The sequence below is a fragment of the Streptomyces sp. NPDC017993 genome (assembly GCF_044328065.1).
Classification (GTDB): Bacteria; Actinomycetota; Actinomycetes; order Streptomycetales; family Streptomycetaceae; genus Streptomyces.
Genome location: NZ_JBIRGO010000008.1, coordinates 335,110 through 391,568, shown reverse-complemented (window position 1 = coordinate 391,568; position 56,459 = coordinate 335,110). Strand labels below are relative to the sequence as shown.

General features: G+C 70.2%; 51 protein-coding genes and 1 riboswitch (2 of these 52 only partly in view). Of the genes, 34 read left to right on the top strand and 17 right to left on the bottom strand.

Features of this window, described 5'->3' with window-relative positions:
• From ACH4FH_RS17815 to ACH4FH_RS17790, 6 genes are all read left to right on the top strand, one after another.
• Window positions 1-967, top strand: the 3' portion of a protein-coding gene (locus ACH4FH_RS17815; RefSeq protein WP_398556767.1) for a DUF881 domain-containing protein. The gene continues 107 nt to the left of window position 1, outside the view; only the last 967 of its 1,074 coding nucleotides appear in the window; the start codon falls outside the window, past its left edge; its stop codon occupies window positions 965-967.
• A 118-nt stretch (window positions 968-1,085) separates the two neighbouring features.
• Entirely contained in the window at window positions 1,086-1,934 is an 849-nt protein-coding gene (locus ACH4FH_RS17810; RefSeq protein WP_398556766.1) for an FHA domain-containing protein, read from the top strand.
• Between the two features lie 17 nt (window positions 1,935-1,951).
• Window positions 1,952-2,698 (top strand): MerR family transcriptional regulator, encoded by a 747-nt coding sequence (locus ACH4FH_RS17805; RefSeq protein ID WP_398556765.1) that lies wholly within the window; start codon window positions 1,952-1,954, stop codon window positions 2,696-2,698.
• A gap of 56 nt (window positions 2,699-2,754) precedes the next feature.
• A complete protein-coding gene (locus ACH4FH_RS17800; protein ID WP_006606439.1) occupies window positions 2,755-3,228 on the top strand; it encodes a bifunctional nuclease family protein in 474 nt (157 codons plus the stop codon).
• Window positions 3,229-3,414: 186 nt separating this feature from the next.
• On the top strand, window positions 3,415-4,020 hold the full coding sequence (locus ACH4FH_RS17795; protein WP_398556764.1) for a MerR family transcriptional regulator: 606 nt from the start codon (window positions 3,415-3,417) through the stop codon (window positions 4,018-4,020).
• Window positions 4,021-4,109: 89 nt separating this feature from the next.
• Window positions 4,110-5,561 carry a DNA polymerase IV gene (locus ACH4FH_RS17790; RefSeq protein ID WP_398556763.1) on the top strand — a complete coding sequence of 484 codons (1,452 nt, stop codon included), beginning with the start codon at window positions 4,110-4,112 and terminating at the stop codon, window positions 5,559-5,561.
• Here the strand turns inward: ACH4FH_RS17790 and ACH4FH_RS17785 are convergent.
• Entirely contained in the window at window positions 5,471-5,854 is a 384-nt protein-coding gene (locus tag ACH4FH_RS17785; RefSeq protein WP_398556762.1) for a PRC-barrel domain-containing protein, read from the bottom strand. The genes ACH4FH_RS17790 and ACH4FH_RS17785 overlap by 91 nt on opposite strands.
• 114 nt (window positions 5,855-5,968) lie before the next feature.
• Window positions 5,969-6,066: riboswitch (glycine riboswitch) on the top strand.
• A 188-nt stretch (window positions 6,067-6,254) separates the two neighbouring features.
• On the opposite strand from ACH4FH_RS17785, the gene gcvP reads away from it, so the two are divergent.
• Complete coding sequence (gcvP, locus tag ACH4FH_RS17780; RefSeq protein ID WP_398556761.1) at window positions 6,255-9,140, top strand: aminomethyl-transferring glycine dehydrogenase; 2,886 nt, start codon at window positions 6,255-6,257, stop codon at window positions 9,138-9,140.
• A 73-nt stretch (window positions 9,141-9,213) separates the two neighbouring features.
• On the opposite strand, the gene ACH4FH_RS17775 is transcribed toward gcvP, so the two are convergent.
• Complete coding sequence (locus ACH4FH_RS17775; protein WP_398556791.1) at window positions 9,214-9,420, bottom strand: DUF5999 family protein; 207 nt, start codon at window positions 9,418-9,420, stop codon at window positions 9,214-9,216.
• 334 nt (window positions 9,421-9,754) lie between these two features.
• A complete protein-coding gene (locus ACH4FH_RS17770) occupies window positions 9,755-10,342 on the bottom strand; it encodes a hypothetical protein (protein WP_398556760.1) in 588 nt (195 codons plus the stop codon).
• A gap of 567 nt (window positions 10,343-10,909) precedes the next feature.
• Here ACH4FH_RS17770 and ACH4FH_RS17765 point away from each other — a divergent pair.
• Window positions 10,910-12,487 (top strand): glutamate-cysteine ligase family protein, encoded by a 1,578-nt coding sequence (locus ACH4FH_RS17765; RefSeq protein WP_398556759.1) that lies wholly within the window; start codon window positions 10,910-10,912, stop codon window positions 12,485-12,487.
• Window positions 12,488-12,552: 65 nt separating this feature from the next.
• Here ACH4FH_RS17765 and ACH4FH_RS17760 read toward each other — a convergent pair whose 3' ends face one another.
• On the bottom strand, window positions 12,553-14,337 hold the full coding sequence (locus ACH4FH_RS17760) for a substrate-binding and VWA domain-containing protein (protein ID WP_398556758.1): 1,785 nt from the start codon (window positions 14,335-14,337) through the stop codon (window positions 12,553-12,555).
• 210 nt (window positions 14,338-14,547) lie between these two features.
• Here ACH4FH_RS17760 and ACH4FH_RS17755 point away from each other — a divergent pair, with 210 nt between their 5' ends.
• Window positions 14,548-15,354 carry a CPBP family intramembrane glutamic endopeptidase gene (locus ACH4FH_RS17755; protein WP_398556790.1) on the top strand — a complete coding sequence of 269 codons (807 nt, stop codon included), beginning with the start codon at window positions 14,548-14,550 and terminating at the stop codon, window positions 15,352-15,354.
• A gap of 64 nt (window positions 15,355-15,418) precedes the next feature.
• Here the strand turns inward: ACH4FH_RS17755 and ACH4FH_RS17750 are convergent, their stop codons facing one another.
• Window positions 15,419-16,240: a PhzF family phenazine biosynthesis protein gene (locus ACH4FH_RS17750; protein WP_398556757.1), complete on the bottom strand. Its 822-nt coding sequence runs from the start codon at window positions 16,238-16,240 to the stop codon at window positions 15,419-15,421.
• Window positions 16,241-16,402: 162 nt separating this feature from the next.
• Between ACH4FH_RS17750 and ACH4FH_RS17745 the strand changes: the two genes are divergently transcribed.
• A complete protein-coding gene (locus ACH4FH_RS17745) occupies window positions 16,403-17,029 on the top strand; it encodes a PadR family transcriptional regulator (RefSeq protein WP_398556756.1) in 627 nt (208 codons plus the stop codon).
• Between the two features lie 182 nt (window positions 17,030-17,211).
• Here the strand turns inward: ACH4FH_RS17745 and ACH4FH_RS17740 are convergent, their stop codons facing one another.
• Together ACH4FH_RS17740 and ACH4FH_RS17735 are read right to left on the bottom strand one after the other, a co-directional pair.
• The gene (locus ACH4FH_RS17740) at window positions 17,212-17,640 is read right to left on the bottom strand and encodes an SRPBCC family protein (RefSeq protein ID WP_398556755.1); all 429 of its coding nucleotides are present in this window, start codon (window positions 17,638-17,640) and stop codon (window positions 17,212-17,214) included.
• Window positions 17,641-17,722: 82 nt separating this feature from the next.
• Window positions 17,723-18,247, bottom strand: coding sequence for an HAD domain-containing protein (locus ACH4FH_RS17735; protein ID WP_398556754.1), 525 nt, complete (start codon window positions 18,245-18,247; stop codon window positions 17,723-17,725).
• Between the two features lie 343 nt (window positions 18,248-18,590).
• On the opposite strand from ACH4FH_RS17735, the gene ACH4FH_RS17730 reads away from it, so the two are divergent.
• Entirely contained in the window at window positions 18,591-19,121 is a 531-nt protein-coding gene (locus ACH4FH_RS17730; RefSeq protein ID WP_398556753.1) for a Clp protease N-terminal domain-containing protein, read from the top strand.
• A gap of 186 nt (window positions 19,122-19,307) precedes the next feature.
• Window positions 19,308-20,477, top strand: coding sequence for an EamA family transporter (locus ACH4FH_RS17725; RefSeq protein WP_398556752.1), 1,170 nt, complete (start codon window positions 19,308-19,310; stop codon window positions 20,475-20,477).
• Between the two features lie 319 nt (window positions 20,478-20,796).
• On the opposite strand, the gene ACH4FH_RS17720 is transcribed toward ACH4FH_RS17725, so the two are convergent.
• Complete coding sequence (locus ACH4FH_RS17720; RefSeq protein WP_398556751.1) at window positions 20,797-21,459, bottom strand: FMN-binding negative transcriptional regulator; 663 nt, start codon at window positions 21,457-21,459, stop codon at window positions 20,797-20,799.
• 8 nt (window positions 21,460-21,467) lie between these two features.
• On the bottom strand, window positions 21,468-22,133 hold the full coding sequence (locus tag ACH4FH_RS17715) for a pyridoxamine 5'-phosphate oxidase family protein (protein WP_398556750.1): 666 nt from the start codon (window positions 22,131-22,133) through the stop codon (window positions 21,468-21,470).
• A gap of 35 nt (window positions 22,134-22,168) precedes the next feature.
• On the opposite strand from ACH4FH_RS17715, the gene ACH4FH_RS17710 reads away from it, so the two are divergent.
• Window positions 22,169-23,500 carry an aminotransferase class I/II-fold pyridoxal phosphate-dependent enzyme gene (locus ACH4FH_RS17710; RefSeq protein ID WP_398556749.1) on the top strand — a complete coding sequence of 444 codons (1,332 nt, stop codon included), beginning with the start codon at window positions 22,169-22,171 and terminating at the stop codon, window positions 23,498-23,500.
• 540 nt (window positions 23,501-24,040) lie between these two features.
• Here the strand turns inward: ACH4FH_RS17710 and ACH4FH_RS17705 are convergent.
• Both ACH4FH_RS17705 and ACH4FH_RS17700 read right to left on the bottom strand, forming a co-directional pair.
• Entirely contained in the window at window positions 24,041-24,781 is a 741-nt protein-coding gene (locus tag ACH4FH_RS17705; protein WP_398556748.1) for a 3-keto-5-aminohexanoate cleavage protein, read from the bottom strand.
• A 118-nt stretch (window positions 24,782-24,899) separates the two neighbouring features.
• Window positions 24,900-25,925 carry a DMT family transporter gene (locus ACH4FH_RS17700; RefSeq protein WP_398556747.1) on the bottom strand — a complete coding sequence of 342 codons (1,026 nt, stop codon included), beginning with the start codon at window positions 25,923-25,925 and terminating at the stop codon, window positions 24,900-24,902.
• Between the two features lie 74 nt (window positions 25,926-25,999).
• On the opposite strand from ACH4FH_RS17700, the gene ACH4FH_RS17695 reads away from it, so the two are divergent.
• Entirely contained in the window at window positions 26,000-26,908 is a 909-nt protein-coding gene (locus tag ACH4FH_RS17695) for a LysR family transcriptional regulator (protein WP_398556746.1), read from the top strand.
• A gap of 236 nt (window positions 26,909-27,144) precedes the next feature.
• On the opposite strand, the gene ACH4FH_RS17690 is transcribed toward ACH4FH_RS17695, so the two are convergent.
• The 4 genes from ACH4FH_RS17690 to ACH4FH_RS17675 all read right to left on the bottom strand — a co-directional run bounded on the left by ACH4FH_RS17690 (window position 27,145) and on the right by ACH4FH_RS17675 (window position 32,033).
• Window positions 27,145-27,603 (bottom strand): hypothetical protein, encoded by a 459-nt coding sequence (locus ACH4FH_RS17690; protein ID WP_398556745.1) that lies wholly within the window; start codon window positions 27,601-27,603, stop codon window positions 27,145-27,147.
• A gap of 462 nt (window positions 27,604-28,065) precedes the next feature.
• Window positions 28,066-29,652, bottom strand: a complete 1,587-nt coding sequence (locus ACH4FH_RS17685) for a carboxyl transferase domain-containing protein (RefSeq protein ID WP_398556744.1) — start codon at window positions 29,650-29,652, stop codon at window positions 28,066-28,068.
• Between the two features lie 82 nt (window positions 29,653-29,734).
• Window positions 29,735-31,192 carry an acyl-CoA synthetase gene (locus ACH4FH_RS17680; protein WP_398556743.1) on the bottom strand — a complete coding sequence of 486 codons (1,458 nt, stop codon included), beginning with the start codon at window positions 31,190-31,192 and terminating at the stop codon, window positions 29,735-29,737.
• 376 nt (window positions 31,193-31,568) lie between these two features.
• Window positions 31,569-32,033 carry a pyridoxamine 5'-phosphate oxidase family protein gene (locus tag ACH4FH_RS17675; protein ID WP_398556742.1) on the bottom strand — a complete coding sequence of 155 codons (465 nt, stop codon included), beginning with the start codon at window positions 32,031-32,033 and terminating at the stop codon, window positions 31,569-31,571.
• Between the two features lie 426 nt (window positions 32,034-32,459).
• Between ACH4FH_RS17675 and ACH4FH_RS17670 the strand changes: the two genes are divergently transcribed.
• The 11 genes from ACH4FH_RS17670 (at window position 32,460) to ACH4FH_RS17620 (ending at window position 46,794) form a co-directional block, all read left to right on the top strand.
• Window positions 32,460-33,104, top strand: a complete 645-nt coding sequence (locus ACH4FH_RS17670; RefSeq protein WP_398556741.1) for a cysteine hydrolase — start codon at window positions 32,460-32,462, stop codon at window positions 33,102-33,104.
• A 718-nt stretch (window positions 33,105-33,822) separates the two neighbouring features.
• On the top strand, window positions 33,823-36,864 hold the full coding sequence (locus ACH4FH_RS17665) for a BTAD domain-containing putative transcriptional regulator (RefSeq protein ID WP_398556740.1): 3,042 nt from the start codon (window positions 33,823-33,825) through the stop codon (window positions 36,862-36,864).
• Between the two features lie 734 nt (window positions 36,865-37,598).
• Window positions 37,599-38,300, top strand: a complete 702-nt coding sequence (locus ACH4FH_RS17660; RefSeq protein WP_398556739.1) for a response regulator transcription factor — start codon at window positions 37,599-37,601, stop codon at window positions 38,298-38,300.
• A 375-nt stretch (window positions 38,301-38,675) separates the two neighbouring features.
• Window positions 38,676-39,005 carry a TcmI family type II polyketide cyclase gene (locus ACH4FH_RS17655; protein ID WP_398556738.1) on the top strand — a complete coding sequence of 110 codons (330 nt, stop codon included), beginning with the start codon at window positions 38,676-38,678 and terminating at the stop codon, window positions 39,003-39,005.
• A complete protein-coding gene (locus tag ACH4FH_RS17650; protein WP_398556737.1) occupies window positions 39,002-40,273 on the top strand; it encodes a beta-ketoacyl-[acyl-carrier-protein] synthase family protein in 1,272 nt (423 codons plus the stop codon). The genes ACH4FH_RS17655 and ACH4FH_RS17650 overlap by 4 nt, the downstream gene beginning before the upstream one ends.
• Window positions 40,270-41,487 (top strand): ketosynthase chain-length factor, encoded by a 1,218-nt coding sequence (locus tag ACH4FH_RS17645; protein ID WP_398556736.1) that lies wholly within the window; start codon window positions 40,270-40,272, stop codon window positions 41,485-41,487. Before ACH4FH_RS17650 ends, ACH4FH_RS17645 begins: the two co-directional genes overlap by 4 nt.
• 122 nt (window positions 41,488-41,609) lie before the next feature.
• Window positions 41,610-41,876, top strand: coding sequence for an acyl carrier protein (locus ACH4FH_RS17640; protein ID WP_398556735.1), 267 nt, complete (start codon window positions 41,610-41,612; stop codon window positions 41,874-41,876).
• Window positions 41,877-41,975: 99 nt separating this feature from the next.
• On the top strand, window positions 41,976-42,761 hold the full coding sequence (gene fabG, locus ACH4FH_RS17635) for a 3-oxoacyl-ACP reductase FabG (protein ID WP_398556734.1): 786 nt from the start codon (window positions 41,976-41,978) through the stop codon (window positions 42,759-42,761).
• 73 nt (window positions 42,762-42,834) lie between these two features.
• Complete coding sequence (locus tag ACH4FH_RS17630) at window positions 42,835-43,782, top strand: aromatase/cyclase (RefSeq protein WP_398556733.1); 948 nt, start codon at window positions 42,835-42,837, stop codon at window positions 43,780-43,782.
• A gap of 2 nt (window positions 43,783-43,784) precedes the next feature.
• Complete coding sequence (locus tag ACH4FH_RS17625; RefSeq protein ID WP_398556732.1) at window positions 43,785-45,266, top strand: FAD-dependent monooxygenase; 1,482 nt, start codon at window positions 43,785-43,787, stop codon at window positions 45,264-45,266.
• Window positions 45,267-45,315: 49 nt separating this feature from the next.
• Entirely contained in the window at window positions 45,316-46,794 is a 1,479-nt protein-coding gene (locus ACH4FH_RS17620; protein WP_398556731.1) for an FAD-dependent monooxygenase, read from the top strand.
• A 76-nt stretch (window positions 46,795-46,870) separates the two neighbouring features.
• Here ACH4FH_RS17620 and ACH4FH_RS17615 read toward each other — a convergent pair whose 3' ends face one another.
• Together ACH4FH_RS17615 and ACH4FH_RS17610 are read right to left on the bottom strand one after the other, a co-directional pair.
• Entirely contained in the window at window positions 46,871-47,458 is a 588-nt protein-coding gene (locus ACH4FH_RS17615) for an NADPH-dependent FMN reductase (RefSeq protein ID WP_398556730.1), read from the bottom strand.
• Window positions 47,459-47,625: 167 nt separating this feature from the next.
• Entirely contained in the window at window positions 47,626-47,931 is a 306-nt protein-coding gene (locus tag ACH4FH_RS17610; protein ID WP_398556729.1) for a hypothetical protein, read from the bottom strand.
• 105 nt (window positions 47,932-48,036) lie between these two features.
• Between ACH4FH_RS17610 and ACH4FH_RS17605 the strand changes: the two genes are divergently transcribed.
• The 9 genes from ACH4FH_RS17605 to ACH4FH_RS17565 form a co-directional block, all read left to right on the top strand.
• Window positions 48,037-48,651: a TetR/AcrR family transcriptional regulator gene (locus ACH4FH_RS17605; RefSeq protein WP_398556728.1), complete on the top strand. Its 615-nt coding sequence runs from the start codon at window positions 48,037-48,039 to the stop codon at window positions 48,649-48,651.
• A gap of 376 nt (window positions 48,652-49,027) precedes the next feature.
• Entirely contained in the window at window positions 49,028-49,822 is a 795-nt protein-coding gene (locus ACH4FH_RS17600) for a maleylpyruvate isomerase family mycothiol-dependent enzyme (protein ID WP_398556727.1), read from the top strand.
• Between the two features lie 318 nt (window positions 49,823-50,140).
• A complete protein-coding gene (locus tag ACH4FH_RS17595) occupies window positions 50,141-51,319 on the top strand; it encodes a cytochrome P450 (protein WP_398556726.1) in 1,179 nt (392 codons plus the stop codon).
• 34 nt (window positions 51,320-51,353) lie between these two features.
• Window positions 51,354-51,551 (top strand): ferredoxin, encoded by a 198-nt coding sequence (locus tag ACH4FH_RS17590; RefSeq protein WP_398556725.1) that lies wholly within the window; start codon window positions 51,354-51,356, stop codon window positions 51,549-51,551.
• A 4-nt stretch (window positions 51,552-51,555) separates the two neighbouring features.
• The gene (locus tag ACH4FH_RS17585; RefSeq protein WP_398556724.1) at window positions 51,556-53,745 is read left to right on the top strand and encodes an aminotransferase class III-fold pyridoxal phosphate-dependent enzyme; all 2,190 of its coding nucleotides are present in this window, start codon (window positions 51,556-51,558) and stop codon (window positions 53,743-53,745) included.
• 89 nt (window positions 53,746-53,834) lie between these two features.
• Complete coding sequence (locus ACH4FH_RS17580; protein ID WP_398556723.1) at window positions 53,835-54,857, top strand: methyltransferase; 1,023 nt, start codon at window positions 53,835-53,837, stop codon at window positions 54,855-54,857.
• A gap of 41 nt (window positions 54,858-54,898) precedes the next feature.
• A complete protein-coding gene (locus tag ACH4FH_RS17575) occupies window positions 54,899-55,600 on the top strand; it encodes an antibiotic biosynthesis monooxygenase family protein (protein ID WP_398556722.1) in 702 nt (233 codons plus the stop codon).
• A gap of 42 nt (window positions 55,601-55,642) precedes the next feature.
• On the top strand, window positions 55,643-56,068 hold the full coding sequence (locus tag ACH4FH_RS17570; protein WP_398556721.1) for an ester cyclase: 426 nt from the start codon (window positions 55,643-55,645) through the stop codon (window positions 56,066-56,068).
• A 17-nt stretch (window positions 56,069-56,085) separates the two neighbouring features.
• On the top strand, window positions 56,086-56,459 hold the start of the coding sequence (locus ACH4FH_RS17565; protein WP_398556720.1) for an NAD(P)/FAD-dependent oxidoreductase. It continues 859 nt past the right edge of the window; 374 of the gene's 1,233 nt are visible here — the first part of the coding sequence; its start codon is at window positions 56,086-56,088; the stop codon falls past the right edge of the window.

The window sequence follows — 56,459 nt, the reverse complement described above, 5'->3', positions numbered from 1 at the left end:
GCCGCCGAAGGACCGCGGTCCTGCCGACCGCCGGCCGCTGCCTCCGGAGAGCCGTGACGCCGCCGAGCGCGCTTCGGGGGAAAGAGAGTCGAAGACACCGGAATCGGACGCCGAAGCACGACAAGCGGACAAACCGGCGGACGTCGGCCCCGAGCCGGACGTCGGCCCCGAACCGGGGGACGGCTCTTCCGAGCGGCCGGACACCCCTGACGAAGCGCCGGCGGCAGACAAGCCGGAGGGCCGCCGGGAGACCGGTCGGCAGCGGCTCTTCGCGAGCCTGTGGCCGCCGCGGCTGACGCGAGCTCAACTGATCGTCGCCCTGCTGCTGTTCATTCTCGGTCTGGGCCTGGCGATTCAGGTACGTTCCACAAGTGACAGCAGCGCGCTGCGAGGTGCGCGCCAGGAGGACCTGGTGCGCATCCTGGACGAGCTGGACAACCGCTCCCAGCGGTTGACGGACGAACAGCGGCGTCTGGAAGGGCAGAAGACCGAGCTGGAGAACAGCTCGGACCAGGCCGAGGAGGCCCGTAAGCAGACCGTGGAGAAGGAACAGCAGCTGGGTGTGCTGGCCGGGACCGTCGCGGCCCAAGGGCCCGGCATCACCCTGACCATCAACGACCCGACGCGCTCCGTCGAGGCGGACAAACTGCTGGACACCATCCAGGAGCTGCGGGCGGCCGGAGCCGAGGCCATTCAGGTCAATGATGTGCGCGTCGTCGCGGACACCTATCTCTCCGATGTCCGAGGCGGGGTGGAGATCGACGGCAAGCGGGTCACACAGCCGTACCGCTTCAAGGTCATCGGCAAGCCCGAGGACCTGGAACCGGCGCTGAACATCCCTGGTGGGGTGGTCCAGACGCTGGAAAAAGAGCAGGCCACGGTGGCTGTGACCCGTCAGGGGAAGATCATCGTGAACGCCTTGCGAGAGGCGAAGCGGCCTGACTACGCTCGGTCGTCATCGCAGTGAGGCGCAGACGTATGTCGATGGCCCGGGGAGGGCATGACGTAGCGGGGGGTCGACGCACCGTGCGCGTGGTGTGTGGTGGAAACTGTCTGAAGGCCACGGACGTTCACAGGATGTCCGGATGGGCCGATGTGTGCATCGAGGGTTCGTCCTGCCCCACGGGCGGGTCTGTTTCGTTCAAGGGGAATCGCCCGTGAAGTTGTTTGGAAAGCTGTTCGGCAAGAGCGCACGACAGGAGGGCGGCAGCGGCTCGGCGCGGCACCGCGCTCCGCGCCAGTCCGACGAAAGTGCTGTGGGTGAGGACCGTCCGCTCTTCCGAGACGAGGTCGGCGGTCCGTCCGGGGGGCATGGGGCGGGTTCTGTTGACCCCTCCGGTGCCGGGCGCATAGGTTCCCAGGAACCATCAGCCTCAAGCACGGGTGGAGGGTTGGCCTTGCCGGTATGTACGAGGTGTGGGCACCGGAACGCCGAGGCGAGCCGGTTCTGCTCCAACTGCGGTGCGCCGCTGCGCGCGGGGGCTCAGCCCGAGCGCCCGTCCGAGACGACCTCGACCATCTCCATCTCGGGACTCGAGGCGTACGACGCGGAGGCGACCGGGCAGACCCCGACGCCGTCGCTCTCCCCGGAAGCCCAGGCGGCGGTCGACGCTCTTCCGCTGGGTTCGGCGTTGCTGGTGGTCCGCCGGGGTCCGAACTCCGGCAGTCGCTTCCTGCTGGACAGCGACCTGACGACGGCGGGTCGTCACCCGCAGAGCGACATCTTCCTCGACGATGTGACGGTCTCGCGCCGTCACGTGGAGTTCCGTCGTGGCCAGGACGGTCTGTTCACGGTCGCCGACGTCGGCAGCCTGAACGGCACCTACGTCAACCGTGAGCGGATCGACTCGGTCGCCCTCGCCAACGGTGACGAGGTCCAGATCGGCAAGTACCGCCTGGTCTTCTACGCGAGCCAGCGAGGCGTCGGTATCTGACCGACCAGGGAAGGCATATGCGCCATACACCGACAGGCGGTGCCGGTTCTGCCGGCGCCGCCTCCTCGGACGGCAAGCCGGTGAGCATCGGCACGGTGCTCACCTTGCTGCGCGAGGAATTCCCCGAGGTCACCATCTCCAAGATCCGGTTCCTGGAGGCCGAGGGGCTGGTCGAGCCGAAGCGCACCCCTTCCGGGTACCGCAAATTCACCCCAGGAGACGTCCAGCGGCTGGCAGGCGTCCTGCGGATGCAGCGGGACCACTATCTGCCGCTGAAGGTCATCCGGGAGTATCTGGACGCCCTGGAGCGCGGCGAGCGGGTGCAGCTGCCCGCCCAGGCGGCGCCCTCCAGGGATCTGGTGGACGGCGTCGACGATCCGGACGAGGAGCGGCCGACCGCTGCCCGGATCGGCCGGGAGGAGCTGCTGGCAGCCGCCGAGGTCGACGAGGCGGCGCTGGTCGACTGGGAGTCGTACGGCCTCATCGTCGCCCATGCCGACGGCAGCTACGACATCGAGGCCGTCACCGTCGCCAAACTTGTCGCGGACCTCGGACGCTTCGGTCTGGAGCCGCGGCATCTGCGTGCCGTCAAAGCCGCTGCCGAGCGCGAGGCCGGCCTGGTCGAACAGGTGGTTGCACCCCTTCGGCGGCACCGCAACCCTCAGACCAGAGCCCATGCCGAAGCCACCGCCAGAGAGCTGGCAACGCTGTCGGTGCGGCTGCATGCGGCATTGGTCCAGACCGCTCTGCGGGTGCGCCTGTAGTCGGCAAACGAGTGCCCGACTACCCAAACCGGCCGGGCACGTCCTAGGGTTGCTGTGTGAACGAGCTCGACGTCGTGGGTGTCCGGGTGGAAATGCCTTCCAGCCAACCGATCGTGCTCCTGCGGGAGGTGGGAGGCGACCGATACTTGCCCATTTGGATCGGGCCAGGGGAGGCCACCGCCATCGCTTTCGCCCAGCAGGGCATGGTCCCTGCCAGGCCGCTGACGCATGACCTTTTCAAGGACGTGCTCGAAGCGGTGGGCCAGGAGCTGACGCAGGTCCGCATCACGGACCTGCGCGAAGGGGTGTTCTATGCCGAACTGGTCTTCGCCAGCGGCGTGGAAGTGAGCGCGCGTCCGTCCGACGCGATAGCGCTCGCCCTGCGCACCGGAACGCCGATCTTCGGTACCGATGGTGTGCTGGACGATGCGGGGATCGCGATCCCGGACGAGCAGGAGGACGAGGTGGAGAAGTTCCGTGAGTTCCTCGACCAGATCTCGCCCGAGGACTTCGGTACCAACAGCCAGTGATGCCGGCGGGCCGGAGACCTAATTCCGGCCAAACTGTTAGCCCTTCCCCGTGTCAGGTCACGAGAAACCACTCGTAGGGTGATTATCACTCGGCGTGGCGAGCGCGGCGATCGTTGACGCACCCGGGGTGACTGCATACCGTCGATATGGCAGGTCCCGTCCGGGACGTGGAGGACGGAGGGCGGCGTGGCAATCACCGGCGACGGTATGGCGGCGGAAGGGGCGTTGCCGCTCCACTCGGGTGCAGCAGCGAATCGTGCACCGGCGCAGGTGGCCGCAGTGTCGGCGGACGGCGAGACGCAGACCATCGGCTACCGCGGTCCGACCGCGTGTGCGGCAGCGGGGATCACCTACCGGCAGCTCGACTACTGGGCCCGTACGGGCCTGGTGGAACCGAGCGTCCGCCCGGCGTACGGCTCCGGGACCCAGCGGCTCTACAGCTTCCGGGACGTCGTCGTTCTCAAAATCGTCAAACGGCTGCTCGACACCGGGGTCTCGCTGCAGAACATCCGTACCGCCGTCCAGCATCTGCGCTCGCGTGGGCTGGCGGATCTGACGCGGATGACGCTGATGAGCGATGGCGCGACGGTCTACGAGTGCACCTCGCCCGATCAGGTCGTGGATCTCCTCCAGGGCGGCCAGGGCGTCTTCGGTATCGCCGTCGGCGTGGTCTGGCGGGACGTGGAGGGCGCGCTCTCCCAGCTGCACGGCGAGCGGGTGGACACCGGCGAGACGCTCATCGGGAAGAACCCGCAGGACGAGCTGGCGCGGCGCCGCAACCGGGCGGGCTGAGCGCCGCACGCGCTTTCCGGCCATGCCACACGCGCATTTCGGTCCGGTGAGCGGGGCGATTGTCAGTGGTGTGGGGGAGCATCGGTGGTGTGAGACCTGCGCCGACGATCCTGCATCTGGACATGGATGCGTTCTTCGCGGCCGCCGAACAGGCGGCCAAGCCCAGCCTGCGCGGTAAGCCCGTGGTGGTCGGCGGGATCGGGCCGCGTGGGGTGGTCTCCACGGCATCGTACGAAGCCCGTGTCTTCGGCATCCGTTCGGCGATGCCCACAGCTCAGGCGCGTCGTCTGTGCCCCAACGCCGCGTATCTCAACCCGCGCTTCACCCTCTACCGCCAGGTGAGTGAAGCGGTGATGCATTTGCTGCACGGGCTGTCGCCCCTGGTGGAGCCGCTGAGCCTGGACGAGGCGTTCGTCGATCTGGAGGCCGGCGGTGTCGCGGCGGAGACGTCCGCCGTCCGCGCCGTGGGGGAGCGACTGCGGCGCGACATCCGGGAGGCCACCGGCCTGACGGGCTCGGTGGGGCTCGCGGGGGCCAAGATGCTGGCGAAGATCGCGTCCGAGGCGGCGAAACCGGACGGGCTGGTGGTGATCGAGCCGGGCACCGAGCGGGAGCTGCTGGGGCCGATGACCGTGCGGACCCTGCCCGGGGTCGGGCCCGCCACTGCCGAGGCGCTGCGCCGGGCCGGGATCACGACGATCGCGGAGACCGCGGAGGCCGGTGAGGCGGAGCTGGTGCGCCTGCTGGGAAAGGCGCACGGCGCCGGGCTGTACGCGATGGCACTGGGCCGGGACGACCGGCCGGTGGTGGCGGAGCGGGACGCGAAGTCGATCTCGGTCGAGGACACCTTCGAGGTCGATCTGACCGACCGGACCCGGGTGCGGTCCGAGGTGGTGCGCCTCGCGGACCGCTGTGTGCAGCGGCTGCGGGCGGCCGGGCGCTCCGGACGTACCGTCGTGATCAAGGTGCGGAGCTATGACTTCTCGACGCTGACCCGCTCCGACACGCTCCGTGGGCCTACCGACGACCCCTCTGTCGTGCGGGAGGCCGCCATCCGGCTGCTGGAGACCGTGGACACCACGGGCGGGGTGCGGCTGCTGGGCGTCGGGGTGAGCGGGCTGGCCGACTTCACGCAGGAAGACCTCTTCGCCCAGGTGGCGACCGAGCGGGAGGCCGCGGAGACGGCGAAGGCGGCGCAGGAGCACACGGCGGACGAGGAGGGCGAGCGGGAGCCGCGGGAGCAGCTGCCGCGTCGCTGGCTGCCGGGGCTGGACATCGTGCACGACGAGTACGGCGCCGGGTGGGTGCAGGGGAGCGGGGTCGGGCGAGTGACCGTCCGCTTCGAGACGCCGTGGTCCGCACCGGGAAGGGTGCGGACCTTTGCCGTCGAGGACCCGGCGCTGCGGCCCGGGGAGCCACTGCCACTGGTGCGGGCGGAACCGCCCGAGGCTCAGTCCTCCGAACCGGCGATCCGGCCGAAGTCCTTGTCACCCGCGGAGGAGACCGCGTCGGAGGCCGGGGAGGAGATATCCAGCCGGTAGTGGTGGTAGAGCTGAAGCTCCTGCTCGGGGGAGAGGTGCCGGCCGACGCCGAAATCGGGGGCGTCCTTGATCAGCTTGCGATCGAAGGGGATGCGCAGGCCCTCCTCGGCCAGCTCGCTCGGCTCCAGAGGGACGAAGGCGTCCCTGCTGAAGAGGCCGGTGCGCACGGCCGCCCACTCCGGTTCCCCGGTCGCGTCGTCGAGATAGACCTCGTCGACGGTGCCGATTTTTGTGCCGTGACGGTCGAACGCCTTGCGGCCGATCAGGCTCCGGGGATCGATGTCGGTTTGCACGGCCCCTCCATGTGGTCGCAACTGCACTGTCACCACTACCAAACGGCACATTTCATGCCCCGGCCACTCGAAAGTTCCTCCGGGAGGCGCGCTGGTAGGCTGGCGAATGGCTGCAGACCCCATGCGGGAGAGTCCTTTGTCGTTCGCGACGGGGGCGCCGAAGGAGCAAATCCTCCCCGGAATCTCTCAGGCACACGTACCGCATGGACGAGGTCACTCTGGAAAGCAGGGCGGGCCACGGACAGGCACAGCGCCGGAACCCTTCCTCACCGACGGTGAAAGTCGGACCGCAGCGCGCGGGCCGGTGAAGCTCTCAGGTTGAGATGACAGAGGGGGAGGCCGTCCGGGCACCAGCGCCGTGGTGCCCCTCGTAGGTCGTATGACCAGGAGGCCCCCGCAGATGACCACCAATCGCATCTCCTTGACCGAGCTGGAGCGCGGTACCCCCTTCGAGCACCGCCACATCGGGCCTGACCACGAGGCGCAGGCGAAGATGCTCGCGCATGTCGGATTCGGGTCGCTGGACGAGCTCACCGCCACCGCCGTACCCGATGTGATCAAGAGCGCCGAGGCGCTCGGGCTGCCCCAGGGCCGCTCCGAGGCCGAGGTCCTGGACGAGTTGCGCAGCCTCGCGGACCGCAATCAGGTCCTGTCCTCCATGATCGGCCTGGGGTACTACGGCACGTTCACGCCGCCGGTGATCCTGCGGAACGTCATGGAGAATCCGTCCTGGTACACGGCGTACACGCCGTACCAGCCGGAGATCTCGCAGGGCCGGCTTGAGGCCCTGCTGAACTTCCAGACCATGGTCGCCGACCTGACGGGTCTGCCCACCTCCGGCGCCTCCCTCCTGGACGAGGGCACCGCCGCCGCCGAGGCCATGTCGCTCGCCCGCCGGGTCGGCAAGGTCAAGCAGGGCGTCTTCCTGGTCGACGCCGACTGTCTGCCGCAGACCATCGCCGTGCTCCAGACCCGCGCCGAGCCGACCGGTGTCGAGGTCGTCGTCGCGGATCTCGGTGACGGCATTCCGGCCGAGATCGCCGAGCGTGGCGTCTTCGGTGTGCTGTTGCAGTACCCGGGTGCCTCCGGCGCGGTGCGCGACCCGCGCGCGATAATCGCGCAGGCCCAGGATCTGGGCGCGGTCGTCACCGTCGCCACCGACCTCCTCGCCCTGACGCTGCTGACCTCGCCCGGCGAGCTCGGCGCGGACATCGCCGTCGGCACGACCCAGCGCTTCGGCGTCCCGATGGGCTTCGGTGGCCCGCACGCGGGCTTCATGGCCGTACGCGAGAAGTTCGCCCGCAGCCTGCCCGGCCGCCTGGTGGGCGTCTCCGTCGACGCCGACGGCAACAAGGCCTACCGCCTCGCCCTGCAGACCCGTGAGCAGCACATCCGTCGCGAGAGGGCCACCAGCAACATCTGCACCGCGCAGGTGCTGCTCGCCGTCATGGCCGGTATGTACGCGGTCTACCACGGCCCGGACGGCCTGGCCGGCATCGCGCGGCGCACCCACCGCTACGCCACCCTCCTCGCCGAGGGCCTGCGGGCGGGCGGTGTGGAGATCGTGCACGACGCCTACTTCGACACGCTGACCGCGCGGGTGCCCGGCCGCGCCGCCGAGGTCGTGGCCGCCGCCCGCGAGGCCGGCGTCAACCTCCGCCAGGTCGACGCCGACCTCGTCGGCATCGCCTGTGACGAGACCACCGGCCGTGGGCAGCTGGCCGGTGTCTTCGGTGCCTTCGGCGTCCGGGCCGACATCGAGCAGCTGGACGCGGCCGCGGGCGAGGCGCTGCCGCAGGCACTGCTGCGCACCGACGCCTACCTCGGTCATCCGGTCTTCCACCAGTACCGTTCCGAGACCGCGATGCTGCGCTACCTGCGCACCCTCGCCGACAAGGACTACGCGCTGGACCGCGGCATGATCCCGCTCGGTTCGTGCACGATGAAGCTGAACGCCACCACCGAGATGGAGCCGGTCACATGGCCGGCGTTCGGCCAGCTGCACCCCTTCGCGCCGGCCGGTCAGGCGCAGGGCTACCTCACCCTGATCCAGGAGCTGGAGGAGCAGCTGGCCACGGTCACCGGCTACGACAAGGTCTCCATCCAGCCGAACGCCGGGTCCCAGGGCGAGCTGGCCGGCCTGCTCGCCGTGCGCGCCTACCACCGTGCCAACGGCGACGAGCAGCGCACCGTCTGCCTGATCCCCTCCTCGGCGCACGGCACCAACGCCGCCAGCGCCGTGATGGCCGGGATGAGGGTCGTCGTCGTCAAGACCGGCGAGGACGGTGAGGTCGACGCCGACGATCTGCACGCCAAGATCGACAAGCACCGGGACGAGCTGGCGGTCCTGATGGTCACCTACCCCTCCACGCACGGTGTCTTCGAGGAGCACATCACGCAGATCTGCGCCGCCGTGCACGACGCGGGCGGCCAGGTCTACGTCGACGGCGCCAACCTCAACGCGCTGGTCGGCCTCGCCGAGCCCGGCAAGTTCGGCGGCGACGTCTCGCACCTCAACCTGCACAAGACCTTCTGCATCCCGCACGGCGGTGGCGGCCCCGGCGTCGGCCCGGTCGGTGTCCGGGCCCACCTGGCGCCGTACCTGCCCAACCACCCGCTGCAGCCCGCCGCCGGCCCGGAGACGGGTGTCGGCCCGATCTCGGCGGCGCCGTGGGGCTCGGCCGGCATCCTGCCGATCTCCTGGGCATACGTCCGGCTGATGGGCGGCGAGGGCCTCAAGCGCGCCACCCAGGTCGCGGTGCTCGGCGCCAACTACATCGCCAAGCGCCTGGAGCCGCACTACCCGGTGCTCTACACCGGCCCGGGCGGGCTGGTCGCCCATGAGTGCATCATCGACGTCCGGCCGCTGACCAAGGCGACCGGCGTGAGCATCGACGACGTGGCCAAGCGGCTCATCGACTACGGCTTCCACGCGCCGACGATGTCCTTCCCCGTGGCCGGCACGCTGATGATCGAGCCGACCGAGAGCGAGGACCTGGGCGAGCTGGACCGGTTCTGCGACGCGATGATCGCCATCCGCGCGGAGATCGAGAAGGTCGGGTCGGGGGAGTGGGACAAGGACGACAACCCGCTGCGCAACGCCCCGCACACCGCGAGCGCGCTGACCGGCGAGTGGGAGCACTCCTACTCCCGCGAGGACGCCGTCTTCCCGGCGGGCGTCGTCGCGGCGGAGAAGTACTGGCCGCCGGTGCGGCGGATCGACGGCGCCTTCGGCGACCGTAACCTCGTCTGCTCCTGCCCTCCGCTGGAGGACTACGACGGCTGACGTCCGTCACCGCACATCAAGGGCCCTCGGCAGATCCTGCCGGGGGCCCTGTTGTTCTGCCGGTGCGCTCGGGTCAGGCGGCGGTGACGACCCGGGTGCCACCGAGCGGCCGGTTCGGGGCGATGACCTGCCCGTCCGGAAGGAGCTCACCGGTGTCCTCGAAGAGGAGGACGCCGTTGCACAGCAGGCTCCAACCCTGCTCCGGGTGGTGTGCCACAGGATGCGCGGCTTCCCGGTCGGTGGAGTCTGCTGACGGGCAGGGCGGCTGGTGCTGACACATGGATGTCGTCTTTCGCTGCGGTGTGGTGAACGTCGTCGTGCGGCTCGATGAGGTGGTCATGGCCGCTCCCCCGTTTCCTCGGTCGGTTCCAGTGTTGCCCTCCGGAGGCGTTTCCGCAGGGATTTCGCAGCAGCGGTACTCACTCGATACTGACGTGTCACCCGTGCGGGCGGTTGCTCCCAATTACGCAGATACTCAGGCGGGTTGGGAGTGGTAAGCGTGGGCTAGGCCGCGCGGGTGAGACAGCGAAGCGCCCCGCGGCCGGACGGGGCCGCGGGGCGCGCTCTTGCGGGACGGCGTGCGCCGGTCCGAAGCCGGAGCCGGCGTCCCGGGGTCAGGCGGGCGAGCCGAGCAGCGGTCCCGGCGTCACCCGTAGCGTGAGCCGCGGCAGCAGATCGGCGACGCGCTGCGGATGGTGGGCGGTGATGCCCGGCGGTGCGGGCGCCAGCGGTACCAGCAGGTCACCGGGGGCGGGGGTGCCGTCGGCGCCGTCCGAGGCGATGTCGTGGTGCAGCCACAGCGTGAGCATGTACAGCTCGGGGACGGACAACAGCCGCGGCTGATACGGCGTCGGCAGCGCGTCGGCGTGCTGCAGGGCCTGCTCGGTGGCGGTGACATAGGGGCCACCGGCGAAGTGGGAGAACGTCCAGCCGTCCGCGGTCAGCATCGCGTCAGCGGTCGCCACGGCGCGCTCGCCGCCGCGGACCAGGAATCGCCAGCCGGCCAGGCGGGTACGCGAGGAACCTCCGGCACGGCTGATGTGGTCCCAGACGTGCACCGGCAGCGGGTGGTCGGGGCTCAGCGGGCCCTGATGGGAGCGAAGGGCGGAGGTGGGAGCCTCGCGGACGGCGGTGGGCGAGCCGAGGGCGGCGAGAACGCTGCGCAGGGCGGGCGCGGGTGCGGCGGGAACGTGCAGCGGCATGGTGGGTCGCCTCTCACTTCGGAGACACGGTGGAGCTGGGCAAGTGCGGACGGCGCTGTCAGCGTGGCGGGGTCAGAGCATGGCCGACCGGGGCTGCGGCCCGGCGGGGTCAGCCGCTGTGCCCCGGAACCGGTGAGAACACCGAAACACTGGGTGCCAACTCTCTGCCTCGTCAGCGGAGTTTATACGACACATGTTCTGTGAGTGTTTCCGCTAGTCGCTCCGTGGATTTCCGGCAAGGCGGAATCCGGACCTCTATGCCGGGTAGTATCCGCCGCTTTGCGCGGGGCTTTGGGGCGCCACCTCGTATTTCCTCGGCGGAGCGGTAGGCCGGAACTCGTCGGTGTTTCTCACGAGAGAAATGCGGTCGGCGATCGCCACCGAGATATGCCTACGGAATGTGCCGGCCATGCCGTCCCTTCGAGCCTATCGTTACCGGCACGCCCCGTTCGCGTTATTGATCAGATCGCTGGGGCATCATCGACCGTAGCGTGTACCCCGGTGGCACCGGGGACGGCTCCACGCGGCCCGTGCCCGCGGGCCGCTCACTCGAGGAGGGACCCTTCGATGGGCGAGAAGGTCGCCGCGGACGGGATCGACCTGGCGGACCGGGAGCGTTATCGAAGAAAGCTTCACGAGTGTCTGGAGGGATTGGAGAGACTCCTGGCGGAGAAGAGGTTCGACCGGCCCAAGAATCTCATGGGGCTGGAGATCGAACTCAGTCTCGCCGGTGCCGACGGCCTGCCGCGCATGCTGAACTCCCAAGTTCTGGAGCGCATCGCCAGTCATGATTTCCAGACCGAACTCGCGCAGTGCAATCTCGAAGTCAACATCACCCCGCACCGGCTGCACGGCCGCGTCCTGGACCAGCTCGCCGAGGAACTCCGTACGGGCCTGTCCTACGCCGACAGAAAAGCCCGTGAGGTGGCCGCCAGGATTGTGATGATCGGGATACTGCCGACGCTGACCGCCGATGACCTCACGGCAGCCAGCATCTCCGAGAGCGATCGCTATGTGCTGCTCAACGACGAGATGCGGGCGGCCCGCGGCGAGGACTTCACGATCGACATCCAGGGCGTCGAGCACCTGCTCTCCCGCTCGCCCTCGATCGCGCCGGAGGCTGCCTGTACGTCCGTTCAGCTGCACCTCCAGGTGACGCCGAGCCGCTTCGCCGCGGTCTGGAACGCGGCGCAGGCGGTCGCCGCGGTGCAGATCGCGGTGGGGGCCAACTCGCCGTTCCTCTTCGGGCGGGAGCTGTGGCGGGAGTCCCGTCCGCCGGTCTTCCAGCAGTCCACGGACACCCGCGCACCGGAACTCCAGGCCCAGGGCGTGCGCCCGCGCACGTGGTTCGGCGAGCGCTGGATCACCTCCGCGTACGACCTCTTCGAGGAGAACGTGCGGTACTTCCCGCCGCTGCTGCCGATCTGCGAGGAGGAGGAGCCGCTGCGGGTCCTCGACAAGGGCGGGGTGCCCGAACTCGCGGAGCTGGTGCTGCACAACGGCACGATCTACCGCTGGAACCGGCCCGTCTACGATGTCGCCGACGGCGTCGCGCACCTGCGCGTGGAGAACCGGGTGCTGCCTGCCGGGCCGACGGTCGCCGATGTCATCGCCAACACGGCCTTCTACTACGGCCTGGTCCGGGCGCTGGCCGAGCAGCCTCGCCCGGTGTGGTCGCGACTGCCGTTCGATGCCGCGGCCGACAACTTCGACACCGCCTGCCGGTACGGCATCGACGCCACGCTCCGCTGGCCCAGGTCCGGGCGCGCCGGGGGAGTCGCCGAGATCCCGGCGGTACGCCTCGTCCGCGAGGAACTGCTGCCGCTGGCCGCTGCCGGACTGGACGCCTGGGGCGTGGAGCCGGCCGACCGTGACCTCTACCTGGGCATCATCGAAGAGCGCTGTGTACGCCGCGTCAACGGGGCGTCCTGGCAGGCCGCGGCCTACCACCACGCGTCGCGGCAGGGTCTGGAGCGGCACGCCGCACTCGCCGCGATGACCCGCCGCTACCGGGAGCTGATGGAGGCCGGGGATCCGGTGCACACCTGGCCGGTCGCCTGGGACGTCGGAAAGCCCGTCGCGACCGAGGAGTCCGCGCCGGATGAGCCCGGATCGGCGGACGACTCCCGGCGAGGCGGGCGGTAACCGCAGCCGCCCCGGCCGGTGGGCCGTTTCCGGTGCGGCTGCGCTTCGCGACCGCTCCCACCTGTCTAGCGCGGTCCGGCGGCGCCCGCCTTCGTGATGGCTTTGAGGATCACCTCGTGGATCTGCGACGGGTCACTGACGCGGTGCGCGGAGCCGCCGGTCGGGGCCACCATGCGGTCCAGGGCGGACTGATCGGCCTCTGGGCCGATGGCGAGGGCGATCAGCGGTACCGGCCGCGCCGGATCGGCGGCCTTCTGCAACTCGTCGACGAGCTGGTCGAGTCCGATGCTGTTGAGGTCGTCGTCGGCGCCGTCGGTGACGATGACCACGGCGTTGAGCTTGCCGTTCACGTAGCGCTTGGTGGCCTGTTCGTACGCGGCGAGCGTGGTGTCGTACAGCCCGGCTGCGCCGTCGGGAACCGGCGCAAGCGAGCTGAACGCGTCCGTCAGCTCGTCGCGGTGGGTCCCGCCGTCCTCACCGCGGTCGCCGAGCCGGGTGGTGGGGGACAGTTCGACGTAGTCCTTGGTGCCGTCGAGGAGGGTGGAGAACTTCCACAGTCCGACCTCGTCGTCGGGCGTGAACATGTCCACGGCCTTGAGCAGCGAGTTCCTGGCGAGTTCCATCCGGGACCGGCCGCCCCACCCGGGGATCTGGTTGGCCATCGAAGGCGAGGCGTCCACGACCGTGGCGATCCGGGCGCTCTGGACGGTGCTCGTCCACTTGCCCAGCAGGGCCTGGAGTTCCTTGGTTGACGGCGGGGCGTCGAGGCCGGCGGAGTACGGCTGGGGGACGCGTCCACCGGCCGCGCGCGTGATCTTCTCGTTCGCCTCGCCGTTGCCGGCTCTGAACCCGCGCTCGCGCAGCGCTCGTTGGCCTTCGACGCCGCCCAGCAGCGTCATGAAGCGGTTGGCGGCGCGTGTCTGGGCGGCGGTCAGCTGATCGTCGTCGACCAGGGTGTAGGGGTAGTCGAGCTGTGCGCTGCTCTCCCGGGGAGAGAAGAGTTCCAGGTCGGGGCCGGTGTCCTGGCCGGTGTTGTGGGCGTGCGCCGCTTGCTCGGACAGCAGCAGCGCCTCGTTGCGGCGGGAACTGCCCTGCGCTCCGGAGCCGTCGTGCGGCAGCGTGGCCAGCACTTGCCCGTCGCTGTCCGCCGCCCGCTGGTAGAGCAGCTTCGCCGCGGCGGCGGTGCGGATGTTGGCCTCGTCGCCGTCCTTGGCCCGTTTCGCGTTCGAGGCGCTGATGCGGGCCAGCGCGAGCAGCCCCGTGGCGCTGTGGGCGGGGTCGGCCATGCCCAGCCGCAGCCCGTCGCCGGAGCCGGCGGTCCCGCTCAGCTCGGACCAGGAGAAGTCCCGGTCCGAACGGTCGAGTGCCTTGGCGGCCCCGGGGACGGCCCCCAGGCCGATCGGTGACGAGGCGATCGTGCCGGCGGCGGTCAGCGGGGTGCCCCGCTCCGCGCCGACCCGGTCCACCCACAGGCTCGAATCCGGTATCCAGACCTGGAATTCCGATTGGGCCGGCCGCTGACCGAGGGAGTCGGCGACCTCGTAGGAGACCCGCGAGGTGACCTTGACGTCCAGGCATTTGCCGTCGGTGCGGGTGGCATTCTTGCGGGCCTTGTCGGCCATGGCCTCCACGGCCGGCGCGATATCGGGGGAGGCGACCACGGCCAACGGCACCGAGTCGCCGCCGCACGGCCCGCTGAAGGGCAGCAGACCGCTGCGCAGTGCCACGACGGAACCGGCGGCGACGGCCAGGACCAGGGCGGTGGAGATGACGACGGTGCGGCGGCGGGAACCGGTGCGGGCCCCCGTGGCGTCCGGTTCCAAGCCGTCGGGCAAGCTGTGACGTCCCATTGCGGTAGCGCCTCTCCTGACTCTCGGAACTCGAACGGATTCGATGGTGAGAGGGAATGCGCCACGTGGATGGCGCCCGTTCCCGGCCTGTCGCGCGCGATCTTCGTACCTGCTTTCGAGACCCTAGCGGGGCGGTGGTGGCGAAGAGGCGGAATTGCGGAAGTGGAGGAAGCCGTGCAGTCGGAGACAAGTCCGGTGGCAGATGCGGATGTGCCAGGTCAGGGACCCGGTACGAGCGTGGGCGCGGGGGCGGCCGAGGGGCCCGCCCGGCGCATTCTGCGCAGCGAGACGCTGCTCGTTCTCGCCCTCTCGCTCGGTGCGAGCGCGGTGTCGGCGCTCATCAGTTTCCTCGGTTCGGTGACCAAGCCGGGCGGCCTCAAGGATCAGGCGGCCACGCTCAACGGGTCGCAAGCGCCGGGCCGGCCATGGCTGGATCTCGCCTGGCAGCTGTTCGGTATCGCGACCGCGCTGGTGCCCGTGGCGCTGGTCGCGCATCTGCTGCTGCGCGAACGCGTCGGCGGGCTGCGTGCGATCGGCTTCGACCGGCGGCGGCCCGGTTTCGACCTGAGCCGTGGCACCGCGGTGGCGGCCGTCATCGGGGGCAGCGGCCTGCTGCTCTACCTGGGTGCGCGGACGGCCGGATTCAATCTCACGGTGGTCCCCGAGGCGCTGCCCGACGTGTGGTGGAAGATCCCGGTGCTGATCGCGTCCGCGGTGCAGAACGCCGTGGTGGAGGAAGTCATCGTCGTCGGGTATCTGCTGCGCAGGCTGGGGCAGTTGGGCTGGGCGCCGATGGCGGCGCTGGCGGCCAGCTCGGTGCTGCGCGGTTCGTACCACCTCTACCAGGGCATCGGTGGATTCTTCGGCAACCTGGTGATGGGCGTCCTGTTCGTCCTGCTGTACCGGCGGTGGGGGCGGGTCGGCCCGCTGGTCGCCGCACATGCCCTCATCGACATCGTGGCGTTCGTGGGATACGCGGTGCTCGCGGGCAAGGTGGGGTGGCTGCCGACACCGTGAGCGGAGGGGCGGGGCGCTTGTGTGCCCCGCCCCCTGACTCGTCCGGAGCGTGGACCGCCCGGGTTCAGCCGGTGGCCAGCAGCTCGCCGTCGATGACGGTGACGGCCGTGCCGGTCAGCAGGGTGCGTTCGCCACGGAGCGTGGTGCGTACGAAGCCGGTGCGGGCTCCCCCTTGCAGGCCGACGAGGCTGTCGCGCCCGAGTCGCGCGGACCAGAACGGGGCGAGCGCGGTGTGCGCGCTGCCCGTTACGGAGTCCTCGTCGATTCCCACGGCGGGGAAGAAGCAGCGCGAGACGAAGTCGTAGCCACCCTCGGGGTCCTCGGCGGGCGCGGTGGCGATGACGCCCCGGCCGCCGCGTCCGGCCAGCGCCCTGAAGTCCGGTGACAGCGCCCGCACGGACTTCTCGTCGGCCAGTTCGACCAGCAGATCGCCGACCTGGGGGCCGGTGTCGTGCGCGGAGCGGATCTCCGTGCCCAGCGCGTCCGCGACGACGAGCGGGACCTCGACCGGCGTGAGTGGCGCGGTCGGGAAGTCCATCGTGATCGCTCCGCCTTCGCCTGCCGTCGTGGTCAGCACGCCGCTGCGGGTGCGGAAGCGGACCGTGCCGGTCGCCGTGCCGGTGGAGTGCAGGACGTGTGCGGTGGCCAGGGTCGCGTGCCCGCACATGTCGACCTCCGTGGCCGGGGTGAGCCAGCGCAGTGCCCAGTCGGCGTCGCCGCCTTCGGGCAGCGGGTGCGCGAAGGCGGTTTCGGCGAGGTTGACCTCGGCGGCGACCTGCTGCAGCCAGGTGTCATCGGGGAAGGTGCCGGAGTCGAGAAGCACGACTCCCGCGGGGTTGCCGGCGAACGGACGCTCACTGAAGGCGTCGACGATGCGAATCCTCATGGCCGTGAGCGTAGAGCGGCCACAAAGCCGCAGGCCAAGGCCAATCTCAGGTGATTGGACCCGAAGTGGGAGCGGTCGCTCACTCGAAAGGGATTGCTCGACGAACAGTTCCGATATATCGTTGAGGCATCGCGACCGATCAATGAAGGAAGGAACGTCATCATGCGTTCGCAAGGAAATGACCACGGACATGAGCACCGGCACGAGCACTGCGGCCCCGGACGTCACGGCGGCCGAGGTGACTTTCCCGGCGGCTTCGAGAGGCGGCGCGCGGCTTTCGGCGGGTTCGGACCGCCCTTCGGCGGGCCTCCGTTCGGCGGCGGCCGGGGCCGCGGCGGACCTCGGGGCAGGGCGCGGCGCGGCGATGTGCGCGCCTCGATCCTGGCGCTGCTCAAGGACCGTCCGATGCACGGCTACGAAATGATTCAGGAGATCGCCGAGCGCAGCGGCGGGGCGTGGAAGCCCAGTCCAGGCTCGGTCTACCCGACCTTGCAGCTGCTGGAGGACGAGGGGCTGATCACCAACGCCAGCGACGGCGGCAAGAAGCTCTTCTCGCTGACGGACGCCGGACGCTCCGAAGCCGACAACGGCTCGGACGCGCCCTGGGAGGACGCCGGGCGCGGCGTCGACTGGGAGGCCATGAACGAGATCCGCAAGGCGGGCGGCGGCCTGGTCGAAGCGTTCCGCCAGGTCTGGGCCACCGGCAGTCCCGAGCAGCGGGAGAAGGCGATGGCGGTGGTCAACAAGGCACGCAAGGAGCTGTATCTGATCCTCGCCGAAGAGGACTGACTTACCGTTCGGCTCGGGTGTGGATCCGAGGCGGGGCGCCGCCCGGGAGGGGTGCTGCCGGGGGCGGCGCCCAAGAGGGGTGACTGCGAGTGGGGCCACTGCCGGGTGACCGGTCGTGGCCCCTTCGTCTGACATCGGGCCGGCGCGACCCGTCCCGATCCGCGCCGTACGCGTACGGCGTCTCAGGTGACCAGGCCGGCGAGGTTGCGCAGTGACTGGTTCAGGGCGGCGCCGGCCGAGTCCTTCAGCTTGCCGCCCATCAAGGACACCGCGGCCCCGGTGAAGGATCCGTCGATCGTGACGGTCGTCGACCCGCCCTCGGGGATGAGTGAATAGCGCATTCCCAGGGTGACGCCCATGGGGCCCTTGCCCTGGAGGGCGAGGAGCCGGCCCGGCTCCACCTCCCGCACGGTCCAGTTCACCTCTGCCGGGAAGCCCATGAGCTTCATGTTCTCCTCGTATCCGGCGCCCACCGCCAGCGTTTCCGGTCCGCCCTTGGGGAAGCCGGTGTGGGTGGCGTTCCACTGTCCGTACGCGTCGAAGTCGGTGAGCCGGTCCCAGACCTGCTCGGCCGGTGCCTCGATGCGGGCCTGAGCGGTGACTTCGGCCATGCGACCACCCCTTCGGTGACTGTCCCTGGCTGTGCCGGGGAACGTATCCGCGCGGGGGTGAAGGTTCAATACCGGCGGCGCATCATTTCTGACGTAGCGTCAGCTTGAAGCGCCGGGGCGCCCGCGGCGGACCGGAGAGCAATCGGTCCACATGGTGACGGCGCAGGCCACGTGCCGGATCGACGGGCAACAGCAGCCGGTCCGGCCGCCAACGACTGCTCCGCACCAAGCTGTCGGGCATCACATCGTCCACCCAGGCGAACGGTCGACCCTCCGCATACCGCAGCAACGGCGCCCACTTGCGCCCCAACAGGCTCTCCACCCCCTCGAATTGCGGGTCGTCGGGCCTGCTGCGGTAGCCGGTGAACGCGACGACCGGCAAGGCGGGCAGCTCCAGCAGCGGGGCGATGTGGGTGTTGGCGTGGTGTTCCCAGGTCGTGGCCCAGACGAGTTCGTATGTGCCGGACAGCTCGCGCAGCCAGTCGGCGTGGTGGACGGAGAGCAGCACGGTGTGGTCCAGCAGGTCGTGCGCGGTGAAACCGGGGGTGGGCAGGACCGGGTTGAGCACACCGTCGATGTCGAGGAACAGCAGCGGTCGGGTGGCCATCGAAATCCTTCGCCGAGGAGGTGTCGGGATGGACGGGACGGACGGGGTGGATGAGGTGGATGGGATGGGGCGGGGGTGGTTCCTGTAGGGAAGGACGTGCCGCGCGTGGCCGCCGGTTGCCGCGCGCGGGCGCGTGATGCCGACGCGCGCCCGCGTACGCGTACCGGTCGGCTCGGCACCGACGCACGCTCTCGTCCCGCACTCCCTGTGTCCGGCCTCCACGCTTTCGCCCTGTCTCCTCCGTAAGGATGAGTCGGGCGTCGCCGTGCCCAACCAGCGTGGGATGCGCAAATGCTTCCCGCCGGGGATGGTGTGGCCCTCGGGTGCCTGGTGGGGTGGAACCGTGCAAAACGGTACTGCGTATTGCGGCGGCGACGGCCCCGCCCAGGTGGATCTCGAAGGCCGGCTCACCGTCGAGCTGGCGTCGGTGGTCTCCGCTGCCCGCAGGCGAGCCACCCGCGACGGCGACCGGCAGGTCGACACCGCGCATCTTCTGCATGGCCTCCTGGAGTCGGACCCCGCGGTGCGCGCCTCCTTCGGTAACGGGCCGCAGGTCGCACGGCTGCTGGGCTACCTCGTTCAGCGCAGCATCGGCTACGGACTCCAGTGGCACGGCACCGTCGAGGACTCCGGCGCGGTCCCCTTGGTCGCCGAGGGAGTCGTCCCCGGGTGGTCACCCGCCGCGGCAGCCGCCATGGACGGTGCGCTCGACCGCGCCCATGCCCGGTACGCCACCTGTGCCGACTGCCTCGACCTGCTCGCCGCCCTGGTGGGCGACCCGGATTCCCGCGCCGTCGAAGTCCTGCGCCGGGCATCTGTTGACACCGCCCTGCTGGCCGCCCGCCTGGACGGCGAGCGCGCCGGCCGGGACTGACGCGTTCCGGCACTGGTCCGAGGGCTCCGACGGCTGTGATGGCTGTGTCGTTGTGACGGCCTGGAAGCCTGTGACCGCTGTGGCGGCGGGAGGCCCTGTCGCGCCGGGGAAACGACAGTCCCGCGCCGGCGAACGGACAGGGGTATCAGGGATGACGCTGCTGACGGTGGCTGTCATGATGACCCGATGCACGCGTCATCGGCGAGCCCGCCCGGTCCTTCGACCGGTCCGGGCCAGGGAACCACAGGCCCCCGGGGGGCCCAGCAGCCGCACTCCGCCTCCGGGCCCCGGGGCGTCGGTTCCCCCGGGGGCCGCCGCGCCGGACTGGGCATCGCACTGCTCTCCGCCGTCGCCTTCGGCGGTTCCGGCGTCGCCGCCAAACCATTGATCGAGGCCGGACTCGAACCACTGCACGTCACCTGGCTGCGCGTCGTCGGCGCCGCGCTGGTGATGCTGCCCGTCGCCTGGCGCCACCGCGATCTGCCGCGGCGTCGGCCCGCACTGCTCGCCGGTTTCGGCCTGCTCGCCGTCGCCGGCGTCCAGGCCTGCTACTTCGCCTCGCTCTCCCGCATACCCGTCGGGGTCGCGCTGCTCATCGAATACCTCGCGCCCGCCCTTGTCCTGGGGTGGGTGCGCTTCGTCCAGAAACGGCCGGTGACCCGCGCGGCTGCTGTCGGCGTCGTCCTGGCCGTCGGTGGACTGGCCTGTGTCGTCGAGGTGTGGTCGGGGCTGAGCTTCGACGTGATCGGTCTCGTGCTCGCGCTGGGGGCCGCCTGCTGCCAGGTCGGCTACTTCGTGCTGTCCGACCACGGCAGCGACGGCGACGACGCGGTGGACCCGCTCGGCGTGATCGCCTACGGACTGCTGATCGGTGCCGCCGTGCTCACCGTGATCGCCCAGCCCTGGGAGATGCGGTGGACGGTGCTCGGCGGCAACGCGGACATGAACGGCACCGAGGTGCCGGCCGTCCTGCTGCTCGCCTGGATCGTCCTGATCGCGACGGTGGCCGCCTACCTCACCGGCGTCGTATCGATTCGCCGGCTCTCGCCGCAGGTGGCCGGGGTGGTTGCCTGCCTGGAGGCGGTGATCGCGACGATCCTGGCCTGGGTGCTGCTCGGGGAGCATCTCTTCGCACCGCAGATCCTGGGCGGCGTGGTGGTACTGGTCGGCGCGTTCATCGCGCAGTCGGCCACGCCCAAGGCCCCCGCCGAGCCGCACATCGTGGAGCGCGGCGGGCCGCGCTCCACGGGCGACGCGGTGCCGGAGGCGGCCACACCGCACCCCGCGGTCGCCGTAGAGGCTGCGCCTCAGGCGCGCCCTCGGGACGATGTGTCGGCGGAAACGCCCGCCTCGTAGGGGGGCGATCATGCGTGGGGCTCTGCCGGCTCCCGGCACCGCGTAGCCCGGACGCCGGGTTCCAAGGAACGGAACGCGGGGAGGGCGGCAGCGGCGGCCGTCGGCCCGGCGCCGACCGGCGAGTGCACAGGGGGACGCGACCCTCCGCGGCGAACCCCCGCCCTCCTTGTACGTCCCGGGCGACCGGCTAGGGCTCGGAGAGGGCTCCTGCGTTCCGGAGGCGGATGCCAGGTCGCGGAGATGACTGCGCGAGGCCGGCTTCGCCGCTCGCCGCGCACCTCTTTCACCGCGAATCGCTTGACCGCCCAGGGCCCACCGCTCACCTCACACTGTCGGACGCCGGGGTGGCCCGGGCGTTCAGGCGGCGTTGCTGGTGGGTGCGGGCCGCTGCGTCGCCGGGGCCGTCGCGTTCGGCGAGGCGTTCCGAGACGCGTTGCTGGACCTCCTCGCTCCGCTTTCCTCCGTACTTGAACTTGGCGCGGACCTCCCGCACTTCCAGGCGCAGACCTCGGATCCCGGACAGCAGCCGTCCGTAGGGCGCCTCTCCCGCGATGACCGGGGCCGAGCCGCCGGCCGGCTGGAAGTGCCCCACCTGCTGGCGCAGCAGCTCAGCCTTGGCCTCGGGGTCGTCCACGATATGGGCCGTGCAGGTGAGCTGGATCGCGGCATAGAAGCTGGTGGGGACGCCGTGCTCGGGCGGCTGGTCCTCGGTCGCCTGCCAGGGGCCCGGGATGAACGCGTAGTCGTCGACCACACTCAGCAGGACCGTCGGCCGGTCCTCCAGCGCGCCCCAGATGGGGTGGGGGCGGGCAAGGTGCGTCACGGCCTCGCGGCGGTCCCGGTCGTAGGCGAAGTGCAGGGGCTGGAGCATCGGCGGCTCGCCCGGCCGCCCGTTGGCGGCCAGCTGCCCGAAATCGTGTGTGGCGAGGAAGCGCTGCCACTCGGTGTCGTCGGTGGGCGCGTCCCAGGGGTGGATCAGCATCGCGGTCCTCAGCGGGCGGAGAGGTATGCCGGCTGGGCGGTGCCGGGCGCGAGGTCGTCCGCCGGTATCGGGGCGCCGTACGTCGGGGCCACCGGAAGGACGCCGCTCCAGTACGGCAGCGCGAGGTCCTCCGGTTCGTCGTTGGGGCCGCCGCTACGGATCTTGGCGGAGACCTCCCGCAGGTCGAGGCTGATCACGGCCGTGGCGGCCAGCTCCTTCGCGTTGGCCGGGCGGGAGTCCGCGGCGCGTCCCAGCAGGACCTGGTCGACCAGGGCGTCGAGCGCGGTCGTCTTCTCGTCCTCGTCCGTCACCTGATGTGCGGTGCCGTGGACCACGACGGAGCGGTAGTTGATGGAGTGGTGGAAGGCCGACTTGGCCAGGACCAGGCCGTCCACGTGGGTGACGGTGACGCAGACGTCCAGGCCGGGGTCCGCCTGCGTGCCCGCCATCCGCAGCGGACGCGAACCCGTCGAGCCGTGGAGGTAGAGCCGGTCGCCGATTCGGCCGTAGAGCGTGGGCAGGACGACCGGTACGCCTTCACGGACAAAGCCCAGGTGGCAGACGTATCCCTCGTCGAGGATCGCGTGCACCGTCGCATGGTCGTAGGAGGCGCGCTCACGGGCGCGGGTGGGGATCGTGCGCTCGGTTCGGGCGTACGACTCGGCGGATGCCATTGCGATCTCCATTGCACTAGTGCATAATCTTGTTTGTGCTAGGAGAGTATCGGATCGAAGGGCGGCGCGCATCAGAAATTGCCGCCAGTGTCGAGCGGGCCGTCGGTGCGGGCGAGCTCCAACCGGGCGAAGTGCTGCCCCCGCTCAGGGAGTTGGCGGTCTATCTGGAGGTCAATCCGAATACGGTCGCGGCCGCGTACCGCACGCTGCGTGACCGGGGTGTGATCGAGACCTCGGGTCGGCGCGGCAGTCGCGTGCGCTCCCGGCCGGCCAGTACGCCGCGCGAGGCGCTGCGGGTGGAGGTCCCGCCCGGAGTGCGGGACGCCTCGGACGGCAATCCCGATCCGGCCCTGCTGCCTCCGCTGGAGCGGGCGCTCGCCGAGGCGGCGGCGCGCAGCGCGAGACGGCCCGTGCTGTACGGCGCGCCCGCCGTCGACGACGACCTCGCCGCGCTGGCCCGCTCCGCATTCGACGCCGACGGAGTGACGGGCGGTCCGGTCGCCGTCACGAGCGGCTCACTCGACGCCATGGAGAGGGTGCTCTCCGCTCATCTACGGCCCGGCGATGTCGTGGCCGTGGAGGATCCCGGGTGGGGCAGTCTGCTGGACCTGATTCCGGCGCTCGGACTGCGCCCCGCACCGGTCGGTGTCGACGACGAAGGGCCGCTGACCGAGCAGCTGGCGCGCGCCATCCAGGAGGGCGCCAGGGCGGTCGTCGTCACCGACCGCGCGCAGAACCCTACGGGCGCGGCCATCAGCAGCGAGCGCGCCGCCTCGCTCCGTACGCTGCTCGCCGAGCGCCCCGATGTCCTGCTCATCGAGGACGACCACGGGCACGGCATCGTCGATCTGCCGCTGCATCCGCTCTCCGGTGTCACGGACCATTGGGTGCTGGTGCGCTCGACGGCCAAGGCGTACGGCCCGGACCTGCGGCTGGCCGTCCTCACCGGCGACGCGGTGACGGTCGACCGGGTGCGCGGACGCCAGCGCCTTGGTCCGGGATGGGTCAGCCATCTCCTGCAGGACGCGGTGGCCCACCTGTGGCGTACGTCAGCGGTCGACCCGAGAGCGGTGTCGCGGGCGTACGGCCGGCGCCGGGACGCCCTGATACGAGAGCTGGCCGAGCGAGGTGTGCCCTCCCGGGGGCGTAGCGGAATGAACGTCTGGGTGCCGGTCCCGGACGAGACCGGTGCGGTGGCCCGGCTCCTTCACTCCGGCTGGGCCGTGGCCCCCGGCGCCCGCTTCCGCATGCAGTCCCCGCCGGGTGTCCGGATCACCGTCTCCGGGCTGACCGACGACGACATCACGCCGGTGGCGGACGCCGTCGCCGCGGTGACGGGGAGGAGGGAGGCGCGCCGGTATGAGTGAGAGCGGCCGAGCCGGCTGCCTGGTCGGCCGATCGCCTGGGTGGGGTGGTTGACCAGGCATTCAGGTGGGCGGGGTCCCGGAGGAGTGCCGGGGCTGTCGATGTGTTCGCCCGCCGGCCGACGCGGCTAGCGGGTTGGTGGGTCCGGGCGGCGTTGGGCGGGTTCTCGTCCCATGCGCATCGCCTCCAGGCCGTGCTTGCACAGTCCCGCCGTCCGCCCGTGGGCTGGGTCCGTGGCGCCTGGTGCTCAGCGCTCGTTGCGCTTGCTCCGTCTCTGCTTGGAGCGGTGTTCGGAGGCTGCGCGCGATCGCAAGGCGGAGGGGCGGTGGGAGGTCTTGGTCGCGGGTCCATGTGGACGATGCTGACAACGAGCTGGGGTGTCCCTCTGGGGGAGTGCGTTCCTGGGGGCGCCTCCCAGGGGTGGTGGAGAGGGAGGGGGAGCGCCGCGAGCCAGGCGGGACTGTGTGGACACGGCCCAGCGCTGCGCACACACCAGTGCCTGGCTCCAGTGGACGGGTTCGGGCTCCATGTGAAGGCATGGCTCACCGGCTCTCGCTGGCCTGCCCCCTCCGCAGAAGGCTGCGCGCGGCGCGTACCAGCGCGGCGTTGTCCGCAGGCGTAGAGCCGTCAGGCAGCACCAGGACATCCTCGAGGCCGATCCGGGAGTCCAGGCCGAGGCGTGCAGCAGCGCGTAGTACCGGCCATGCGCCGCCTTCTTCCCCGTGGAGCAGTACGGGGGCCGTCAGGTCGTCACCCAGTTCCTTCAGCAGGTGCGCAGCCGTGGCCTCGGCAGTCCTGGGGTCGGTGTCGGTGACCTCGGCGAGTACCCGCAGCACCCTGGCTGACAGTGGCGAAGCCAGGAACCTGCGGGCAGCTTCGGTACCCGAGTAGATGCCCGCCTCGACGCCGATGCCACGCGCCATCAGCACAGCGGCCACCGTTTCAGCACCTTCCTCATGCCAGTTCACCGACGCGTGATCAGGTAGCACCGACCAGGAGCGGATGAGTTCAGCTCGCTGCTGTGGTCCGGGAACCGCCCATGCTCCCGTGGTGACCCCGATCTGTACTTCCTTCGGCACCACAGCACGTACGGCGGTGACTGCCTCAGCCACCGGGCCGGGGGCGAGGGAATCGTGACCGTCGGCGTCCTTGGGGTGTAGGTGAATGTCCTCGGCGCCGGCCGCCACGGCTCGCTTCGCCTCGGCGGCCAGCTCATCGGCCGTCACCGGGAGAGTGCGGCACTCACCTCGATCGCGGGCCCCGTTCAAGCACACCTGCAGCATGGGTCAGATCCTGCCACGCACCACTGGCAGCACCTTGGTGAGCGTCGCGGCCGGGCCGTGCGGAGGCCCGGAGCTGCCCGGCCGGCCCCAGGGCCGCCCGGGCCGGGAGCGCCGTTGCTCAGCGGGTGCTGCGGCGGGGTTTGCTCTGGGTGAGGGCAGCACCGGCGAGGACGATGATGGCGCCGACGGGTGTGTTCCAGCTCAGTTGTTCATCCAGGAGTGCCACACCGGCGGTGGTGGCGATGACAGGGATGAAGTAGGTGACCATCTGGGCCGTGGTGGGGCCGATTTCGGCGACCAGGCCGTATTGCAGAAGGAAGGCGAAGCCGGTGCCCAGGGCGCCGAGCGCGACGACGGCGAGGAGAGGGATGACCGGGTAGGAGGCCGGGAGGGAGGTGAACAGCGGTGTCACCACTGCCAGTTGGAGGGTGGCCAGCAGCAATTGCGCGCTCGACATCGAAAGGTGGGAGTGCTGCACGCCCGCCAGGGTGCGGCGTACGTAGATCCAGCCGACGGCGTAGCTGAGTGACGCGCCCAGCGCCATGGCGGTCCCCGCCAGGTCCGTGCCCGCGAAGCCCTGCCAGGCGCCCAGGACGGTGAGGACTCCCAGGAAGCCGATGCCCAGTCCGGCGACCCGGCGCCGGGTGGGGCGGTCCTCGGAAAGTGCGACCACCGAGAGCAGCATGCCCCAGAGGGGAGAGGCGGCATTGCAGATGCCGGCAAGTGTGGAGGGGATCGTCAGCTCGGCATACGCGAAGAGGGAGAACGGGAGGGCGTTGAGGAAGAACGCGGCGACCGTCAGGTGACCCCAGGTCCTGGCGGAACGCGGTAGCCGCTGACGCTTGACCACGAGCATCGCCACCAGCACGGCCGCGCCGAATCCGACGCGGCCCAGTGTGACCTGCAACGGAGCGAAACCGTTGGTGCCGACCTTGATGAAAAGGAAGCTGAAGCCCCAGATCAGGCTGAGAACCGCGAAGCGGAGCGGCCAGCCGTACGCGCGACGGCGGGTGGGGCCGTTGCCGGCATCGGCAGAGGTCGACGGGGCCGTGGTCGATGGGGTCGAGGTGGGGTGAGGGGCGGCGGCTGCGGCCGGAGGCTCTGCGTTTGCGGAGGCGGCGGCTGCGCGGGTGGCGGTGCTCATGGCCTCTACGATGCTGCGCACCACTGCGTAGCACAAGCGAGTATTTGTGGCCGGTATCGCTTAGCATTGCTTATATGTTGAACCTTGATCGCCTACGGACGCTGAGCGCGGTGGCCCGCCATGGTTCGGTCAGCGCGGCGGCCGACGGACTGCATGTCACGACATCCGCGGTATCGCAGCAGATCGCCAAGCTGGAGCGGGAGACCGGACAGCCGCTGCTGGCGAAGAACGGGCGAGGGGTGCGGCTTACCGATGCGGGGCGATTGCTCGCCGATCACGCCGCACGCATCCTCTCCCAGGTCGAGCTGGCTCAGGCCGAGCTGGAAGCGCACCGTGGCCAGGCCGTGGGTGAGCTGCGCATCGGCGCGTTTCCCACCGCGGCACGCGGACTCTTCCCCGCGGCGCTCGCCGAACTGCGCAGTGCGCATCCACAACTGCGCGCACGGCTGACGGAGATGGAGCCGGACGATTCCGTACGGGGCGTGGTGCGCGGCGACATCGACCTGGGCGTCGTCCTGGACTGGTACAACCGGCCGTTGTCGCTGCCCGAGGGGCTGGCGAAGGCGCCGCTTCTCGATGATCCGGCCGATGTGGCCATGCCGTCGGATCACCGGCTGGCCCAGCGCCGGTCCGTGGAGCTGGAGGAGTTCGCGGACGACGAGTGGATCTCCTGGCCGCAGGGGGAGTTCTGCCATGAGTGGCTGATGTTCACCTTGCGCGGCAAGGGAATCGAGCCGCGTATCGCGCATATGGCAGAGGAGCATCACACTCAGCTCGCCTTGATCGCCTCCGGGCTGGGGGTGGCGGTGGCGCCGCGTCTCGGCCGCGGCCCGGTGCCGGAGGGAGTGAGCGTGGTACCCGTACGTCACACCATGCGGCGTCACGTGTACACGATTTGGCGCGCGGACGCCGACCGCCGTCCGTCGATCCGTGCGGCAGTGGGAGCGCTCCGAGCGGCGGGCAAGCGGGTGCCGGGCTGCTGAGGCCCGGAGTGCCGGGGGCCGACCGGCCTCATGACCGGCCCGGCCCCGCGTGTTACGCCTCCGGGGTACTCCGTAGGGCTCAGGGGGTTTAGGGGCTTAGGGACTGTTGCGAAAGTGCTGGTCACAGCCATTTGTTGAGGACTGCGGCCAGCACGGTTGCCTCGTAGCGGACGGCAAGCTTGTCGTACCTGGTGGTACACGGGGCACGACGCAGTGCCCGAATGGACGGTTCGACATCACGGTGCGCACAAGCGGTCCAATGCCGACTGGCTTTCATCGTCCGCGGCGCGGTAGATCACTAACCGCTGGTCCGGATCTTGAAGTGGCGTAAGCACTTCGAAACGCACTGCGATCACACCGACGTCAGGATGCCGCAGCACCTTGCGCCGGCGGCCGTTGACCTTGATGTCTCGCTCTGCCCACGATCGCGCGAATTCCTCGTCACGAGTGGTGAATTCGGCGATGAGGTCGGTCAACGCCTGACCCTCCGGATGCGCGGCCCACGCAGCGCGCAGAGGGGCGACCCCCTCCCGCACGACGCGTTCGCGGTCGACGTGGAACTCGCGTATCTCCGGATGCGTCAGGCACAGCCACATCGCATTGCGCGGCGACGGAGGCAGGGTGTCGAATACCAGTAGCGGCCTCTTCATTTCGCGGTTCCAGGCCAGGATGTCGTAGCGGTGGTTCATCAGCATGGCCGGCAGCGGCGACAGGTCGGCGACCAGCCGGGCCAGCGGCGGCGCTGCGGTGGTGGCGGGCTTGTCGGCGTTGCGGGGGCGCTGCTGGGCCAGGTTGAAGAGGTAGGCGCGTTCATCGGGGGCCAGGCGCAGCGCCCGGGCCAGGCGCCCACCACGTTCGCCGAGGGCCGCAGCCCGCGGCCCTGTTCCAGCCGCACGATGTAGTCGATGCTGACCCCGGCCAGCCGGCCGGGGCGCGGGCGGCCCCGCAGGAAACCGGCCCGGGTGAGGGCTGACAAGGCGTACGACTCCCGCCGCAAACGGGCCTACCCACGCAGGCGTGGGATCGAGGAGACCGTTTCCGATCCCGGCGGACCGGGTCCGCAACCGCCAGAAACTCGGCTCCCGAGGCGGTCGGCCGCCGAACGAACGGCTGTGACAAGCACTTTCGAAACAGGCCCCAGGCCCCTTCCGAGCCGGTCAGGTCGGTGCGACGATGCCGCGGATGATGCCCAGGTCCAGCAAGTCCTGGGGGCGGATGTGGAGTTGGTCGGCTGTGTCGTGCACCTGCTGCGCGTCGCGTTTGAGGATGGCGGCGGCCAGTTCCGGGGCGATCACCGAGAAGTAGCTGTCGGGTGTCGCCCAGAGCCGGTCAGGAGCGGCGAGGGCCAGGGCGCCTCCCGAACCGCCTTCGCCGATCAGCAGCGAGGTGACGGGGACGCGGACCGAGGCGAGTGCGGCGAAGGTGTCGGCGATGGCCGCGCCGGCGCCCGAGCGTTCGGCTTCCGGGTCGTTGGCCGCCCCAGGAGTGTCGACGAGGGTGAGAACGGGAATGCCGAGCCGGTCCGCGAGGCGGATCAGGCGCGCGGCGGTGCGGAAGCCGGCGGGGCGGGTGGCCGTGCCGCACTGGGCCGCGAAGGCGATGGTGCGGCCGTCGCGATGACCGAACCCGCAGCGCATCCCCGTGTCGACGCCGCCGCAGCGGTCACCGCTGACCTCTTCCCAGCTGTCGAAGTAGGCCCGCAGATACGCCTCGGCGCGCGGCCGTCGCGCGTCACGGGCGCGGACCACCGCCTCCCAGCCGGTCTCCGGGAGGGTGCCCGCGCTGAGGGGGTGCGGGGGCGGCGCCGCTTCCGGGGCCGATTCGGCGCCCGGTTCCGCAGGAGAATCCGACCGTCCTGTGGTTTCCAGGAGTTGGAGCCAGCGCACCAGGGTGTCGCGGAGGCGGTCCGGTGGGACGACGGCGTCGATGTGGCCGGCCGCGAGCTGGCCTTCGGCGGAGTAGGCGTGCGGGTCGGCGCCCTTCGGGCGGACCCGCGAACCCGCGAAACCGATCTGCGCTCCCGGCAGGGCCAGGATCACATCGGCACCCGCGCCGAGCGTGGCCCAGCCGCCGCCGGTCGTCGGGTCCCGCAGCACCGCGATCTGCGGCAGACCGGCCGCGCGGTTCAGTGTCGACTGGCGGGCCACCCGCTGAAGTTGTGTCAGGGCTCGCATGCCTTCCTGCATCCGGCTGCCGCCCGTGGCGACCAACGACACAATAGGCAGACGTCGTTTGCGGGCCTGGGTGTACGCGGCCACCAGGCGGTCACCGGTGCGTTCGCCCAGGGAGCCGCCCAGGAACCCGAACTCGAAGGAGATGAGGACGGCCTGCCTGCCGCCTATCGTGGCGAGGGCGGTGACCACCGATTCGTCCTCACCGGTCCGGGCGCGGGCGCGCTCCCGGGCGGCGTCGTAGCCGTGCCAGCCGAGTGGGCCGTCCGGCCGGTCCGAGGGGCTGCCGACCGGCGCACCCGCTCCGTCCGGCCGCGTGGCTCCCCCTCCTTCCGGCTTCCCCGCTACCTCCGCCTCCGCGTCAGTCTCTTGCTCTGCCGCCTGAGTGCCGGGCGCTCCGGTGGCGTCGGGTGAGGCGGGCTCGACGTAGGAATCGGCGACCAGCTCGATGGCCTGACGGGCAGTGAGCCGGGCGGCCGGCTGGGCAGCGGGCGGAACGACGGGTGGGGGAGTGGCGAGGACGTCGCCACCGGGCTCCGGCCCCACGCCCCCGGCCGGCCCTTCGACCGGCATGTCCCCAGGCCCTGGTTCCCCGGGCGCGCCCTGACCCCGGTCCGCGGGCTCACCGTCGGTCCCGCCCCCGAGGTGCCCGCCGCTAGGCACGGAGTTCCCGCTTCAGGATCTTGCCCATGTCGTTGCGCGGCAGGGAGTCCAGGAAGTGGACGGTCCGGGGCCGTTTGTGCGGGGCGAGTTGGCGGGCGACATGGTCGGCGAGTTCCTCAGCGGACGGCGGTCCGGTGTCCGGCCGGGTCTCGGCCACGATCCAGGCGACGATCCGCTCGCCGAGGTCCTCGTCCGGCTCGGCGGTGACGGCGGCCTCGGCGACCCCCGGATGTGCGAGCAGGGAGTTCTCGATCTCACCGGCGCCGATCTTGTAGCCGCCGCTCTTGATCAGGTCGGTGGCCTTGCGGCCGACGATGCGGTAGTTGCCCGTGGAGTCCCGGATCGCCATGTCGCCGGTGCGGAACCAGCCGCCGTCGAAGGCCGCGGCGGTGGCGTCGGGCCGGTTGAGGTATTCGACGAAGAGGTTCGGGCCGCGGACCTGGATCTCGCCCACCGTCTCGCCGTCGCTGTCCTCGATGGCCCGGCCTGCATCATCGACGAGGCGGACGTACACGCCCGGCAACGGCACCCCGACCGTCCCCGCGGCATCAGGGCCGTCCGCCCGAACGCTGGTGTTCATCAGCGTCTCCGTCATGCCGTACCGCTCGATCACCCTGCGGCCGGACGCGGCGGTGATCCGTTCGTGGTCGGTCAGCGGCAGCGCGGCGGAACCGGAGACCAGCAGCCGGGCGCGGGCGAGCGCCTTGGCGAGCACCGGGTCGTCTCCCGCCTCGACAGCCAGCCGGTGGTACATCGTCGGTACGCCGAACAGCATGGTGCCGTCCGCGGACAGCTCCCGTGCGACGGCTTCGGTGCTGAAGCGCCCAAGGTGGTGGACGCTGCCCCCGCGGCGCAGCGGGCCGAGGATGCCGAGAATCAGTCCGTGGACGTGGAAGAGCGGCAGGGCGTGCACGAGGACATCGTCGGCGGTCCACTGCCAGGCGTCCTCCAGCGCGTCCAGCGTGTGGGCGATGGCGCGGCGGGGGAGCACCACGCCCTTGGGGGGCCCGGTGGTGCCGGAGGTGTAGACGATCAGGGCCGGAGACTCGTCACCCGGTTCGTACGGGAACGGGGCCGGCACGGCGTCCTCGGGCGGTGCGATGACGTCGAGATCGAGACGGGGGAGCGCGGCGAGGGCGTCCGGCAGGTCGGCGCCGGGCTCGGCCAGAACGAGGGAGGGCGCGCTGTCCGCCACGATGTGCGCCAGCTCGCTCTCCCCGATCTTCGGATTCACCGGTACCGCGGGCACCCCGGCGAGCAGCGCGGAGACCACGCCCACCGAGGTCTCCAGCGTCGCGGTCGCCCAGATCGCCACTCGCGTCTCGGCGCCGATCCGCTCGGCGAGCGGGCCGGCCACCGCGGCGAGCTGGCGGTAGCTGAGCGCGCGGGCGCCGAAGCGCAGCGCGGGCGCGGTCGAAGCGTCGCGCAGCGCGGGGAAGAGCACGTTCACCGGATCTCCTTCGTCCTCGTCGGCACCCGGCCCGTCGCGGCCGGAGCTGCCCCGCTCCCGCACCCGTGGTGGTGGAGAACGGGCTGACCCCACCACTCTCGCAGAGACCACTGACATCGCGATCACTCCACGGCGTCGGGCCGGGGTCCGGGCTACTTCCGGCCAGGTGCCGAACGCGTGCCGAACGCGTGACGACCGACTGCCGACCGACTGCCGGCCGGGCGCCGGGCGGGCGCCGGGCAGGTCCCGGCCGGGCGCCGGGCAGGTCCCTGCGCCGGGTGCGGATGGGGGAGGGCTGCCGCTCGCGTCTCCGGTGCGCCGCCGCCCGGAACAGGCCGCCCCCTCGTTCGCCCCTGCCGCCCCCGCCCCGCATCCCTTACCCCGGTATCTTGCGGAAGTCCCAGGAGGTGACGGTCGACGGCGTCAGGCGCACCCACGCGTGCCGGCCGTCGTGCGGCATCTCGTCCATTCCGAAGTACTTGGCCGCGAACAGCCGCTCCGGCGCGTCCAGTTCGGGGCACGGCTCGCCTGTGCGTGGTGCCTCGCCGATGAACACCGCGCGGCCGGCCAGTTCGACGCCCCGTAGTTCCCCGTACTCGTGCCCGTCGTCGACGACCACCGCGAGCCGAGCGTCCTTACGCAGCTGCGCCCATCGCTTGCTTCGGGTGATGGAGTACAGCCACAGCGCGTCGCCGTCCCAGACGAACCACAGGGCCCCGACGTGTGGCGCGCCGTCTCCGCTCACCGTCGCGACCCTGCAGGTCCGCCGGTCGGCGAGGAACTCATCGCGCTCGCCCTGCGTCATCATGATCCGGCGTCCGCGCCGCTGTGTGTCGGTCATATCCGTCCTCGCCCTCCGCTGCCCGGGCCGTGGGCGGGCGGTGAGAGGCCCGCGACGACGCCGTCATCCGACTATCACCTGACTGACTGTCAGAAATCATGGGGGCTCTTCCTAACAGGCGCAATGGCGGATAGCCTCGCGCGCCTCGACCAGGTCCGGCGAGGCGCCGGGCCCGCGCACCGGAAGGAACCGGAAGGAACCGGAAATCACCTGGGTTCACCGGAAGGAACTGGAAGAAGCCGGAAGTAATAAGGGCGTCGGCGCCGGCAGGCCCTTCGGGCATGTACGACAAGCGGACACACGGATCACCGGCGGACACGCGGATCGCGGGCGGGCACACGCATCACGGGCGGACACACGCATCGCGGGCGTGCGTGAGTAGACGTAGGCAGGCCGCAGAAGGATGGCGATAGGAGGGGGATGGCCATGGCATCGGACGCACGGCTCATCGAGCAACTGGATCCGGCCTCGACGGTACTGCTCACCGTCGAGTGCCAGCGCGGCGTGGTCGGTGTGGACAGTGCGCTGCCGGAACTCGCCGCCGTGGCACGCAAGTCGGGAGCCCTGACGCATATCGCCCGACTGGTCGCGGCCGCCCATGGCGCCGGCGTCCAAGTGCTGCATGCGGTCGCCGAACGCCGTCCCGACGGCCGGGGAGCCAACCGCAACGCCCGTCTGTTCAAGGCGGCCGAGCGGCTGCCCGTCCAGCAGATCGTCGGCTCCACCGCCGTACGGATCGCCGATCCGATACCGGTCTCGGAGGACGACCTGGTGGTGCGCAGGCTCCACGGGCTCTCGCCGCTCGCGGGCACCGACGTGGACGCCCTGCTGCGCAACTTCGGCTGTCGCACACTCGTCGTCACCGGGGTGTCGGCGAACGTCGCGATCCCCAATGCCGTGTTCGACGCGGTCAACCTCGGCTACACGGCCGTCGTTCCCGGGGACGCCATCGCGGGGGTGCCCGCCGACTACACCCCCGCGATGATTCGCAACACCCTTGCCCTGGTCGCCACGGTCACCACGACGGACGAGATCCTGACCTGCTGGGAACGGCCGCGCAGCGCCCCCTGACCCGGCGGCGTCGGGGGAGGGAAGCGGCAAGGGGGCGCGTCGACGCCGCCGCTCGCCGGCGGTCAGGTCAGGGTGACCGAGCCGCCGTCGACGTTCACCTTCGCCGCCGACAGACCTCGGGTAGCGGACCCGAGAACGTCTTGAAGCCAACGCCTTGAAGCCAACGCCTTGAAGCCCACTACCTAGTTGTCCTGACCTGGGGTGATGCGGTAACGCTTCTCTCTGACCTCCGGAGATGAAACTTCCAGCGTCTTTCGGACTCGTGCCGCGTCACGCAGTCGATTCTCCCCACGTGCTCCCCAGCGCCGCCCAACTCCCCGCATTCTCCCCAGGAATGGTCCGTGCAGCGGGACGGGATACCGTCGGAAGTCATCCCATCCGAGGCGCTGATAGCCCGTCCCGCAGTGTCGTCATCGGGGCAGACTCACGGCGGTGCGTGTAGTGCGTGCGGTGCGTGCATTCGTGGTCGATGCATCATGTGGAGTGCCTCGTGATCCTCGAGCAGGCGGCAAAGGGCGTCTGATCTGGGGTTCTCCGAGTGTGCGTGAGGTACGGAAGCCGTCACGGCGCGCCCCCCGCCCCGACTCTCCCGCCCTGCCATCGCGATCTGGCCACAGATCTGACGCGAATTATTTAGCATGGGCTTTGCGAAGGCTTGGTTGCTCAGGTGATGGTCCTGAGCTGCGAGGCCCGCGCGTCACGCGGAGGGGGACTTGTGATGCATTCGCTGTCTTTCAGGCTGCTCGGGCCGCTGGAAGTGCTCATGGACGGCCGGCCATTGCGGCTGGGAAGTGCCCGACAGTGCGCTGTGCTGGCGATGCTCCTGCTCTTCTCCGACCGCGTCGTCTCGGTGGACGCCCTGACGGATGCGGTGTGGCAGGGCGCTCCGCCGACCACGGCCCGCAATCAGATCTGCATCTGCGTCACGAACCTGCGCAAGACCTTCAGGGACGCCGCAGGCGTCGACGACCTGATCGACACGGTGCGTCCGGGCTACCAGCTCAACTCCAAGAGGCATCGTCTGGATCTGTGTGAGCTGGAAACATCGGTCGCCCTCGCCCGGGCGGCGGCCGGTGACGGGCAGCCGGCCGAAGCGGCGGAGCACTTCGAACATGCGCTGTCGCTCTGGCGCGGCACCGCACTTGCCGGTCTTGTGGGCGGCGGCATCGACCAGGAAGTCACCCGGCTGACCGAGTTCTGGCTCGACATCAACGAAGAGTTCGCAGCGCTGCAGCTGAAGCTGGGCCAGCACCGTTCGGTGGTGGCCAGACTCACCGCACTCGTCGCGGAACACCCGCTCAGGGAGCAGGCCAGAGGCCACCTGATGCGTGCCCACCACCTGTCCGGCAGGCGAGCCGCAGCGCTGGAGGTGTACCGGGAGGGGCGGCGGATCATGGCCGATGAGCTGGGGATCGAGCCGAGTGCCTCCATACAGCAGTTGCACCGCCGGGTCCTCCAAGACGCCGACGAGCCGGAGAGCGTCGCCCCCCAGCGCGGCATCGTCGTGCCGAGAACGGAAACGGCGCGGAAGGTACCGGCCCAGTTGCCGCTGCCCCCGGCATCGTTCATCGGACGAGCCGCGGAGATGGCGGCCTTGGATGAACTGCTTCCCGGACGTCGGCGTCAGGGAACGCTCGCCATCGCCGTCCTCTCGGGCGTGGGCGGCGTGGGGAAGAGCGCGTTGGCCGTGCACTGGGCCAACCGGGTCGCCGACCGTTTTCCGGACGGCCAGGTCTTCATGGACATGCGGGGCTACGACATACAAGACCAGCCGGTCTCGGCCATGGCGCTGCTCGGCCAGAGCCTGACGGCCCTCGAAGTTCCCTGCGCCGAGATCCCGGCCGAAGCGCAGGAGCGGGCCGCGCTGTACCGCAGCGTCCTGGACGGGAAGCGGCTCCTCATCGTGCTGGACAACGTCCGTTCCTTAGGCCAGGTCAAGCCGTTGTTGCCCGGGCTCGGCGAGTGCTGTGTGGTGATCACGAGCAGGGAGCCGCTGGACGAGCTGACCGCGGACTACGCGGCGGCACGCATCGACCTGAAGGTCATGCCGCGGGGCGAGGCCCAGGAGATGCTCGCGGCCGCGATCGGCGCGGCGCGGGTCGCGGCGGAGCCCCAGGAAGCCGCACGGCTGGTCGAGCTGTGTGGCCGGCTGCCACTGGCCCTGCGCATCGCGGCCGCCCTGCCGGCCACCAGACCGCATGTGTCGCTGCGTCAGCTGGCGTCACGGCTCGCGGACCGGAGCCGGCGCCTGGACATTCTCAGCCCGAACGACGGCGGCGTCCGAGCCGGGTTCCTCCTCAGCTACCGGGAACTGTCCCCGAATGCCGCCCGGTTGTTCCGGAGACTCGGGCTGCTCACCGCGCCGAGCTTCGCGGTGTGGGTGTGTGCGGCCCTGCTCGACGTGGAAGCGCAGGAGGCGGAGGAGCCGATCGAGGAGCTCGTGGACGCCCAACTGCTGGAGGTGTGCGCGGTTCAGCCGGGTGTGCCGCCCCGCTTTCGACTGCCGGAGCTGCTGGGTCTGTTCGCCGGGGAGTGTGCGCAATCGGATGAGTCCGAGGCGGACCGGGAGGCCGCGTTCGACCGTGCCTTCGGCACCATGCTGAGCCTCGTCGACTCCGCTTGTCAGCGGCTCTACGGCCCCAGGGCTCCCGTGCATCGGACCGGCTCGGCTGCACGGTTGTCCGCGGGACACCGGTCCGTCGTACCGGCCGACGCGATGGGCTTGTTGGAGTCCGAGCGGGAGTCGATGGTCGCGATGGTGCGGCAGGCCGTGCAGACGGGCCGTGCGGAGCAGGCATGGAAACTGACGGCGTGCATGGTCCCGTTCTTCGAGATGCGCGACTACCTGGAGGATTGGCAGCGGACGGCGGAGGATGCCTTGGAAGGGGCCCGACGAGCGGGGGATGACCTCGGCTGCGGAACCATGCTGTGCACACTCGGCACGCTGACGATCCACCGGAGGCGTCATCCAGAAGCGGCATTGCTGCTCTACTCCGCCATGGTGTTCCTCGACCGGTGTGGTCATGTGCACGGCCGGGGCATCGCGCTGCGCAATCTCGCCTTGTGCGCCCGATTCGCCGGGGATCTGGACGGAGCCGCCGGGCTGTGCCGCGCGGCGCTCGACGCCTTCGAACAGGCCGGCGCTCTGACAAGCCATTCGCACGCCCTCGGACTGCTGGCGCAGATCGAACGGGAGCGTGCCAGCAGCGAGGTGAGGCTCGAACGCAGCGAGGTGAGCGTCGAACTGCGCGATGAGGCGATCGTCGCCGGTCATGAGGACGGTTCGCCGCGCAGTGAGGTGCGGAACATCCGCCGCCAGGCCGAGGGGCTCGTGTATACGGGAGAACTGCGACGCGCGGAACAGGCGTGCCAGGACGTCATTTTGCTGACACGTATGCAGGGTGACCGCCTGCGCGAGACATATGGCCTGCTGGGTCTCGGGGAAAGGCAGTGGCGCCAGAACCTTCCCTGTCAGGCCGAGGAGTCCCTGGTCGAGGCGCTCGCGACTGCCGCAGCCCTCGGGGACACCTTTCTGCAGGCCCGCATAGAGACCGAACTCGCCTGTGCCGAAACGGTCCGAGGTGCCCGCCATGCTGTGCGACGGCTGAGACGGGCCCATGAGACCTTTCGTCTGCTGGCCGCAACGCTCTGGGAGAAGCACACCAGCCGCATGCTGGACGCATTGAGCGTGTTCGAGGAGGGCGTCCCGGTCGATGCCCTGGATCTGGCGCGGTTGCGGGACGCTTGTTACGGGGCGTGATGACGTAAGGGGTGAAGCCGGCCGGGGCCCACTCCTGGCGGGGCGCCGCCGTGTGACGCGAAGGCGGCGTCACACGGCCTTTCTCGCTCACTCACATCCGGGGAGTATTTTGCAGCAATTTCTTGGCGATTTCTGATCGTTTATCGCAGGAAAAATCGAGACGAAACCGGCTTGAAAATTCCTGTGGGTAGGGTGGTGAGGCGAGGGTTGGCCTGCGGGGAGAAGTTTCCCGGTAGAACCGGTTTTCGCAATCTTTTAACCATGGGGGAATGTGATGCTCGAGTATGTGAATCGCGTGTTGCCGCGACTTGGGAGTGCTAACGTGTACGGCGTGGCCCCGCGGGAGTAATTCCCCCATATACTCGCGGCGCGGGTGGCCGGCGACGTTTGGCTCGCGAAATCGGCTGCGGCGGCTTGGCTCTCTCCTCTACCGGGCTCGCTGCGGCCCCGCAGGGAACTCCCCGGCAGTCATCGGCTATCCGGAAGAGGTCGGCGGCGTATCCTCTGGCGAATTTCTCAAGTTGATGCGATGAATATACGCACGGTGACGAATGGCGAGAGCTTCGTTTACGTCAAATTTACCTGACGGTTGCTTGTTCTGGGGATTCTTTGGCGATTCTATTGGCGCGAATTCAGCTAGGCGTGGTCCGGATCCTGAGGGGGAAGCCATGAATCTCGAAGTGGTACAGAAGTCAAGTCATCGCACCGCGGCGCCGCACAGAAGAGGGAGCGGGATGATCGCGGCGCAGCACATGCCCAGCCGGTCCGCGGGCTGGAAGGTGCTTGTGGTGGAGAACAACACCAGTGACGCCGAAGCGCTGGCGAAGGGGCTGCAACGGCACGGCCATGAGGTCGAGACGGTCGACACCGGCGGCGCCGCTCTTCAGACCTACAAGAACGTCGACTTGGTGCTGCTCGATCTCGAACTCCCCGACCTGGACGGCATCGAGGTATGCCGGGGAATCCGTACCGCCTGCGACGTAGCGATGATCGCCGTGACGGCCAGGGGTAGTGAGGTGGACCGGGTGCTCGGCCTCCAGGCAGGCGCGGACGACTACTTGGTCAAGCCCTATGGATTCCACGAGTTGATGGCCCGTATCGAGGCCGTCATGCGCCGGGCCCTGCCGGCGACGGTGATGCCCGCGATGCCCAAGGTCGTCTCGCACGGGCGGCTGTGGATCGACGCGAGCTCCCGTGAGGTGAGTGTCGACGGCCGACGTATAGAGGTAACCCGCAAGGAATTCGACCTGCTGTACCTGCTGGCCTCGCACCCGGACACCGTCATACCGCGCAAGCTCCTGATGGAAGAGGTCTGGGGGGATTCCTGGTCGCGCCGGACCGTGGATACCCATGTGAGCAGCCTGCGGGGCAAACTCGGCTCCAGAGAGTGGATCATCACGGTGCGCGGAGTCGGTTTCCGGCTCGGACATGCCTGAAATCCGACGTCCGCAGCGGAACCGGCGTCCTGAGACTTTGCCACCCACAGAGGTGTGGGATCCACGACGTCACCCGCATACACGTCTGACGGGCGTCTGACATTTACCTGACTGTTCTTTCACGCTGCCGTGGTGGGCGTGCGGATCCTGGGAGACCGGTGCCTCGCCGAGCTCCGCCCATCCCTTCCTGAGCGCCGAGTCCCGGCGCGCCCGCGCGTCCTCCGGGTGCGGTGATCTGCGGCAAATCCCGCCTGTAATTCGCCTCGCATGGGCCTGACAGGTTCTGACAAAGCCCTGACCTAATACGTCTCGAAAAAAACGGTCGGAGCGAAGAGCCTGGTTGTCGGATTACCGGTCGTGGAGGAGTTGGATCCCATGCACAGCACCCTGATTGTGGCTCGGATGGACCCTGATGCGAGCGTCGATGTCGCCAAGATCTTCGGCGACTTCGACGCCACCGAGATGCCTCATCTCATGGGGACGCGCCGCCGCCAGCTGTTCTTGTACCGGGGCCTGTATTTCCACTTGCAGGACTTCGACTCGGACAACGGCGGCGAGCGAATAGAGGAAGCGAAGACCGACCCCCGCTTCGTACGCATCAGCGACGACCTCAAGCCGCACATAGCGGCCTACGACCCCAAGACCTGGCGGTCGCCGGCCGACGCGATGGCCACCCGCTTCTACAACTGGGAGGCGTCCGCGTGAACGGCCGACGCGTTGTCATCACCGGCATCGAGGTGCTGGCTCCCGGAGGTGTCGGCACCAAGAACTTCTGGGGTCTCTTGAGTGACGGCCGGACCGCCACTCGCGGCATCACCTTCTTCGATCCCGCGCCGTTCCGTTCCCGGGTGGCCGCGGAGATCGACTTCTATCCGGAGCTGCACGGTCTGCGCCCGCAGGAGGTGAGACGCATGGACCGGGCCGCCCAGTTCGCCGTGGTCGCGGCGCGCGGAGCGGTCGCCGACAGCGGTATCGAGCTCGGCGCCCTCGACCCGTACCGCGTCGGTGTCACCGTGGGCAGTGCGGTGGGCGCCACCATGGGGCTCGACGAGGAGTACCGGACCGTCAGTGACGGCGGCCGGCTGACGCTGGTCGACCACACCTACGCCGTACCGCACCTGTACAACTTCCTGGTGCCCAGCTCGTTCGCGGCCGAAGTGGCCTGGGCCGTGGGCGCCGAGGGGCCTTCCGTCGTGGTCTCCACCGGCTGCACCTCGGGCATCGACTCCGTCGGCCACGCCGTCGAGCTGATCCGCGAAGGCTCCGCCGACGTCATGATCGCGGGGTCCTCCGACGCCCCGATCTCGCCGATCACGATGGCGTGCTTCGACGCGATCAAGGCGACCACGCCCCGCTACGACGAACCGGAGCGCGCCTCAAGGCCGTTCGACGCCACCCGCAACGGCTTTGTGCTCGGCGAGGGTGCCGCCGTCTTCGTCCTGGAGGAGCTGGAGTGCGCGCAGCGCCGTGGCGCGCACATCTACGCGGAGGTCGCGGGCTATGCCACGCGCAGCAACGCGTACCACATGACGGGGCTGCGACCGGACGGTATCGAGATGGCGGAGGCGATCCGGGTCGCGCTGGACGAGGCGCGGATGAACCCCGAGGAGATCGACTACATCAACGCCCACGGCTCCGGCACCAAGCAGAACGACCGGCACGAGACGGCGGCGTTCAAGCGGAGTCTGGGTGAGCACGCCTACCGGACACCGGTGAGCTCCATCAAGTCCATGGTCGGCCACTCACTGGGGGCCATCGGCTCCATCGAGATCGCGGCCTCGGCACTCGCCATGGAGAACAACGTGGTGCCGCCCACGGCCAATCTGCATACCCAGGACCCGGAGTGCGATCTCGACTATGTGCCCTTGACGGCCCGCGACCAGCTCACCGATGCGGTGCTCTCGGTCGGCAGTGGTTTCGGTGGATTCCAGAGCGCGATGGTGCTGGCCCGGCCCGAGAGGAGCGTGGCATGACCGCGTCGGCGGTAGTGACGGGCCTGGGCGTCCTGGCGCCCAACGGGCTCGGTGCGCAGGACTATTGGGCGGCGACCCGCAGCGGCAAGGGCGGCATCGGGCGGATCACCCGATTCGACCCGGCGCAGTATCCCGCCAAGCTGGCGGGACAGGTGCCCGGCTTCGTGGCGGAAGACCACCTGCCGAGCCGGCTGCTGCCGCAGACCGACCGGATGACCCGGCTCGCCCTGGTCGCCGCGGACTGGGCACTCGCCGACGCGGGCGTGACGCCCAAGGAGCTGCCCGAATTCGACATGGGCGTCATCACGGCGAGCGCGTCCGGCGGATTCGAATTCGGCCAGGGCGAGTTGGAGAAGCTGTGGAGCCAGGGCAGCCAGTTCGTCAGCGCCTATCAGTCGTTCGCCTGGTTCTACGCGGTCAACAGCGGCCAGATCTCCATCCGCAACGGCATGAAGGGCCCCAGCGGTGTGGTCGTCAGCGACCAGGCCGGCGGTCTCGACGCGGTCGCGCAGGCACGCAGGCAGATACGCAAGGGGACCGGGCTCGTCGTCTCCGGCGCGGTCGACGCCTCCATCTGCCCCTGGGGGTGGGTCGCCCAGCTGGCCGGCAGGCGCCTGAGCACCAGCGACGAAGTGACGCGCGCCTACCTGCCGTTCGACTCCGAGGCGCGCGGCCACGTACCCGGCGAGGGCGGAGCGATTCTGATCCTGGAGGACGCGGCCGCCGCACGCCGCCGAGGCGCCAGGGCGTACGGCGAGATCTCCGGATACGGAGCGACCTTCGACCCCAAGCCCGGCAGCGCACGTGAGCCCGGTCTGCGCAAGGCGATCGAGCTGGCCCTGGCGGACGCGGGCGCCGAACCCGGCGATGTGGACGTGGTCTTCGCCGATGCCGCGGCCGTCCCCTCGCTCGACCGGACGGAGGCCGAGGCCATCAGTGCGGTCTTCGGGCCCAGGGGGGTACCGGTCACCGCGCCCAAGACGATGACCGGCCGGCTGTACTCCGGTGGCGCCCCACTGGACCTCGCGGCCGCCTTCCTCGCCATTGCGGAGGGCCTCATTCCGCCCACCGTGCATGTGCGGCAGGCGCCCGAGTACGACCTCGACCTGGTGACGGCCCAGCCGCGCACCACCGAGGTGCGCTGCGCCCTGGTCCTGGCGCGCGGCCACGGCGGCTTCAACTCCGCCATGGTCGTGCGGGCCACGGACGAGTAGGGCCGGCGCCGCGCCTCCAAGAGCAGTGCCGCCGTCTGCTGATCCCCCTGCGGGCGGGCCGCTCGTTCCCGAGGCACGCCAGCACGCCAGCACGACCTCACACCGATCATGAAGGAGCCCAAGTGGCCGGCAGCAATTTCACCATCGACGACCTGAAGCGGATTCTCCTCGAGGGGGCCGGTGCCGCCGAGGACGTGGACCTGGACGGCGACATCCTCGACAAGGACTTCGAGCAGCTCGGCTACGAGTCCCTCGCCCTGCTCGAGACCGGCAGCCGCATCGAGCGCGAGTACGGCATCACCCTCGACGACTCGGTGCTGACCGACGCGGTCACCCCGCGCGTCCTCGTCGAGGCCGTCAACCAGCATCTGACCACCCAGGCCGCCTGAGCACCGGATGGCCGCCGCCGGGTGGCGCACTGCCCGGCGGCCCTCGCCCCGCGCTTCAGGACGCGTACCTCAACCGGCTCTACCCACCAGGAGAACAGCATGCCGCAGCAGGACCAGCGGGTCGCCCTCGTCACCGGGGCCACCAGCGGAATCGGCCTGGCCGTCGCCAGGCTGCTGGCCAACCGGGGCCACCAGGTCTTCCTTGGCGCACGCAACGCCGAGAACGTGGCCTCGACCGTCAAGCAGCTGCGCGAGGAGGGCCTCGACGTCGACGGCGTCGCTGTCGACGTCCGCTCCAACGATGCCGTGACGGCCTTCGTGCAGGGCGCCGTCGACCGGTTCGGGACCGTCGACATCCTCGTCAACAACGCCGGCCGCAGCGGTGGCGGCGTCACCGCCGACATCGAGGACGAGCTGTGGCACGACGTCATCGACACCAACCTCAACAGCGTCTTCCGGCTGACCCGTGAGGTGCTGAACACCGGCGGTCTGCGCGCCAAGAACTGGGGCCGGGTCATCAACATCGCCTCCACGGCGGGCAAGCAGGGCGTGGTGCTCGGCGCCCCCTACTCGGCGTCCAAGCACGGCGTGGTCGGCTTCACCAAGGCACTCGGCAACGAGCTCGCCCCGACCGGGATCACCGTCAACGCGGTCTGCCCGGGCTATGTCGAGACGCCCATGGCGCAGCGCGTGCGGGCGGGCTACGCGGCCGTCCACGACACCACCGAGGAGGCGATCCTGGAGAAGTTCCAGGCGAAGATCCCGCTCGGCCGCTACTCCACGCCCGAGGAGGTAGCCGGGCTCGTCGGCTATCTCGTCTCCGACACCGCGGCGTCCATCACCGCGCAGGCGCTGAACGTCTGCGGCGGCCTCGGCAACTTCTGACCCGGTCGGCCCGCCCCCGCGCACCGAGCGCGGCACACCGGCCCGACGAACCCGACTGAGCAGGAGGAAGAGCATGGCGCAGAACGGCCTGCGAGAGGTGGAGCACGAGATCACGGTCTCGGCCCCCGCCACCGCCGTCTACCGGCTGATCGCCGAGGTGGCGAACTGGCCGCGGATCTTTCCGCCCACCATCTACGTCGACCATGTCGAGCAGGGCGGCAACGAGGAGCGGATACGGATCTGGGCCACCGCCAACGGCGAGGCCAAGAACTGGACCTCACGCCGCGTCCTGGACCCGGAGGGGCTGCGGATCGACTTCCGGCAGGAGGTCTCGGCCCCGCCGGTCGCCTCGATGGGCGGCGCCTGGGTGGTCGAGCCCCTGTCCGACGGCGAGTCCAGGCTCCGGCTGCTGCACGACTACCGGGCCGTCGACGACGACCCTGAGGGCCTGAAGTGGATCGACGAGGCCGTCGACCGCAACTCCCGCTCCGAGCTGGCGGCCCTCAAGGCCAATGTGGAACTCGCCCACGCCTCCGAGGAGCTGGTGTTCTCCTTCGAGGACACCGTGCACATCGACGGGTCGGCCAAGGACGTCTACGACTTCATCGACGAGGCGCACCTGTGGCAGCAGCGGCTTCCGCACGTGGCAAGCGTCCGGCTGGAGGAGGAGACCCCGGGCCTCCAGACCCTCGAGATGGACACCCGCGCCAAGGACGGCTCGACGCATACCACCAAGTCGTACCGCGTGACCTTCCCGCACCACAAGATCGCCTACAAGCAGGTCACGCTGCCGGCGCTGATGACGCTGCACACCGGTTACTGGACCTTCGAGGAGAGCGGCGACGGTTCCGTCGCGGCCTCCTCGCAGCACACCGTCGTCCTCAACACCGAGAACATCGCGCGGATCCTCGGAGCCGAGGCGACCGTGGCCGACGCCAGGGAGTACGTCCACAGCGCGCTGAGCACCAACAGCCGCGCCACCTTGGGCCACGCCAAGAACTACGCCGAGAACAAGCGCTGACCATGGCCGCGGACTTCCTGGAGACCCAGGTCGTGGTCGTCGGCGCGGGGCCCGTCGGGCTGATGCTCGCCGGTGAACTGCGGCTCGGCGGCGCGCATGTGACCGTCCTGGACCGGCGTGACGCCCCGACCACGGAGTCGAGGGCGTCGACGCTGCACGCCCGCACCATGGAGATCCTGGACTGCCGAGGGCTGCTCGCGGCCCTCGGCAGTCCGCCCGGGGCAGAGCTCCGCGGGCACTTCGGCGGCATCCCCCTCGACCTCACCCTGCCCAGCCGCTATCCGGGCCAGTGGAAGGTGCCGCAGACGCGCACCGAGGAACTGCTGCAGGACTGGGCCCGGTCGCTGGGCGCGGACCTGCGGCGCGAGCACGAGCTGCGCGGGCTGACCGTGACCGGGGACCGGGTCCTGGCCGAGGCGGCGGGCCCTGACGGGCCGGTGCGTATCCGCGCCCGGTACGTGGTGGGGTGCGACGGCGAGGACAGCACCTTGCGCCGTCTCACCGGAGCCGAGTTCCCCGGCAAGGACGCGCGGCGCGAGCTGCTACGGGCCGATGTCGCCGGCATCGACATCCCGAACCGGCGTTTCGAGCGCCTCGAAAACGGCCTCGCCATCGCGGCCCGGCGCGGCGACGGCGTCACCCGGGTGATGGTGCACCCCTTCGGCAGCGCGGCCCGACAGCGCGCGGGGGAACCCGGGTTCACCGAGGTGGTCGACGCCTGGAAGCAGGTCACCGGCGAGGACATCAGCCACGGCACACCGCTGTGGGTGAACGCGTTCGGCGACGCCAACCGCCAGCTCACGCGCTATCGGGCGGGACGGGTGCTGTTCGCCGGGGACGCCGCGCACCAGCAGATGCCCATCGGCGGGCAGGCCCTGAACCTCGGCCTCCAGGACGCGGTCAACCTCGGCTGGAAGCTGGCCGCAGAGGTGGCCGGCACCGCACCGGAGGGCCTGCTCGACAGCTACCACAGCGAACGGCACGGCGTGGGGCGCAGAGTGCTCGCCAACATCAGCACCCAGGCGACGCTGCTGCTCGGCGGAGCGGAAGTGGAGCCGCTGCGCGGCGTGCTCGCCGAACTGATCGCCCACGACCGGGTCCGCGAGCACCTGGCGGGGATGATCTCCGGGCTCGACATCCGGTACGACGTGGGCGAGGGGCACCCGCTGCTCGGCGTACGGCTGCCGTGCACCGACCTGGTGACGGCCGGCCGACGGCCGTGCGGCAGCGCGGAGTTGCTGCGTACCGGCCGCGGGGTGCTGCTCGACCTCACCGGCTCCGCGGGCGACGCCCGGCTGCGCGCGATGGCCGCGCCATGGGCCGGGCGGGTCGACACCGTGCCCGTAGAGGCGGTGCTCCAGGGCCCTTTGCGCGGGGTCGGCGCTGTGCTTCTCCGCCCGGACGGCCACATCGTGTGCGCCGGTGCCCCACCGGGCGCGGACTTTCCGGGTGCGCTGCGCCGCTGGTTCGGCGCGCCGCGGTAGCGGGCCCCGGCGTACGAGAGCCCACCACGAGACAGAAGAGGAAACAGACATGGAGACCGAGAAATTCGACGCCGACGTCATCATCGTGGGCGCCGGCCCGACCGGGATGATGCTCGCCGGTGAGCTGCGCTTGGGCGGGGCAGAAGTGATCGTGACCGAACGGCTCGCCGAGCCCACCGGGCAGTCGCGGGGCCTCGGCTTCACCGCGCGGGCCATGGAGGTGTTCGACCAGCGGGGCCTGCTGTCGCACTTCGGCGGTCTGGAGACCAGCCCGATGGGCCACTTCGGCGGCATCCAGTTCGACTACACCGTCCTGGAGGGCGCCCACTTCGGCGCTCGCGGCATACCCCAGTCGCAGACGGAGGCCGTGCTCGAGCGGTGGGCGTTCTCGCTCGGGGCGGACATCCGGCGCGGCTGGGAGTTCCTCGAGTCGGCTCAGGACCAGGAGAGCGTGACGGTCACCGTCGGAACGCCGCAGGGCGTACGGCGGCTGCGGGCGCGGTATCTGGTCGGCTGCGACGGCGGCCACAGCCCGGTGCGCAAGGCCGCCGGCTTCGACTTCCCGGGCACGGACGCGACCCGGGGGATGTACCTCGCCGATGTCGTCGGCTGTGACCTGAAGCCGAGATTCCTGGGGGAACGGCTGCCCGGCGGGATGGTGATGGCCGCCCCGTTGGCCGAAGGAGTGGACCGCATCATCGTGTGCGAGCACGGCACCCCGCCGCCCGACCGCAGCGAGACGCCGGACTTCGCCGAGGTCGCGGGCGCCTGGCAGCGGCTGACCGGCGAGGACATCCATGCTGGCGGCGCCGACTGGGTCAGCTCGTTCACGGACGCGACCCGTCAGGTCACCGAGTACCGCAGGGGCCGTGTTCTGCTCGCCGGCGACGCGGCACACATCCACCTGCCGGCCGGCGGGCAGGGGCTGAGCACCGGGGTGCAGGACGCGGTCAACCTGGGCTGGAAGCTGGCCGCCGTGGTGCGGGACCGGGCGCCGGCCGGCCTCCTGGACACGTACCACGGCGAACGCCACCCGGTGGGCGCGCGGTTGCTGATGAACACCCGGGCCCAGGGCATGGTGTTCCTCGGCGGCCCGGAGGCGGACCCGTTGCGCGCCCTGTTCGCCGAACTCCTCGCCTACGACGACGTCAAGCGGCATCTCGCGGGCGCGGTGAGCCATATCGACATCCGTTACGAGGCCGACGAGGGCAGCCACCCGCTGGTCGGCCGGCGGATCGGCCACCATGCGCTGCGCGGCGTGGCCGGCCCGACCAGCACGACGGAACTGCTGCACGCCGCGCAGGCAGTGCTGCTCGACCTGGCTGACGACGCCGCCGTGCGGGACACTGCGGCGGGTTGGAAGGACCGGGTGACGACGGTGACGGCCACCCCGGAGGCAGCGGCCGCCTTCGCCGGGGCGGACGCCGTGCTCGTACGTCCCGACGGCCATGTCGTCTGGACCTCGGCCGACCCCGGGCAGCTGTCCGACGCGCTGCGCCGCTGGTTCGGCACGCCCGCCGGCAGCTGACGGATACCGCTCATGGCGCAGAGCGTAGGCCCCGGCTCGCCAGTGGCGAGCCGGGGCCTCATGCCGGGTATCGGCGTTATGCCGCCTGGTTCTCGGCCTTCGACCGCTGGGCCTGCGCCAGGAGCTCGTTGAGCATGGCGAGGACCTGCTTGTCCTTGCCCTCGCTGGGCGCGAACACGGTGAAGTCCTCGAAGTCCACCGGGAGGAGGAGCTCCACGGCGGGCTCCACACCGGTGACCTTCAGGTCCTCGAGGATCACCCGCAGATGCCCGACCGCGCGCACGCCGCCCTCCATGCCGTAGCCGACGAAGCCGGCGGGCTTGCCGCCCCACTCGGCGGCGAGGTAGTCGATGGCGTTCTTGAGTACCCCGGGGATCGAGGCGTTGTACTCGGGGGTCACGAAGACGAAGGCGTCGAACGAGCCGATCTTCTCGGCCCACTTGAGCGTGTGCGGGTTGGCGTACTGGCCGTAGAGGGGCGGCATCTGCTCGTCGAAGTGCGGCAGGGCGTAGTCGGCGAGGTCCACGATCTCGAAGGTCGCTTCCTCGCGCCCCGCGGCGATGCCACCGACCCAGTCGGCCACGGTGTCGGCCTTACGGCCGGGACGGGTGGCGCCGACGATGATCGCGACCTTGACCGGGGTCTGCTCGGGCGATGAAGCCATGGTGATTCTGCCTCTCCGGAACTGATGCTGTTGACGGGGCGAATACTTGTGGCGGTGCTGTGCGGGCGCTGCTGTGCGCTACGGCTGTGCCGGTCACGGCGGCCGTTCGGTGCGGGGCGAAGGTCTTGCGGGCGAGGGTCTGTCGAAGGGCGCCGTGCGGCGCCCGGTCACTTCTCGGCGGCGTACGTTCCGACGGGGTCGAGCGGGGTGAGGGACGGGGGCTCCTCGCACATCGCGTCGAGTGTCGCCCGGTAGTGCTGGAAGGCGTCGAGGGTGCCGAGTACGCCCGGGCCGTTGGCCAGCTCCACGAAGGACACGAAGGTGACCTTGTCGTCGAGCTGGTACGTGTCGTACCGCAGGACATCCGGCCGGACCGACTCCAGCTCCGCGTAGACGGTCTGCAGCATCTCCTGATGCCGCTCCAGCGCATCGGCGCTGACCTTCCACCGGATCATCACTTGTTGCGCGGCCACGCTTCCTCCTCCAGCAGCCGGGGCGCTGCCACCGACTCTCGGGCTAATTTCATAAAACACTCTGTCTTTCAGAAAACACTCTGTCAAGTGAACTATGATGGGGTCATGGCTACCCGGAAGTACGAGCAGCGCCTGCGTGCGGAGTCGGCACAGGCGACCCGGCGCCGCATCATGGATGCGGTCTGTGAACAGCTGCGCGCGGCGCCGGCGAAACCGGTCAGCATCGACCGCATCGCCCAGGTGGCACGGGTGGCGCGCCCCACCGTGTACCAGGTCTTCGGCTCCCGCGCCGGACTGTTCGACGCGGTCGGCGCCGACCTCCTGCAGCGCGGCGGATTCGAGTCCATGATCGAGATCGCTGACCACCCCGACGCCCGCCAGGGGCTGCGCGGCTGCATCCGGGGTGTGGTCGAGATGTACGCCGCCCACCGGGACGTGCTGCGTGCGCTGCACTCGATGGCGCTCCTGGACGCCGCCGCGGTCGGCGGCGCGGTCCAGCGCCTGGAGCAAGACCGGGCGGCAGGCATGGGGCACCTCGCGGACCGGCTGGCGGAGCAGGGACTGCTGCGCCAGGACGCCACCGCCGAGCAGGCCGCCGACGTGCTCTGGCTGCTGACCGGCTTCGACAGCTTCGACCTGCTGTACGCCGGCCGGAACGCGCCGGTCGAGCAGGTCGCCGACACCCTCGTGACGACCGCCGAACGCACTCTGTGCGCCTGAGGGGGGCCGGGAATGAATGCGCTGGTGTCTCCTGGTGCGGTCACGGCGGGCCCGCTCTTCTCCGGGCTGTGCGCACCGGCTCTCGATGGTGGGGAAATCCCTGTCCGCCCGGAGGAGTACGAGAACTGGCGCGTCGAGCCGAGCGCTGAATTCCGTGGAACCACTCGATTTCACGGCACCACTCGCGTCCACGCGCGGCAGCAGGGGTTACCCGTAAGCCTCTGCCGTGCGCCGCGGGATTTCAATGGCCGGTCCGTCAGGCCAGTGTCAAATTCCGTCAGAACTCCGTGGGTTCCGGCACATCAGCAGTGCCGGCCCCGCGGACGGCTGACAGCCTGCGACCGGCAACACACCACCCGGCAATGGAGGTAAACAGATGGGCAGCCGAGCTGACGGGCCGATCCAGGCGCTGCGCACGGGCCACGAGCAACTCTCGTCCTTCGTGGCGCAGTTGCCGGCGCACGACCTGGAGCGCGTTTCCGCCGCCGACGAGTGGACCGTCGCGCAGGTGCTGAGCCACCTGGGCAGCGGCGCCGAGATCAGCCTCGCCACGCTGGAGGCGGCTCTGGCCGGATCCGGCGCGCCGGACGGGGAGTTCAACGAGAAGGTGTGGGCCCGCTGGGACGCGATGTCCCCCAAGGAACAGGCCGAGAATTTCGCGCGGGCCAACGAGACGCTGGTCAGGCGGTACGAGGGGCTCGACGAGGCGACGCGGGCCGAACTCACCATAGACCTCGGCTTCCTGCCCGAACCGCTCGATGTCGCGGCCGTCGCGGCACTGCGCCTCGGCGAGTTCACGTACCACACCTGGGACATCCAGGCGGCCTTCGACCCGGCGGCGGTGCTCGCTCCTGGCGCCGTGGAGCACCTTTTCCAGCCCCTCGGCATGCTTATCGGCTTCCTCGGCACCACAGGAGAGCTCGGCGGCAGGCGGGTCTCCCTCGCCGTACGCACCGAGCGTCCCGAGCTGTCCCTGGGACTGGAGTTGGGGGAGGAGGTCACCCTCACGGACGCGCCGGCGGACCCCGACGGCGTACTGGAGATTCCCGCCGAGGCCGCGTTGCGCCTGGTAGTCGGGCGGCTCGCCCCGGAGCACGCGCCGTCCGGCACCCGGCTGACCGGTGGCGGCGTCTCGCTCGACGAACTCCGCAGGGTCTTCCCGGGGTTCTGACGCGGGTTCCGTACGGACCGCGTCGCGGACCGGCGGGCCCCCGCCCGCCGGTCCTGCTTTTCTTCCAGGTGAATTGACACCGGCACCACACAAGTTTGCGAAGACCTGTAATTGGACTTCTTGACCCTCGCATCCGGCCCGCCGAAGAATGGCAGGGCATTTCCGGTGCATTGCCGCTGCTGATCGTTGAGAAGTCCTTGCGTAGTCGGCCTCGATGCAGTGCGCGTATGTCCCTGTGTTCGGGCAGTCCGAAAGAACTCCGCGTCTTTCGCGTGCCGTGGAAAGCCCCATCAAAAACCAGACGAAAGGCTGCCTGACGTGACGGTGACGACCCCCGCGACGGAAATTGATCTCTACACGGACGAGTCCGTCCTCGCTCCTTACGAGAACTATCGGGAGCTGCGGAGCATCGGACCAGCTGTCTGGATGGAGACCTACGGAGCCTGGGCGGTCCCGCGCTACCGCGAGGTGTACGAGGCCCTGCACGACCACGAGTCCTTCTCCTCCGCGTCCGGCGTCGGGCTCAGCGAGGAACTCAACCGCGTCATGGCCGGGGGCACCATCGCCAGCGACCCGCCCGAGCACGACCGGATCCGCCGCGTGCTCGGCCGCCAGCTCACGCCGAAGGCGCTGCGCCACCACCAGGTGTACGTCGAGCAGCGGGCCACCGCCCTCGTGGACGAACTCGTCGAGCGCGGCTCGTTCGACGCGGTCACCGACTTCGCGCAGACGTTCCCCGTGGGGCTGGTCCCCGATCTGCTCGGCTGGCCGGAAGCCGAACGCGCCAACCTCCTCGACTGGGCGGCAGCCGGCTTCAACGCGCTGGGCCCCATGAACGAGCGGACGCTGGCCGGGATGCCGGTGCTCAAGGGGCTGTGGGAGTTCCTGGGCCAGCTGGCGTCCACGCGGGATCTGCGCCCGGACAGCTGGGGGGCCAACCTGGTGGCGGCGGTCGACGCCGGAGAGGTGCCGAAGGAACTCCTCCCGACACTGCTCGGCGACTTCCTCGTGCCCTCCCTCGACACCACGGTGAGCTCCCTGTCCGCCGCCATCTGGCTGCTCGGCACGCACCCCGAGCAGTGGAAGCAGATCCGCGAGGACCACTCGCTCATTCCGAACGCCTTCAACGAGATCGTCCGCTACGAGACGCCCGCCCGCGGCTTCTGCCGCCTGCTGACCCGCGACCGGGAGCTCGACGGACTGACGCTCCCGGCCGGTTCGCGGGTGTTCCTGCTCTACGCCTCCGCGAACCGGGACGAGCGCTTCTGGGAGAACCCGGACGACTTCGACATCCGCCGCCCCAACGTCGCCGCCCACCTGGCCTTCGGCCACGGACTGCACGGATGCGTGGGCCAGGGCCTGGCCCGCATGGAGGCGCACGCCCTGCTCAAGGAGCTCGCCAAGCGGGTGGAGCGGATCGAGACCGGCGAGCCGACATGGCGCCGCCACAACACCATCCGCGGCCTGGAGGCCCTGCCGACCACGCTGCATGTCTGACGACCTTCCCTACGACACTCAGAGGGGGCCCGCGATGAGGGTGACCGTAGACCGAGAGCGGTGCGAGGGGCACGGGGTGTGCGAGGCCGTCGCCCCCGGTCTCTTCCAAATCGACGACCAGGGCGACCTGGTGATGCTGCTCGACGATCACGACATTCCGGCGGACCAGCACGATCCGGCGGTGCAGTCGGTCCTTACCTGCCCGGTGGCCGCGCTGCGGATGGAGAACTGAACTGATGGAGAGCACGACACACTCCGTGTTCCGGCCGGTCTCGCCGCACACGCTGGAGCTGATCACCGCGCACAACCGGGAACAGCGCTGCAACTTCCTGATGGCGAGCAACTACGTGAACCCGGCGGCGGCCGGGCTCGGCCATCTGCTGAGCAGCCTCGTCCCCGTCGGTCCCGAGGGCCCCCGGGTCAGCTACCTCCTGAGCTCCGGCCTGGAGGCGCTGTCCGGCGCGATCAAGCTGGCCCGACACTCGGCGGTCCGCGCCGGGCGCGACGAGGGCGGCTGGGTGCTGCTCATCGACGAGCTCGGCACGTACCAGGAGTTCATGGACCCGGTGGAATCGGGCAGCGAAGAGGCGCTGATCCCCCACGTGGTCAGCGCGCCATCGGCCAAGGACGCGGCGCACCGGCATGCCGGTGTCGCCTGGGAAGCCGTGATCGTCGTCCGTGAGGACCACACCGACCTGCGGGATACGGCGCTGCTCGACCTCACACGGGAGTGCCGCGGGCGGGGCGGCCTCGTGATGCTGTGCGCCACCGAGCTGGAACTGTCCGCCCCCGACCTCTTCGCCAACCCCCTCGACGCCGATGTCATGGTCTTCGGCGAGACCCTGGCGGACCGCCAAGTGCCGTTCGGGGCCCTGACCATGTCGCCCGCCGCGCACAGCGTGTGGCGCAACCATGTGGACTGCTTCGCCCACACCTCGACCTATGGCGGCAACGTTCTCTGCGCCACTCTGGTGTGGGACGCCCTGGACCGGGCGGGCCATGTCACCGAGGAGCACCGCACGGTGCTGGGCGCCATCAACGCCGACCCTCGGACGACGGTCGACTACTGGGGCCGGCACATCAATCCCGACATCGCCGGCATGGCCCAGGTCTTCAACCTCAACGTCGACGTCGTACGCGCCTCGGGCGGACGCCTCACCACCGGGAGCGGCCGGGACGTCATCGACTGCGCCGGCGGGTTCGGCAGCAACCTGCGCGGCCACAATCCGCCCGACCTGGTGCCCGAGGTCCTGCAACGGCACGACCCCGGGCACGACTACTTCGCCGACCTTGAGGCCAGGCTCGCCGAACTCACCGGTCTGCCGCACGCCTTCCCCTCGGTGAGCGGCGCGGTCGGCAACCACACGGCCGTGACCCTGGCGGCCCTCGCCACACCGAAGCGGCGGACCGTCGTCACCTTCTCGGGCAACTACGGCGGCAAGACGCTGTTCTCGCTCAACCTGAGCAAGCACGGTCCGCAGAAGACCGAGTCCGACGTGGACGCCTTCCGTCCCTACTACGCCAACCTCGCCTACATCGACCCCTTCGCCCCGGACGCGGTGGACCGCCTGCTCGCGCTGTTGCGCACCGGGGACGTCGCCCTGGTCTGGTTCGAGCTGGTGCAGGGAGCGTCATGCCGGCCGCTGCCCGGGGAACTGGTGCGGGCGATCGACCGGCACCGCGCGGAGTACGGCTATCTCGTCGGCGTCGACGAGGTGCTGACCGGCGGCTGGCGCACCGGCGAGCACTACCTCGCCCACCAGGACGTACTGGGCCGCGCCGACATCGTCACCCTCGGCAAGACCCTCAGCGACATGACGCTGCCGTCCGCGGTCGTCATGGTCTCCGACGAGGTGCGCGCCCGGGCCGAGGAGCGGGCACCGGCCCATGTGGCCAGGATGCGCACCGAGTTCCGGCACAACCTCGGGGCGCACATCTCGGTGCACGCCCTCGACGCCGTGACAGACACGACGGCACGCGCGGAACAGCTCGCCGCCTACGCCGAGTTGCGGACCTCCCTCGCGCGTCTCTGCCGCACCTCGAAGGTCCTGGGCGGGGTGTCCGGGACACAGGCTCACCTGAAACTCACGATGGGGCACCGGCTCCTCGCGTTCCCGCACGGATCCACTCCGGGCACCCTGCTGACCCTGGCCCTCTCCGACCTGATCCATCAGCGCTGCGGGGTGTACATGCCGCTGCTCGCCATCAGGCACCGGGTGGCGGCCGACCGCGCCGACCTGCGCGAGCTCGTCGCCCGGCTGCAGGGCGGGACCAAGGGCATCACACCGCTGATGATCTACCGCTATGCGATCGGGCGCATCCTGCACGACAAGGTGCCGTGGCTGAGCCGGCTGCTCATCGGCCGGGCGGCCCGTCCGCAGGTACCTGCCGGGGTGAGCGCCACCCCGCGGACCGTCGGCTCCTGAACGCGTCCCCCGCTCCTGCCGCACACCATTCCCGCGCCCCATCGGCCCCCGCCCGGCGGTGGCCACCACACGAGAAGGAAGTGCCGACCATGCCGGCTCAGACCAGCGACGTGCCGCCCGCCATGCAGATCCTGAAGCTCGCGATGGCGGGCTGGATGTCCGCGACCGTCAGTGCCGCCGCCGACCTCGGCGTCGCCGACCACCTCGCTGCCGGTCCACGCTCCGTCACCGACCTCGCCGAGGCGGTCGACGCCGACGCCCCGACGCTCTACCGCCTGTTGCGTGCCTGCGCCGACTTCGGGCTCTTCCGCGAACTGGACGGCCGGGTCTTCGCGTCGACCGAACTGGGTGACGCGCTGCGCAGCGACTCGCCCAACTCCCTGCGGAACTTCGCCCGTTGGGTCGGCAGCCCGGCCGACCGCTGGACCTGGTCGGGCCTGGCCGACACGGTGCGGACCGGCGAGCCCGCCTTCGCCAAGGTGCACGGCATGGAGATCTGGGACCACTTCAACAACAACCCCGAGACGGCCACGGTGTTCGACGATGCCATGACCGAGCTGTCCCGCCAGGTGATCGCCCAGACCCTCGCGGCCTACGACTTCACCCCCTTCGGGAAGATCGTCGACGCGGGCGGCGGCCACGGCACACTCCTCACGGAGATCCTGCTGGCCGCCCCGGGCACGCGGGGGGTGCTCTTCGACCGCCCCGAGGTCATCGGCGGTGCGGGGAGCGTGTTCGATGAGGCCGGGGTGCGCGACCGCGTGGAGCTGGAGAGCGGGGACTTCTTCGAGTCCGTGCCGGACGGCGCCGACGCCTACGTCCTGTCGAACATCATTCACGACTGGGACGACGCGCCGTCGGTGCGGATCCTGACGAACTGCGAGCGCGCGATGGCGTCCGGCGGCCGGGTGCTGCTGATCGAGGCGGTGCTCCCCGACGGCGCCGAACCGGCACCCGACATCAAGCTGATGGACCTGGACATGCTCGTGCTCAGCGGCGGCCACCAGCGCTCCGCGGCGCAGTTCGACGCGCTCTTCCAGCAGGCCGGACTGAAGCTGTCGAGGGTCGTCAGCGGCGGCCTGTGCAGCGTCGTGGAAGCCGTCCGCGCCTGAAGCCCCCGTACCCCGCCGCCCGCAGCGAAACGAGGAGACCCATGCCACGCATCAAGGCCCATGACGGATACCTGACGGTGTTCAACATGTTCACGACGGACAGCGAGGAGCACCACGAGCGCCTCCTCGAGGAGATGCGGAAGATCATCGACAACGGCAACGGCGGTCGCGACTTCACCGGCTGGCTGTCGTCGACCCTGCACGCCGGCCAGGCCGCGCTCGGCACCGCCAACTACATCCAGTGGCGCAGCCTCCACGACCTCGAGAACCGGTACGCGGGCCGCGACTACAAGAACGAAACGGTGCCCCTGTTCAAGGAGATCTCGACCTCCGTCAATCTCCTCAAGACCGAGGTGGTCTTCTCCCAGCACCACCCGGACCTCGAACAGATCGAGATCTCGCCGGACCGCGACGACTGGACGGTCATCATCGTCATGGAGGTGGCCCCGGAGAACCAGCAGGAGCTGGTGGATCTCCTGGGCCGCCCGGACGAGTGGATCAAGACGGTGCCCGGCTACCGCTCGCACAGCATCTGCCGGGGCATCGACGGCACGTTCATCATCCTCTACGCCCAGTGGGCGAGCGAAGCGGCCCACAACGCCTTTCACCACATGCCCGAGGCGCAGCGGCCGGCCGACCAGCAGGAGATGCGGGCCGCGGTGGACAAGCTGGTGACGGCCCGGCGGGCGAACACCTACCGCGTCGTACACAGCCGCGCCGCGCAGACCCAGGCGACCAACTAGCGGGACACAGTCGGCCCAGCGGCCGGGAAACAGGGGAGAGACATGGCGCGCGAGGACAATCTCGCTGTTCTGAAGCAAGCAGTGGAACTCATCAACTCCGGTGACGCGGAGAGCGGCGTACGCACGCTGTTCGCCGAGTCCGCCGTCGACCACGACCTCGCTCCGAACCAAGGGCCCGGCAGGCAGGGGCTCCTGGAATTCTTCGGCGCGCTCACCGCGGGCTTTCCTGATCTGCGTCTGGTCCCGCGGCACCTGTCGGCCGACGACGAGCATGTGTCGATGGCGTTCACGGTGTCCGGAACCCACCGCGGCGCGTTCAACGGCGTCCCGCCCACCGGGCGCCGCTTCGAGGTAAGCGGGGTGGAGATCTTCCGGTTCGCCGACGGGCAGGCCGTCGAACGCTGGGGTCTGATCGACGACTTCGGGATCCTGACCCAGCTCGGCCTCGTGCCGCTCCCGCAACACTGACCGGAAGGACCGCAACCGTGCACAGCCGCATCGATCGCGGTGGCCGACTCGTGGTCGTCGGGGCCAACATCGCCGGACTGCGTGCCGTCGAGGCGGCGCGGCAGACCGGATTCGACGGCCCCGTCACCCTCATCGGCGCAGAGCCGCACCTGCCCTACAACCGGCCGCCGCTGTCGAAGGGGTTCCTGCGCGCGGACACCGGTGGCGAGGCGCAGTACTTCCGCGGCGAGGAGTCACTGCGGTCCGAACTCGCCGTGGACCTGCGCCTCGGCGCCCCGGCGACCGCGCTGTGCCCGGACACCCGGACCATCAGGGTCGGCGACGAAGAGCTCCCCTACAGCGCCGCGGTCATCGCCACCGGTGCGCGAGCACGCACCCTGCCGGGCGCGTC

Excerpts from the sequence above, each read along its gene's own strand:
- ACH4FH_RS17810 (WP_398556766.1), top strand. The coding sequence starts at position 1,086 with ATGGGCCGATGTGTGCATCGAGGGTTCGTCCTGCCCCACGGGCGGGTC.
- ACH4FH_RS17805 (WP_398556765.1), top strand. The coding sequence starts at position 1,952 with ATGCGCCATACACCGACAGGCGGTGCCGGTTCTGCCGGCGCCGCCTCC.
- gcvP (WP_398556761.1), top strand. The coding sequence starts at position 6,255 with ATGACCACCAATCGCATCTCCTTGACCGAGCTGGAGCGCGGTACCCCC.
- ACH4FH_RS17775 (WP_398556791.1), bottom strand. The coding sequence starts at position 9,420 with ATGTGTCAGCACCAGCCGCCCTGCCCGTCAGCAGACTCCACCGACCGG.
- ACH4FH_RS17770 (WP_398556760.1), bottom strand. The coding sequence starts at position 10,342 with ATGCCGCTGCACGTTCCCGCCGCACCCGCGCCCGCCCTGCGCAGCGTT.
- ACH4FH_RS17765 (WP_398556759.1), top strand. The coding sequence starts at position 10,910 with ATGGGCGAGAAGGTCGCCGCGGACGGGATCGACCTGGCGGACCGGGAG.
- ACH4FH_RS17760 (WP_398556758.1), bottom strand. The coding sequence starts at position 14,337 with ATGGGACGTCACAGCTTGCCCGACGGCTTGGAACCGGACGCCACGGGG.
- ACH4FH_RS17750 (WP_398556757.1), bottom strand. The coding sequence starts at position 16,240 with ATGAGGATTCGCATCGTCGACGCCTTCAGTGAGCGTCCGTTCGCCGGC.
- ACH4FH_RS17745 (WP_398556756.1), top strand. The coding sequence starts at position 16,403 with ATGCGTTCGCAAGGAAATGACCACGGACATGAGCACCGGCACGAGCAC.
- ACH4FH_RS17740 (WP_398556755.1), bottom strand. The coding sequence starts at position 17,640 with ATGGCCGAAGTCACCGCTCAGGCCCGCATCGAGGCACCGGCCGAGCAG.
- ACH4FH_RS17735 (WP_398556754.1), bottom strand. The coding sequence starts at position 18,247 with ATGGCCACCCGACCGCTGCTGTTCCTCGACATCGACGGTGTGCTCAAC.
- ACH4FH_RS17725 (WP_398556752.1), top strand. The coding sequence starts at position 19,308 with ATGCACGCGTCATCGGCGAGCCCGCCCGGTCCTTCGACCGGTCCGGGC.
- ACH4FH_RS17720 (WP_398556751.1), bottom strand. The coding sequence starts at position 21,459 with ATGCTGATCCACCCCTGGGACGCGCCCACCGACGACACCGAGTGGCAG.
- ACH4FH_RS17715 (WP_398556750.1), bottom strand. The coding sequence starts at position 22,133 with ATGGCATCCGCCGAGTCGTACGCCCGAACCGAGCGCACGATCCCCACC.
- ACH4FH_RS17705 (WP_398556748.1), bottom strand. The coding sequence starts at position 24,781 with ATGCTGCAGGTGTGCTTGAACGGGGCCCGCGATCGAGGTGAGTGCCGC.
- ACH4FH_RS17700 (WP_398556747.1), bottom strand. The coding sequence starts at position 25,925 with ATGAGCACCGCCACCCGCGCAGCCGCCGCCTCCGCAAACGCAGAGCCT.
- ACH4FH_RS17695 (WP_398556746.1), top strand. The coding sequence starts at position 26,000 with ATGTTGAACCTTGATCGCCTACGGACGCTGAGCGCGGTGGCCCGCCAT.
- ACH4FH_RS17690 (WP_398556745.1), bottom strand. The coding sequence starts at position 27,603 with ATGCTGATGAACCACCGCTACGACATCCTGGCCTGGAACCGCGAAATG.
- ACH4FH_RS17685 (WP_398556744.1), bottom strand. The coding sequence starts at position 29,652 with ATGCCGGTCGAAGGGCCGGCCGGGGGCGTGGGGCCGGAGCCCGGTGGC.
- ACH4FH_RS17675 (WP_398556742.1), bottom strand. The coding sequence starts at position 32,033 with ATGACCGACACACAGCGGCGCGGACGCCGGATCATGATGACGCAGGGC.
- ACH4FH_RS17670 (WP_398556741.1), top strand. The coding sequence starts at position 32,460 with ATGGCATCGGACGCACGGCTCATCGAGCAACTGGATCCGGCCTCGACG.
- ACH4FH_RS17665 (WP_398556740.1), top strand. The coding sequence starts at position 33,823 with ATGCATTCGCTGTCTTTCAGGCTGCTCGGGCCGCTGGAAGTGCTCATG.
- ACH4FH_RS17660 (WP_398556739.1), top strand. The coding sequence starts at position 37,599 with ATGATCGCGGCGCAGCACATGCCCAGCCGGTCCGCGGGCTGGAAGGTG.
- ACH4FH_RS17655 (WP_398556738.1), top strand. The coding sequence starts at position 38,676 with ATGCACAGCACCCTGATTGTGGCTCGGATGGACCCTGATGCGAGCGTC.
- ACH4FH_RS17645 (WP_398556736.1), top strand. The coding sequence starts at position 40,270 with ATGACCGCGTCGGCGGTAGTGACGGGCCTGGGCGTCCTGGCGCCCAAC.
- fabG (WP_398556734.1), top strand. The coding sequence starts at position 41,976 with ATGCCGCAGCAGGACCAGCGGGTCGCCCTCGTCACCGGGGCCACCAGC.
- ACH4FH_RS17630 (WP_398556733.1), top strand. The coding sequence starts at position 42,835 with ATGGCGCAGAACGGCCTGCGAGAGGTGGAGCACGAGATCACGGTCTCG.
- ACH4FH_RS17625 (WP_398556732.1), top strand. The coding sequence starts at position 43,785 with ATGGCCGCGGACTTCCTGGAGACCCAGGTCGTGGTCGTCGGCGCGGGG.
- ACH4FH_RS17620 (WP_398556731.1), top strand. The coding sequence starts at position 45,316 with ATGGAGACCGAGAAATTCGACGCCGACGTCATCATCGTGGGCGCCGGC.
- ACH4FH_RS17615 (WP_398556730.1), bottom strand. The coding sequence starts at position 47,458 with ATGGCTTCATCGCCCGAGCAGACCCCGGTCAAGGTCGCGATCATCGTC.
- ACH4FH_RS17605 (WP_398556728.1), top strand. The coding sequence starts at position 48,037 with ATGGCTACCCGGAAGTACGAGCAGCGCCTGCGTGCGGAGTCGGCACAG.
- ACH4FH_RS17600 (WP_398556727.1), top strand. The coding sequence starts at position 49,028 with ATGGGCAGCCGAGCTGACGGGCCGATCCAGGCGCTGCGCACGGGCCAC.
- ACH4FH_RS17590 (WP_398556725.1), top strand. The coding sequence starts at position 51,354 with ATGAGGGTGACCGTAGACCGAGAGCGGTGCGAGGGGCACGGGGTGTGC.
- ACH4FH_RS17585 (WP_398556724.1), top strand. The coding sequence starts at position 51,556 with ATGGAGAGCACGACACACTCCGTGTTCCGGCCGGTCTCGCCGCACACG.
- ACH4FH_RS17580 (WP_398556723.1), top strand. The coding sequence starts at position 53,835 with ATGCCGGCTCAGACCAGCGACGTGCCGCCCGCCATGCAGATCCTGAAG.
- ACH4FH_RS17575 (WP_398556722.1), top strand. The coding sequence starts at position 54,899 with ATGCCACGCATCAAGGCCCATGACGGATACCTGACGGTGTTCAACATG.
- ACH4FH_RS17570 (WP_398556721.1), top strand. The coding sequence starts at position 55,643 with ATGGCGCGCGAGGACAATCTCGCTGTTCTGAAGCAAGCAGTGGAACTC.